48 protein-coding genes and 1 tRNA gene (2 of these 49 running past the window's edge) are annotated in these 56,444 nt (G+C 72.2%); 23 read left to right on the top strand and 26 right to left on the bottom strand.

The window, feature by feature from the left end; genetic code table 11:
* Both ACZ7DY_RS26695 and ACZ7DY_RS26690 read left to right on the top strand, forming a co-directional pair.
* Positions 1–1,018: the end of a D-alanyl-D-alanine carboxypeptidase gene (locus ACZ7DY_RS26695; RefSeq protein ID WP_471139198.1), read on the top strand. Its footprint begins 1,502 nt before the window's first position; the window shows 1,018 of its 2,520 coding nt (coding positions 1,503–2,520); the start codon falls outside the window, past its left edge; it ends in the stop codon at positions 1,016–1,018.
* A 188-nt stretch (positions 1,019–1,206) separates the two neighbouring features.
* The gene (locus ACZ7DY_RS26690) at positions 1,207–3,054 is read left to right on the top strand and encodes a glycosyltransferase family 87 protein (RefSeq protein WP_471139196.1); all 1,848 of its coding nucleotides are present in this window, start codon (positions 1,207–1,209) and stop codon (positions 3,052–3,054) included.
* Positions 3,055–3,063: 9 nt separating this feature from the next.
* On the opposite strand, the gene ACZ7DY_RS26685 is transcribed toward ACZ7DY_RS26690, so the two are convergent.
* The 9 genes from ACZ7DY_RS26685 to ACZ7DY_RS26645 form a co-directional block, all read right to left on the bottom strand.
* Positions 3,064–4,353: an extracellular solute-binding protein gene (locus ACZ7DY_RS26685; RefSeq protein WP_471139193.1), complete on the bottom strand. Its 1,290-nt coding sequence runs from the start codon at positions 4,351–4,353 to the stop codon at positions 3,064–3,066.
* A complete protein-coding gene (locus ACZ7DY_RS26680; protein WP_471139190.1) occupies positions 4,350–5,522 on the bottom strand; it encodes a hypothetical protein in 1,173 nt (390 codons plus the stop codon). The genes ACZ7DY_RS26685 and ACZ7DY_RS26680 overlap by 4 nt, the downstream gene beginning before the upstream one ends.
* Positions 5,519–6,982 carry a VWA domain-containing protein gene (locus ACZ7DY_RS26675; protein ID WP_471139188.1) on the bottom strand — a complete coding sequence of 488 codons (1,464 nt, stop codon included), beginning with the start codon at positions 6,980–6,982 and terminating at the stop codon, positions 5,519–5,521. The genes ACZ7DY_RS26680 and ACZ7DY_RS26675 overlap by 4 nt, the downstream gene beginning before the upstream one ends.
* A complete protein-coding gene (locus ACZ7DY_RS26670; RefSeq protein WP_471139185.1) occupies positions 6,931–9,393 on the bottom strand; it encodes a tetratricopeptide repeat protein in 2,463 nt (820 codons plus the stop codon). The genes ACZ7DY_RS26675 and ACZ7DY_RS26670 overlap by 52 nt, the downstream gene beginning before the upstream one ends.
* On the bottom strand, positions 9,390–11,177 hold the full coding sequence (locus tag ACZ7DY_RS26665; protein WP_471139183.1) for a trypsin-like peptidase domain-containing protein: 1,788 nt from the start codon (positions 11,175–11,177) through the stop codon (positions 9,390–9,392). The genes ACZ7DY_RS26670 and ACZ7DY_RS26665 overlap by 4 nt, the downstream gene beginning before the upstream one ends.
* 141 nt (positions 11,178–11,318) lie before the next feature.
* On the bottom strand, positions 11,319–12,242 hold the full coding sequence (locus tag ACZ7DY_RS26660) for a MerR family transcriptional regulator (protein WP_471139180.1): 924 nt from the start codon (positions 12,240–12,242) through the stop codon (positions 11,319–11,321).
* Positions 12,243–12,334: 92 nt separating this feature from the next.
* Complete coding sequence (locus tag ACZ7DY_RS26655) at positions 12,335–14,287, bottom strand: transglycosylase domain-containing protein (RefSeq protein ID WP_471139178.1); 1,953 nt, start codon at positions 14,285–14,287, stop codon at positions 12,335–12,337.
* Between the two features lie 101 nt (positions 14,288–14,388).
* Positions 14,389–15,093: a snapalysin gene (gene snpA, locus ACZ7DY_RS26650; RefSeq protein WP_471139176.1), complete on the bottom strand. Its 705-nt coding sequence runs from the start codon at positions 15,091–15,093 to the stop codon at positions 14,389–14,391.
* Positions 15,094–15,342: 249 nt separating this feature from the next.
* Positions 15,343–16,521 (bottom strand): MFS transporter, encoded by a 1,179-nt coding sequence (locus tag ACZ7DY_RS26645; RefSeq protein ID WP_471139909.1) that lies wholly within the window; start codon positions 16,519–16,521, stop codon positions 15,343–15,345.
* 315 nt (positions 16,522–16,836) lie between these two features.
* Between ACZ7DY_RS26645 and ACZ7DY_RS26640 the strand changes: the two genes are divergently transcribed.
* Positions 16,837–17,274, top strand: a complete 438-nt coding sequence (locus ACZ7DY_RS26640; RefSeq protein WP_471139174.1) for a PPOX class F420-dependent oxidoreductase — start codon at positions 16,837–16,839, stop codon at positions 17,272–17,274.
* 24 nt (positions 17,275–17,298) lie between these two features.
* Here ACZ7DY_RS26640 and ACZ7DY_RS26635 read toward each other — a convergent pair whose 3' ends face one another.
* Positions 17,299–18,759, bottom strand: a complete 1,461-nt coding sequence (locus ACZ7DY_RS26635; protein WP_471139172.1) for a cytochrome P450 — start codon at positions 18,757–18,759, stop codon at positions 17,299–17,301.
* Positions 18,760–19,093: 334 nt separating this feature from the next.
* Here ACZ7DY_RS26635 and ACZ7DY_RS26630 point away from each other — a divergent pair, with 334 nt between their 5' ends.
* Positions 19,094–19,882 carry a hypothetical protein gene (locus tag ACZ7DY_RS26630; RefSeq protein ID WP_471139169.1) on the top strand — a complete coding sequence of 263 codons (789 nt, stop codon included), beginning with the start codon at positions 19,094–19,096 and terminating at the stop codon, positions 19,880–19,882.
* Between the two features lie 145 nt (positions 19,883–20,027).
* Positions 20,028–20,258, top strand: a complete 231-nt coding sequence (locus ACZ7DY_RS26625) for a chaplin (protein WP_471139907.1) — start codon at positions 20,028–20,030, stop codon at positions 20,256–20,258.
* A 105-nt stretch (positions 20,259–20,363) separates the two neighbouring features.
* Here ACZ7DY_RS26625 and ACZ7DY_RS26620 read toward each other — a convergent pair whose 3' ends face one another.
* Positions 20,364–21,209, bottom strand: coding sequence for a glycoside hydrolase domain-containing protein (locus ACZ7DY_RS26620; RefSeq protein ID WP_471139166.1), 846 nt, complete (start codon positions 21,207–21,209; stop codon positions 20,364–20,366).
* Between the two features lie 103 nt (positions 21,210–21,312).
* On the bottom strand, positions 21,313–21,855 hold the full coding sequence (locus ACZ7DY_RS26615) for a flavoprotein (RefSeq protein ID WP_471139165.1): 543 nt from the start codon (positions 21,853–21,855) through the stop codon (positions 21,313–21,315).
* Positions 21,856–21,986: 131 nt separating this feature from the next.
* Here ACZ7DY_RS26615 and ACZ7DY_RS26610 point away from each other — a divergent pair, with 131 nt between their 5' ends.
* The 3 genes from ACZ7DY_RS26610 to ACZ7DY_RS26600 all read left to right on the top strand — a co-directional run bounded on the left by ACZ7DY_RS26610 (position 21,987) and on the right by ACZ7DY_RS26600 (position 23,930).
* Entirely contained in the window at positions 21,987–23,165 is a 1,179-nt protein-coding gene (locus ACZ7DY_RS26610) for a helix-turn-helix domain-containing protein (protein ID WP_471139162.1), read from the top strand.
* 88 nt (positions 23,166–23,253) lie between these two features.
* A complete protein-coding gene (locus tag ACZ7DY_RS26605) occupies positions 23,254–23,736 on the top strand; it encodes a hypothetical protein (RefSeq protein ID WP_471139159.1) in 483 nt (160 codons plus the stop codon).
* Positions 23,736–23,930, top strand: coding sequence for a hypothetical protein (locus ACZ7DY_RS26600; protein ID WP_471139157.1), 195 nt, complete (start codon positions 23,736–23,738; stop codon positions 23,928–23,930). The genes ACZ7DY_RS26605 and ACZ7DY_RS26600 overlap by 1 nt, the downstream gene beginning before the upstream one ends.
* A 417-nt stretch (positions 23,931–24,347) precedes the next feature.
* Here the strand turns inward: ACZ7DY_RS26600 and ACZ7DY_RS26595 are convergent.
* Positions 24,348–24,423 (bottom strand) — tRNA-Arg (locus ACZ7DY_RS26595).
* A gap of 111 nt (positions 24,424–24,534) precedes the next feature.
* Entirely contained in the window at positions 24,535–25,353 is an 819-nt protein-coding gene (gene map / locus ACZ7DY_RS26590; RefSeq protein ID WP_471139154.1) for a type I methionyl aminopeptidase, read from the bottom strand.
* Positions 25,354–25,517: 164 nt separating this feature from the next.
* On the opposite strand from map, the gene ACZ7DY_RS26585 reads away from it, so the two are divergent.
* Complete coding sequence (locus tag ACZ7DY_RS26585; RefSeq protein WP_471139151.1) at positions 25,518–25,850, top strand: helix-turn-helix domain-containing protein; 333 nt, start codon at positions 25,518–25,520, stop codon at positions 25,848–25,850.
* Positions 25,851–25,918: 68 nt separating this feature from the next.
* Here the strand turns inward: ACZ7DY_RS26585 and ACZ7DY_RS26580 are convergent, their stop codons facing one another.
* Entirely contained in the window at positions 25,919–26,332 is a 414-nt protein-coding gene (locus ACZ7DY_RS26580) for an organic hydroperoxide resistance protein (RefSeq protein ID WP_471139149.1), read from the bottom strand.
* A gap of 113 nt (positions 26,333–26,445) precedes the next feature.
* Here ACZ7DY_RS26580 and ACZ7DY_RS26575 point away from each other — a divergent pair, with 113 nt between their 5' ends.
* Both ACZ7DY_RS26575 and rho read left to right on the top strand, forming a co-directional pair.
* Positions 26,446–27,003: a MarR family winged helix-turn-helix transcriptional regulator gene (locus tag ACZ7DY_RS26575; RefSeq protein ID WP_471139147.1), complete on the top strand. Its 558-nt coding sequence runs from the start codon at positions 26,446–26,448 to the stop codon at positions 27,001–27,003.
* Between the two features lie 436 nt (positions 27,004–27,439).
* The gene (rho, locus tag ACZ7DY_RS26570; RefSeq protein WP_471139145.1) at positions 27,440–28,603 is read left to right on the top strand and encodes a transcription termination factor Rho; all 1,164 of its coding nucleotides are present in this window, start codon (positions 27,440–27,442) and stop codon (positions 28,601–28,603) included.
* On the opposite strand, the gene ACZ7DY_RS26565 is transcribed toward rho, so the two are convergent.
* Positions 28,590–29,873 (bottom strand): M6 family metalloprotease domain-containing protein, encoded by a 1,284-nt coding sequence (locus ACZ7DY_RS26565; RefSeq protein ID WP_471139143.1) that lies wholly within the window; start codon positions 29,871–29,873, stop codon positions 28,590–28,592. The genes rho and ACZ7DY_RS26565 overlap by 14 nt on opposite strands.
* 290 nt (positions 29,874–30,163) lie before the next feature.
* On the opposite strand from ACZ7DY_RS26565, the gene ACZ7DY_RS26560 reads away from it, so the two are divergent.
* Both ACZ7DY_RS26560 and ACZ7DY_RS26555 read left to right on the top strand, forming a co-directional pair.
* Entirely contained in the window at positions 30,164–30,820 is a 657-nt protein-coding gene (locus ACZ7DY_RS26560; protein WP_471139140.1) for a TetR/AcrR family transcriptional regulator, read from the top strand.
* Between the two features lie 112 nt (positions 30,821–30,932).
* Positions 30,933–32,456, top strand: a complete 1,524-nt coding sequence (locus ACZ7DY_RS26555; protein ID WP_471139139.1) for an MFS transporter — start codon at positions 30,933–30,935, stop codon at positions 32,454–32,456.
* Between the two features lie 25 nt (positions 32,457–32,481).
* Here ACZ7DY_RS26555 and ACZ7DY_RS26550 read toward each other — a convergent pair whose 3' ends face one another.
* Positions 32,482–32,997 (bottom strand): MarR family winged helix-turn-helix transcriptional regulator, encoded by a 516-nt coding sequence (locus tag ACZ7DY_RS26550; protein ID WP_471139136.1) that lies wholly within the window; start codon positions 32,995–32,997, stop codon positions 32,482–32,484.
* 104 nt (positions 32,998–33,101) lie between these two features.
* Between ACZ7DY_RS26550 and ACZ7DY_RS26545 the strand changes: the two genes are divergently transcribed.
* Positions 33,102–33,863: a dioxygenase family protein gene (locus tag ACZ7DY_RS26545; RefSeq protein WP_471139905.1), complete on the top strand. Its 762-nt coding sequence runs from the start codon at positions 33,102–33,104 to the stop codon at positions 33,861–33,863.
* A gap of 24 nt (positions 33,864–33,887) precedes the next feature.
* On the opposite strand, the gene ACZ7DY_RS26540 is transcribed toward ACZ7DY_RS26545, so the two are convergent.
* Positions 33,888–34,907, bottom strand: coding sequence for a questin oxidase family protein (locus ACZ7DY_RS26540; protein ID WP_471139134.1), 1,020 nt, complete (start codon positions 34,905–34,907; stop codon positions 33,888–33,890).
* Between the two features lie 113 nt (positions 34,908–35,020).
* On the bottom strand, positions 35,021–35,563 hold the full coding sequence (locus ACZ7DY_RS26535) for a GNAT family N-acetyltransferase (RefSeq protein WP_471139131.1): 543 nt from the start codon (positions 35,561–35,563) through the stop codon (positions 35,021–35,023).
* 223 nt (positions 35,564–35,786) lie between these two features.
* Here ACZ7DY_RS26535 and ACZ7DY_RS26530 point away from each other — a divergent pair, with 223 nt between their 5' ends.
* Entirely contained in the window at positions 35,787–36,785 is a 999-nt protein-coding gene (locus ACZ7DY_RS26530; RefSeq protein WP_471139130.1) for a sigma-70 family RNA polymerase sigma factor, read from the top strand.
* Here ACZ7DY_RS26530 and ACZ7DY_RS26525 read toward each other — a convergent pair.
* Positions 36,782–37,804, bottom strand: coding sequence for a helix-turn-helix transcriptional regulator (locus tag ACZ7DY_RS26525; protein ID WP_471139127.1), 1,023 nt, complete (start codon positions 37,802–37,804; stop codon positions 36,782–36,784). The two genes, ACZ7DY_RS26530 and ACZ7DY_RS26525, sit on opposite strands and share 4 nt — an antisense overlap.
* 63 nt (positions 37,805–37,867) lie before the next feature.
* On the opposite strand from ACZ7DY_RS26525, the gene ACZ7DY_RS26520 reads away from it, so the two are divergent.
* Positions 37,868–39,451, top strand: a complete 1,584-nt coding sequence (locus ACZ7DY_RS26520) for an MFS transporter (protein WP_471139124.1) — start codon at positions 37,868–37,870, stop codon at positions 39,449–39,451.
* A 43-nt stretch (positions 39,452–39,494) separates the two neighbouring features.
* On the opposite strand, the gene ACZ7DY_RS26515 is transcribed toward ACZ7DY_RS26520, so the two are convergent.
* A complete protein-coding gene (locus ACZ7DY_RS26515; protein WP_471139122.1) occupies positions 39,495–39,683 on the bottom strand; it encodes a hypothetical protein in 189 nt (62 codons plus the stop codon).
* A gap of 164 nt (positions 39,684–39,847) precedes the next feature.
* On the opposite strand from ACZ7DY_RS26515, the gene ACZ7DY_RS26510 reads away from it, so the two are divergent.
* From ACZ7DY_RS26510 to ACZ7DY_RS26495, 4 genes are all read left to right on the top strand, one after another.
* Positions 39,848–40,609, top strand: coding sequence for a DeoR/GlpR family DNA-binding transcription regulator (locus tag ACZ7DY_RS26510; RefSeq protein ID WP_471139904.1), 762 nt, complete (start codon positions 39,848–39,850; stop codon positions 40,607–40,609).
* A 26-nt stretch (positions 40,610–40,635) separates the two neighbouring features.
* A complete protein-coding gene (gene pfkB / locus ACZ7DY_RS26505) occupies positions 40,636–41,583 on the top strand; it encodes a 1-phosphofructokinase (RefSeq protein ID WP_471139901.1) in 948 nt (315 codons plus the stop codon).
* Between the two features lie 64 nt (positions 41,584–41,647).
* Positions 41,648–43,762 (top strand): PTS fructose transporter subunit IIABC, encoded by a 2,115-nt coding sequence (locus ACZ7DY_RS26500; RefSeq protein ID WP_471139120.1) that lies wholly within the window; start codon positions 41,648–41,650, stop codon positions 43,760–43,762.
* An 87-nt stretch (positions 43,763–43,849) separates the two neighbouring features.
* Positions 43,850–44,104 (top strand): hypothetical protein, encoded by a 255-nt coding sequence (locus ACZ7DY_RS26495; protein WP_471139117.1) that lies wholly within the window; start codon positions 43,850–43,852, stop codon positions 44,102–44,104.
* A 52-nt stretch (positions 44,105–44,156) separates the two neighbouring features.
* Here ACZ7DY_RS26495 and ACZ7DY_RS26490 read toward each other — a convergent pair whose 3' ends face one another.
* The 5 genes from ACZ7DY_RS26490 to ACZ7DY_RS26470 all read right to left on the bottom strand — a co-directional run bounded on the left by ACZ7DY_RS26490 (position 44,157) and on the right by ACZ7DY_RS26470 (position 49,734).
* Positions 44,157–44,939 (bottom strand): DUF6227 family protein, encoded by a 783-nt coding sequence (locus ACZ7DY_RS26490; RefSeq protein ID WP_471139114.1) that lies wholly within the window; start codon positions 44,937–44,939, stop codon positions 44,157–44,159.
* 173 nt (positions 44,940–45,112) lie between these two features.
* Complete coding sequence (locus tag ACZ7DY_RS26485) at positions 45,113–46,288, bottom strand: L,D-transpeptidase (RefSeq protein WP_471139899.1); 1,176 nt, start codon at positions 46,286–46,288, stop codon at positions 45,113–45,115.
* 206 nt (positions 46,289–46,494) lie between these two features.
* Positions 46,495–47,631: a P1 family peptidase gene (locus ACZ7DY_RS26480; RefSeq protein ID WP_471139111.1), complete on the bottom strand. Its 1,137-nt coding sequence runs from the start codon at positions 47,629–47,631 to the stop codon at positions 46,495–46,497.
* Between the two features lie 50 nt (positions 47,632–47,681).
* The gene (locus ACZ7DY_RS26475; RefSeq protein ID WP_471139109.1) at positions 47,682–48,908 is read right to left on the bottom strand and encodes a low temperature requirement protein A; all 1,227 of its coding nucleotides are present in this window, start codon (positions 48,906–48,908) and stop codon (positions 47,682–47,684) included.
* 31 nt (positions 48,909–48,939) lie between these two features.
* Positions 48,940–49,734, bottom strand: a complete 795-nt coding sequence (locus ACZ7DY_RS26470) for a sirohydrochlorin chelatase (protein WP_471139106.1) — start codon at positions 49,732–49,734, stop codon at positions 48,940–48,942.
* 503 nt (positions 49,735–50,237) lie between these two features.
* On the opposite strand from ACZ7DY_RS26470, the gene nirB reads away from it, so the two are divergent.
* The 3 genes from nirB to pflB all read left to right on the top strand — a co-directional run.
* Positions 50,238–53,015 carry a nitrite reductase large subunit NirB gene (nirB, locus tag ACZ7DY_RS26465; protein WP_471139103.1) on the top strand — a complete coding sequence of 926 codons (2,778 nt, stop codon included), beginning with the start codon at positions 50,238–50,240 and terminating at the stop codon, positions 53,013–53,015.
* 165 nt (positions 53,016–53,180) lie between these two features.
* Positions 53,181–54,614, top strand: coding sequence for a NarK family nitrate/nitrite MFS transporter (locus tag ACZ7DY_RS26460; RefSeq protein WP_471139101.1), 1,434 nt, complete (start codon positions 53,181–53,183; stop codon positions 54,612–54,614).
* A 306-nt stretch (positions 54,615–54,920) separates the two neighbouring features.
* Positions 54,921–56,444, top strand: the 5' portion of a protein-coding gene (gene pflB, locus ACZ7DY_RS26455; protein ID WP_471139099.1) for a formate C-acetyltransferase. The gene runs 747 nt beyond the window's last position; the window shows 1,524 of its 2,271 coding nt (coding positions 1–1,524); its start codon is at positions 54,921–54,923; its stop codon lies beyond the right edge, outside the window.

Below are 56,444 nucleotides of genomic sequence, written 5' to 3'. Positions count from 1 at the left end.
GTCGGGTGAGCAGAAGCCCGTGCCGATCGCGAGCATCGCGAAGGTCATGACGGTCTACCTGATCCTGCGGGACCACCCGCTGGAGAAGGGCAAGGACGGCCCGAAGATCCCGGTCGACGCCGCCGCGCAGAAGCACTACGAGACCGGCAAGGCGGAGAACGAGTCGGTCGTCAAGGTCACCGAGGGCCAGAAGATCAGCGAGTACGAGGCGCTGCAGGCGGTCATGCTGCCGTCCGCCAACAACATCGCCAAGCTGCTCGCCCGGTGGGACACCAAGAGCTCCTCGGAGGACGCGTTCGTCGAGAAGATGAACAAGACCGCCAAGGAGCTGGGCATGAAGAACACCCACTACACGGACCCCAGCGGCCTGGACAAGACGACCGTGTCGACCGCCGAGGACCTGGTGAAGCTGGGCCGCGCGGCCATGGAGAACCCCGTCTTCAACGAGATCTCCCGCCAGCCGAGCTACATGGACCTCAACAACGAGAAGCAGACCAACTTCTTCAAGCTCGTCCCGACCGTCGCCATCGGCATCAAGACCGGCACCACCACCGCGGCCGGCGGCAACATCCTCTTCGCCGCGGAGAAGAAGGTCGGCGGCAAGACGCAGACGATCATCGGCGCCGCCCTCGGCCAGTACGGCAGCAACGGCGTCGCCAACATCGACAAGGTCACCGAGGTCACCAAGAACCTGATCGCGGCCGGGCAGGACGCTCTCACGGCCAAGACGATCGTGAAGAAGGGTGACGTCGTCGGCCAGGTCGACGACGGTCTGGGCGGCACGACTCCGGTCGTCGCCACCAAGGACGTCTCCGCGGTGGGCTGGTCCGGTCTGACGGTGAAGCTGATGCTCGACCAGGAGAAGGGCAAGCCCGTGCCGCACTCGGCGAAGGCGGGCACCGAGGTGGGCGTGCTCAGCGTCGGTGACGGCAAGGGTGACGCCGTCGAGGTGCCGGTCGCGCTCCAGCGGGACCTCGCCGAACCGGGCCTCGGCGCCAAGCTGACCCGCATCGGCTGAGGTTCGGCACCGAAGCCGCCGGACCCCGCGCAGGGAGGCCACCCCGGGCCTCCCTGCGCGCCTGCGTGCTAGCGTCACAAACTCGGGGGGCAGTATGCCGGGGCCGAGGACGGGTGTTCCGGGACGGACTCCCGCCGGCACGGACCCGGGGCACTCCGGAAACACGGACGACACGGGGAGAACCTCCAGTGGCCACAGCGGAGCCGACGCGCGCCGACGACGACGCCGCGCCCGACACGGGCGGCGGACGCCGCACCGGTGCGCGAATACAGCTGCCGGCCCAGCGCCGTGCCACCGAGGACGGGCCCGCCGAGCCGTGGACGCGGCGGGTGGCGCGCCATCCGGTGACGATCACGACGGCGGCCGCGGCCGTGCTGCACGTCGTCTGGTTCTTCGTCTTCGCCAACAGCGGCGGCGACCTCGCGGCGCAGGACGCCTGGGCCGAGTTCGTCGGGCGGCACCCGGCGTCGGCGTACAACCTGGGCTGGTACGGCGGCATGCACCCGGTGTCGTACAGCGTCATCTCGCCGTATCTGATGTCGGTGCTCGGCGTGCGCACCACCATGATGATCGCGGGCACCGTCTCCGCGGCGCTGCTGACGATGATCCTGATGCGCAGCCGCGCGGTGAAGCGGCTGCTGTGGCCCACCGTCGCGGGCGTCTTCGCGCTGCTGTGCAACGCGGTGTCGGGACGCGTCACGTACGGCCTCGGCCAGATGTTCGCGCTCATGGCGGTCGCCGCCGTCTTCTGCTGGCCCTACCGCTGGCGTTACAAGCGGTGGGCGAAGGCGCTGGTCGCCGCGCCGTTCGCGGCGCTCGCGACGATGGGAAGCCCGGTGGCGGGGCTCTTCGTCGGGCTCGTCGCCGTCGCGCTCTTCCTCAGCAAGCGCTACCCGGGCGCGTACGCGCTGGGTCTCGCGCCCGCCGTCGTCGTGGGCCTGTCCGCCTGGCTCTTCCCGTTCTCCGGCACCCAGCCGATGTCGTTCGGCTCGGCGTCGCTGCCGCTGCTGTTCGCCGCGCTCGTCTACTTCACCGTGCCGCACGCGTGGAAGACCGTGCGGATCACGACGGCCGTCTACGCGGCGTTCGTGCTCGGCGTCTGGCTGATCAACTCGCAGATCGGCTCCAACATCTCGCGGCTCGCGATGTCCTTCGCGGGCGTCGCGCTGCTCGCCGCGCTGCCGTACACCGTGCCGAAGTCCCGCAAGTGGTACGTGATCGTGGTGGCGTTCGCCGGCTTCACCGGCTGGATCGGGTTCAAGGCCGTCGACGACATCGTGCACACGCGCTCCGACGCCTCCTGGACGCGTGAGGTCGCGCCCCTGGTCCACGAGTTGAAGGAGCGGGGCGCAGCCAAGGGCCGCGTCGAGGTGGTGCCGGCCCGCAGCCACCGCGAGGCGTCCGCGCTGCCCGCGTACGTACAGCTCGCCCGGGGCTGGAACCGGCAGGCCGACATGGAGCGCAACCCGCTCTTCTACGACGACACCCTCAACTCCGCGAACTACCACGAGTGGCTGCGGCGCTGGGCCGTGCACTACGTGGCGGTCCCCAAGGGCGAACCCGACGGGGACGGCGGCAAGCGCGAGACGCAGCTCATCTCGGACGGCCTGCCGTACCTGAAGCAGGTGTGGGTCGACTCCAACTGGCAGCTGTACGAGGTCACCGACCCGATCCCGCTCGCGGGACCGCACGCCGTCGTGGAACGCGCCGAGCAGGGCGAGATGAGGCTGCGCGTGACGGAGCCGGGCCGCGTCACCATCCGCATCCCGTACTCGCCGTGGCTGAGCGTCGTCGACGCCCGGGGCAAGGGCGTGGCCAGGCCGCGGGAGACCGAGGAGTCGAAGCGGCTGCGCGAGCACGACGAGCACCGGCCCCGGGAGTACGACAACGTCAACGGCTGTCTGCTGGAGGCGGCCGAGGACCACAACGGCGACGAGTGGGTCGAGCTGCTCGCCCCGAAGGCCGGCACCTACCGGCTCGGCTCGCCCTACCAGCTGCCCCGCGGCACGCCCTGCCCGGAGGAGATGCGCCGCTGACGCGGCCGGTCAGCCGCCCGGCGGCGCGCAGATCCCGGACCTGGGCAGCTGCCCGGGGCCCGCGTCCGCCGCGGCCTGCGCGCGCACGGTGTCGAGCTGGCCGAGCAGTTCGTCGAGGCGGTCGCCGGACGGATTCCTGAAGTACTGCAGGACGGCCCGGTGGAACGCGTCGCGCACGCTCGGCGCCATCACGTCCGAGGCGTCGAAGCAGAGCGTCCGCGCCCGGGTGGTGAGGATCGTCGCGATCCGCCTGCCGGTGGGGTCGGTGGGCTGCGGATCGGTCGCGTCGGGGAAGAGGGGCCGCAGCTCCTCCTTGGCCCCGGACCGCCAGAGCGTGCGGGCCCGCTTGCCGGAGAGGCGGTCGACGAGGGCGCGCGCGTCCGGGTCGCGGGTGAACACCGCGGCCATGTCGCCCGCCACCTCATAGGCGCCGTCGTACGCGGACCGGCCGCCGAGGAAGCCCGCCGCGGGGTCGACGCGGACCGTGCGGCCCGCGTACACGTAGCGGATGAAGGCGCTCTGGTGCTCGTGGGTGCAGCGGGGCGTCAGGGAGCCGAGGAGACCGCGCGGCCCGCCGCCCTTCGCCGGGTCGGCCGTGCCCTCGTACGACGTGGTCAGCGACTGGTGGACCGACGCCTTGGAGCGGGCGCCGAGGAGCGCGGCCCAGGCCGTCCACGCGTCGCGGACGCGCGGATCGTGCCAGCTGAGGCGCCCGGTGGCCCACTCCGTGTACACGGCGGGGCCCGCCCGGTGCAGCAGGATGTCCTCCACCCAGTCGGTGCCGGGCCAGCCGGACGTCGCCTGCGAGGCGAGGCCCACGCACCACCGCGGGGTCCCGCCCGAGTGCCTCCGCTCGCTCCACACCAGGCTCTTGAGGTCGACCTTCAGCGGCACCCAGTAGGTGCGGCGCGCGCCGTTCACGTGGAGCGGCAGGGTCCAGGGCGGGTAGGCGCGCGCGGTCGCGGCACGCCCGAGCGGGGTCAGCCGCCCGGCGCGGGCGTACTCGGTGAGTTCGCCGACGCTGTTGAGGATCGCCACGTCCGGCGGGTCGCCCGCCTCCAGCTGCGCGACGAGCGTCTCCCGCAGGGAGCGGGTGCCCTGGTAGGTGTACGACTTCCCGGTGCCGTCGTCGAGACGGCCCAGCATCTTCTCGAAGGCCTCGCCCTCGGGGCCCGTCCAGGGGCCGAGGACGACGAGCGTCTCGGGCCGCCCGCCCCCGCAGCCGCCCGCGGTGACGGCGGTGACGGCGATCAGGCAGGCCGCGAGGACGGCGCGGAACACGGCGTACGACCGGTTCATGCGGCGGCTCCCGAGCGGGCGATGAGGACGTACTCGCGGCGGTAGGCGTGGAGCGTGGCCCCGGTCAGGGCGGCCCCGAGGAGCCCGACGGGGGTCACCCACGGCGCGGCGCCGTCCAGCGACGCGAGGCGGCCCGCGGCCAGGTCCTCGTGCATGCGGTCGTCGAGGGAGGCGATGAGCAGCCGGTTCCGGTGGCCGAAGGGGTGCTGGTCGGCCGCCGACTCGATCGCCGGTGAGGTGCGGCCGGTCAGGTCGTGGGCGGCGGACACCACGCGCTGCTGCGCCCGGTGGGCGAGGACGGCGTCGGCGGTCAGGAACGGCACGGCGAGCAGCGGCACCGCGGCGGTCAGGAGCGGCAGGCTGACGTGCAGGTGCAGCCGGTGGTGGAGGAAGAGCTGGGTGCGCCACAGGCCGAAGGTGAGGAGGGCGAGGGCGAGCGCGGCGACGGTGGCCGCGGCGATCGCGGGGGCACCGAGCGCCGCCCGGTCCGCGAGCCGGGCGCGCAGGTGGTTCTCCAGGGCGGTGATGCGGTCCACGACGGCGGTCGCGTCGGAGCCGGTGCCGGGCCGGCAGGGCGGATAGCCGTCGGTGCCGGTCTTCTTCCCGGTCCCGGTCGCGGGTGCCGAGCAGAGCATGCTGCGGGCGTACGAGAGACCGGCGTCGCGCAGGGCGGGGTCGCCGACGTTGTTCTGCGCGAAGGCGATCCAGGTGCCGTAGTCGACGACGAGGCCGGAGACCACGTCGAGCTCCTGGCGTTCGGCGGTGGTCAGGGCGCCGCTGCGGGCCACCTGGTTGAGGCGCTGCACGGCCCGCGTGGTGCGCGTGTCGTACCGCTTGCCGAGGCCGCTGAGCCGGACCGCCTCCCCGGCGTCCAGGCTCTCCCCGGCCTCGCGGTCCGCGATCCGCAGGGACGTCTCCGCCTCGGCCAGGCCGGCGAGGGCGGGGACGAAGCTGTCGCGCAGGGCCGCGGAGTCCTCGCGCACGTCGGCGTAGGCCCAGCCGAACGCGGCGGCCGCGACGACGGTGAGCAGCGGCAGGGCGACGAGACGGTCGCGCAAGTAGGCGCGGTTGCGCGGGTGTTCGGCGAGCGGCGCGGGCCACACGTACCGGCGTGCCGCGCGCAGCGTGTCGGCGGCGCTCTGCCGCAGGGCGCGCCACAGCCCCCTCACGGGGTGCCCCCCGCCCGCCGGGCACCCGGCGGGACGGCGCCGGGCAGGACGGTCGCGCTCGACTGGATGCGGGCCGCCTCCACGTCGAACTTGGCGATCCGCTCGCGGAGTTCGACGGTGCCGCGCGCCGGATCGCGGACGCGGACGAGGCGGCGCAGATGCTCCTGCATGGCCGTGTCGCCCGCCTCGGCGGCCAGCCGCCAGGCCGTGCCGAGCAGGGTCTCGGCCGCCGCGTGCCTGCCGTCCTTCAGCTCCGCGCAGGCCTCCTCGAAGGTGCGGTGCAGCTCCTCCTCGTGCCGGTAATGGGCGACCTGGGGGTCCAGGCGGCTGTAGAGGTCGGGGTCGTCGGTCCAGCGCACCAGGACGGGCTGCGGGACGGGCAGCCGCGGGGGTGCGGACCCTTCGGCGTCGAGCTCGACCTCGGTGAGCAGGAGCTCCTTGCCGAGCTGGGCGGGGTCGTAGGGCGCGCCGACGCAGAGGAGGTAGGCGCGGGTCTCCTCGCCGCACGGACCGAGCCGGTACTCCTCGACGGGGCCGCCCGCGCCCGTGCCGACGCCGGACAGGTCGACGTGGTCGGGGGTGAGCGCGACCCGCACCGGGTGGACCTGCTCGAAGGAGTGCGGGCGGACCCCGGCGCGGTGATAGAGGCGCAGGCGCAGGCCGGTGACGTCGCGGTCGGCGGCCCGGTCGGTGAGCGCGGCCAGCTCGCCCGGCAGCCGGGTCAGGTCCGCCACGGCGCGGGTGCGGCCGCCCAACGACCGCGCGATCAGGAGGAGTTCCTCGGTCTCCCAGGCGTCGCCGATGCCGACGACGTCGCAGGCGAACGCCCGCGCGCACCGCTCGACGCGCTCGCGCAGCTCCGCGCGCGTCTCGTAACCGGGCTCGTTCCTGCCGTCGGTGAGCAGCAGCGCGTGGCGTACGTAGCCGTCGGCGCCGTCGACGGTGCCGGTCTCGGGCAGTTCGCGGAAGAGGTGCCTGGCGCGCTCCAGCCAGGTGCCCATCGCGGTGCCGCCGCCCGGGGTGCACTCGTGCAGGGCGGCCTCGGCGGCGGCCCGCGACTCGGCGTGCGCGACGGCGAGACCGGGGCGCCTGGGATAGATCATGGCGGCCCGGTCGCCGCCCGCCACCAGGGCGAACAGCGAGCCGTCCGGGATACGGGCCAGTGCGCTGACGGCGGCCGCGCGGGCCGCGGCGAGACGGCTGGGCGGCAGCACCATCGACGAGGAGTGGTCGATGAGCAGGACCTCCGCGAGCCGGGGCCGGGGTGCGGCGGCCGGTTCCCGCCCGGTGGCGGCGGGCGGCCCGTGCCCGGCGCCGGGTCTGCGGACCGTCACGGTGAGGACCGCGTACATCCGTGCCGCCTCCTCGGCGCCCGGCGTGCGGGGCCGGGGCAGCTCGACGACCTGGCTCACCTCGAGGTCGACCGAGGCGGCCGGTTCCTGATCTTCTTGCCCAGCCATGGGATGTCCTTGCCGGATCGGGTGTGCCGGAAGCCGAAGGGGCGTACCGCGTAGGCGCGGTCCAGGAGGAGTTCGGCGAGGGGTGTCGCGGGGCCGTCGTCCGCGGCCGGGGCGTCGCGCGCGGCCTGGTGGGCGAGGCCCCGGTAGAAGCGGGACAGGTCGGTGCGCAACGCGTCGTCGTCCGCGGGGAATTCGAGCAGCGGGTCGGCCCGCGCGGCGAGGCCGCGCAGTTCGGCGGCGGTCATGCGGGGCGTCCCCGGGCCGGGGTCCGAAGGGCCGTGGCCGGGTCCCGGCGCGGCCCGTCCGTCCCCTTGGAGGAGGCGGTGGGCGGCTTCCCACACCTCGGCCTTCATCCGCACCCGGGCCTGTTCGTCGGTCAGGCCGTGCGCGGAGAACAGCTGGGCCAGCGCCCGCACCGCCGCGCCGAGGCCCGCCGCGTCCCGGGCGTGGTCGACGCGGATGCGCACGGCCGCCGTGCGGGCGGCGGTGCGGTGCCGGGAGTGTTGCGGCACCGCGTCCAGCGCGGCGATGGCGTCGGTGAGCGCGTCGGGGCCGCCGAGCGCGAGCCGCGCCCGGACGGCGCCGAACGCGGCGCTGCCCAGCGACGGGTTGCGCAGCCGCACCGCCTCGTAGAACGTCAGGGCCTCATGGAGGCGGCCAAGGCGTTCGGCGCAGTAGCCGAGGGCGAGCTTCGGCGCGTACTCGCCGGGAATGGCGCCGTAGACCCGGTCGAAGTGGCCGCGGGCCTCGGCCACCCGGGAGCGGGCCAGCGCGAGCAGCCCGCGGTGCCAGTCGAGCCGCCAGTCGTAGGGGGCGTTCGCCGGACCTATGGCATCCTCGGCCAGGGCGAGCGCGGACTCCGCGCCGGTGAGCGGCCCGTCGCCGGTGCGCGGTGCCGTCCGCAGCCGCAGCCGGCACCGCAGCAGATGCACCTCGGGGGAGTCCCGCCAGTCGCCGGTGTGCTGGAGCAGCGCCTCGGGGTCGTCGTCGCTGAGCCGGCTCAGCTCGCCGTGGTGGTCGTCGTCCGGGTCGGGGCGCGGCACCGGCAGCCTGCGGGCCACCTCCGGCGGTGCGGGGGCGGGGTGGCGGGGCGCCGACGGCGGGGCCGCCCAGCGCGACACCTCGGGGGCGGCGCCGAGCCCGCCGTCGAGGGCGTGGGCGGACTGCAGGAAGAGCGGTGAGGGCTCGAAGGTCTCCGCGCCGGTGCGCAGCGACCGCAGTTCGCGGAAGACGCCGCGCAGCTGGTCGTCCATCTCCCTGGCCGTGGCGAAGCGGCCGGCGCGCCCGGTGCGGGTGGCGCGGCGCAGCACTCTGGCGAGGGAGACCATGCCGAGGCCGCGGTGGCCGGCGGCGGCGTCGTTCAGCGGGTCGAGCGCCGCGAGGCCGGCCAGGTCGTGGCGGGTCGCGCCGATCCCGCACAGGGTGCGCAGCGTCTCGCCGAGGCTGAACAGGTCGTCCCGCGGCTCGGATTCGCCGCGGGCGCCGACGCTGGGCGCGCGGTAGAGGGCGGTGGTGAGGCCGGGCGCGCCCGCGCGGCGCACGCTGCCGACGTCGACGAGTTTGGTGGTGGAGCCGTCGTGCATGACGTTGGGCGGTTTCAGGTCGCCGTACACCTTGCCGCGTTCGGGTGCGTGCAGATACGCGAGGGCCGCCAGGATCCGCACGCCGTACGCGAGCACGAACTCGGGGAAGCGTGCGCCGCCGAACTCCTCGGGGTGTTCGCGGGCGCGGGTCCGCACTTCCTCCAGGTTGAGCCCGTCGACGTACTGCAGGACGAGGAAGTCGCCGACGCCGTCGTGGTGGCCGTAGTTGAATACCCGGATGAACCCGTCGTGGTTCAGCTCCACCAGTTCTCTGCGCTCGCCCTCCAGGAGGCGGTAGGAGTCGGCGGCGAGCTCCGCGTGGAGCATCTTCACGGCGACCGCGCGGTCGTCGACCTTCGTGTCGTGGGCGAGGCAGACCTCGCCCATCCCGCCGTAGCCGAGCGGGCGCACCAGGCGGTACTGGCCGGCGAGCAGGGTGCCGGGCGGCAGCGGCAGGCCGTCGGGCGCGGCGAGCGAGGCGGGCCCTTCCGGGTCGGCCGCCCTGCTGTCCGCACGGTCCAGGAGGGTGATCTCGGGCAGGACGGTCGGGTCGGGGTGCTCGGGCGGCAGGACGACGCGGGCGGGGCGCGGCGGGGCCGCGGCGTGCCCCGGCTCGACGATCCAGTGCTGGGAGGACTCCGGCTCCTCGGAGGCGGGCGCCCGGATCGTGGCGGGGCCGGGTGGCGGCAGGACCGGTGTGGCGGGGCGGCGCGCGGCGGAGTGCAGTCCGGTGTGCGGGTCGACGCGCTCGCCGCTGGCCAGACAGTAACCGGTGGGCGTGACCGTGCCCGAACAGCCGGGGTGCGGACAGGACTTGACGGTCGTCACGCGTCACCGTCCGCCTCGGCGAGGCGCCGCACCACCCGGGCGAACGCCGTGACGGCCCGCTCGGCGTCGGGGAGCGGGCACGGTCCGGCCATCAGGAGCTGCTGCGCCTCGCGGTAGGGGCCGACCGCGTCGGGGTGTTCGGCGAGGCCCCGCCGGGCGAGCCTGGCCAGGTGGTCGCGGAGCAGGGCGCGCAGCCGCAGGTGCTCGTCGAGCAGGGCGCGCAGTTCGCTCTCGGCGCGCTCGGCCCGTAACAGGTAGGTCTCCACGGCCTGTTCGGCATAGGAGAGCTTCTCCAAGATGCGCGGGCCCCCGCGTCCGGTCAGCGGCCGCAGTTCGTTGCTGAGCTGCACCGTCCACAGGGCGGCCCGCGCCGCGTAGGCGGTGGCGACGGGTGGGTCGACGACGTGCGGCTCGACGCGGTGGAAGAGGCGCCGGGCGCTGCGTTCGGTGTCGGCGAGCGCGTCGACGCGGGTGCCGATGCGCTGCAGCCACTGCGCGGCGCGCTCGGCGGGCAGCAGCCGCTCGGCGAGGGCGTAGGTGAAGCCGTGGGTGCTGGATCGCACCACGAGGAGCAACCGGGCGCCGGCGTCGGCCAGTTCACCCAGGACGCGGGCGGCGGCGGCCGGTTCGGTGACGGACCGGTCGGCGTAGAGCACGGCGACGGCCGGGCGGCGCCGCCCGGTGGCGTGCCGGCCCGCGTGCCGCAGTTCGTGCCGGAGTACGGCGAGCGCCTCGCGCAGCTCCGGCTGGTCGGGGTCGTCGAGGGCGGCGCCCTCCAGGTCGAGGACGAGGCCGATGCTGCCGACCCGTGGGGCGATGCCGGCCCGGGACAGCAGGGAGTCGCCGCCGCCCGCCCCCACCTCGACGGGGTGCACGGCGAGCTGGGGCGACTGTTCGCGGTCGGCCATGTTGAGGACGACGTACAGGGCCTGGCGTGCCCGGTCGTCGTCCTCGGCGACGAAGAGGACCTCGGTGTCCCACGCCTGCGGTTCGGCGTTCAGCCAGCGGGTGACGGTGCGCTGCAGGCCGTGCGGGCGGGCCGTGCGGGCCGCGTCCGCGGAGACGACGCGGTGGCCGGGGATGGCGTGCGGCCCGGTCACGTACCGCTCGGCGAACCGCCGGAAGTACTTGGCGACGGTGGCCGCCGGGATCATGTAGCCGTGTTCGCCCCGCTCGTCCGCCTGCGCCAGGATGCCGAGCAGCCGGTCCGTGCCCTCCTCCCGTACGCCCGCCCCGCTGAACCCGCCCCGCAGCCGGCGCGCGGGGCCGGCCGCCGCGCCCGCGCCGGTCAGGTCGACCTGGACCCGTTCGTCGCCCTCGCCGCCGGGCCCCCGGCAGGCGCCGGTCAGCCACTGCCCGCCCGACCGGTACTCGGGGAAGCCGTCTATCAGGACCGTGGCGCCCCGGTAGTCGAGCGTGCGGTGCAGGGTGACGGGGGACGCCACGGGGGCGGGGGCGTCCAGGACGAGCACCGCGAGGTCGCCCTGCGCCTTGCCGAAAGCGGGCACCCAGTGCCCGGCCTCCACGGTCGCGGTGCGGTACGGGGTGCGCTCCAGGCCCTGCAGGAGCGGGAACTCGACCTGGACGCGGTCGGGCCGCAGCCCCGTCGCCCGGTCCCGGATCACATGGGCGCAGGTGAGCACCCGGTCGGTGCCGAACAGCACCCCGGCGCCGAGCACGTCACCGCTGCCCGAGGCCGCCCACCGCCGCAGCCGGACACGCCAACTCGAATGGTCCATCGGAGAGTTGACGCCCCCGTCCGCCGTCGCCGCATCCCCCTCCATGCTTCCTCAGGATAGGTCCGCGAGACGCCGAAGGCTCCCGGGCCGCAGGAAGAGGTGGTGCGGGGGGCTCCGCGCGCGGGAGCGCGAAGGGAGCACGCGGGGAGCGCGCCCGGAACCCCCCGGTCAGGGGTTACGGCCTCCTCACGCCTCGGGTCCGGCCGTTGCCGGACGGACCGGGAACGCCACGTCGCACACCTCGTCGTCGGGGCCCGTCCCGGCCCAGTCCACGAAGTACACCTCGCGGCACGGCCCGGCGACGGTCAGCCCCTGCTCGCCGATCCACGCCTCCACGGCGTCGTACGCCGCGATGATCTGCGGATAGGAGACCTGCGCCTTGGTGATCCTGGTGTAGGCGAGCCGGTGCGCGGGCTCCACGCGGACGGTGACGTCGGCGGACCGCCCCTGCCGGGCCGCCCAGGTGCGGGCGGCCGCCTCGTCCTCGACCGGCACGCACGACTCGGCCGGCCCGTCGCTCTCCTCGGTCACCTCCGCGTGGTAGGCGACGAAGTGCGGTCCTGCGATGCCCCCGCACTCCTCGGCCGCGGCCCGCTCCAGGCGTTCGGCGGATGCGGCGATCCAGGAGGACAGCTCGCCGGCGCGCACGTGCCTGGTCTCACTGATGACGTACCGCTCCGGCACGTCCACGGTCTTCACTTCGAACGTCGCGTACAACTCGGCATTCCTTCCCGACAGTCGTCCACGGAGGTAGCGCGCGAGCGTCCGCTGTTCGGCGAAGCGCTCCTCGACCCGGTCCCAGTAGCCGTCGAGCGAGCGCGCCGCCCGCTCCCCGTCCAGCTCCACGACCTCGGCGACCGCGGCGAGCGGCATGTCGAGGCGGCGCAGCAGCGCGACCGTGCGGGCCCGCTCGACCTGGTGGGGCCGGTAGTAGCGGTACCCGCTGGCCTCGTCCACATGAGCGGGCGACAGCAGCCCCAGCCGGTCGTACAGCCGCAGTGCCTTCGGCGAGAGCCTGGCGCGGGCGGCGAACTCCCCGATGGAGAGCAATCCGTCGTCCGCACGCGCGGGCCGTCCTGGTTCCACGTTCACGGGGTCATCCTCCGTCACCGGGCCGGTCGGCCCGATGGCACGGACGATGGACTCTGCCCCAGGGTCAAGGTCAACGCCCATCCGCCGCGGCCCGTCCCCGCCGCGCCCTTTCACCGCCGCGGCGCGTTCACGTACGCCTTCCAGATCCGCGGCGGCAGCACGTTCCCGCGCTGCGAGCCCTTGCCGCCCACCCCGGACATCGGCAGCAGCCGCGGCTCGTCGGGGCGCACCCGGAAGAGGGTCACCGCCGTGGACAGGTCCTTCGTGAGGCCCGCGATCCACGCCGACCTGAGCCGGTCCTGGTCGCCGGTGCGGCCCACCGGGGCGTCCACCCCCAGCTTCTCGCCGCCCGCGCGCAGGGCGTCGGTGACCTGCCGGGCCACGTCACCGTCGAGCGCGCGCCGGGATGCGGGCCGCTCCAGGCCGGGCAACCGCTCGCCGTCCTTGAGGACCTCGGTCACGGAGTACGGGTCGTGCGCCAGCCCTTCGTTCGCGAGGGTCCCGTAGGCGGTGGCCATGCGGATCGCGCTCGGCGTCGACGTGCCGATGGAGAAGGTCGGCTCCAGGCGGGCCATGCTCTGGCGCAGCATCCCCGCGTCGACGGCCGTGCGGCGGACGTTCTCCCTGCCGACGTCCTTGCCGAGCCGTACGTACGTCGCGTTGCCGCCGGAGACCAGGGCCTCGGTGAGCGTGGGGTGGTCCGGGTCCCGGGCGCCGCGGGAGGCGCGCAGCGTGCCGTCGGCCGCGTAATGGCTGTCGGCGAGCGTGCTCTGCGCCGCGCCGGGGGCGCGGCCCGCCAGGTGCGCCTCGGTCGCCGGCAGGTCGCGCACGGTCATCCCGTACTGCAACGCGGCGGCCAGCACGAACGGCTTGAAGGCCGAGCCCACGGGGACGCCCGAGGTATCGGCGTTGTTGGTGAAGTGCTCGGTCGCGTCGGGGCCGCCGTACAGCGCCACGATCGCCCCGTCCGAGGGCCGCACGGAGGCGGCGCCGACCTGGAGGTGCCGGTCGGCGCGGCGCCTCTTCGGATCGGTGTCGCGGGCCAGGACGCCGCGCACCGCCCGCTCCAGGGCGCGCACCTTGTGCCTGTCGAAGGTGGTGTGGATCTCGTGGCCGCCGCGGGCCAGCTGCTCGTCGGTGAGGCCGGTGTGCTGCTTGAGGTACCGGTTGGCGACGTCGACGAGGTAGCCGGTCTGGCCGCCGAGGCTGGTGGAGCGCGAACGGCTGCGCGGTTCGGGGAAGGTGCGGTACTTGTTCCGCTCCTTCCGCGCCATCAGGCCGACGTCGACCTGCCGGTCCAGGATCCACGCCCAGCGCTCGCGGGCCCGCTCGTGGTTGGCGGGGCCACCCGCCGGGTCGTACAGCTCGGCACCCTTCAACAGGGCGGCGAGCAGGGCGCTCTGACTGGGGTTCAGCTGCTTGGCGGGGATGCCGTAGTAGGCGTGGGCGGCGGCCTCGATGCCGTTGGCACCCCGCCCGAACCAGCTGGTGTTGAGATACCCCTTGAGGATCTCGTCCTTGCTCTTCATCCGGTCCAGCTTCAGCGCGATGACGAATTCCTTCGCCTTGCGCGTGACGGTCTGGTCCTGCGACAGATAGGTGTTCTTCACGTACTGCTGGGTGATGGTGGAGCCGCCCTGCGTCTCGCGCCCGCGGACCATGCTGACGGCGGCGCGGGCCAGGCCCTTGGGGGAGACGCCCGAGTCGTCGTAGAAGGTCTCGTTCTCGGCGGCGATCACCGCGTGCACGGCGGACGGGGCGATCTGGTCGAGCTCCACGTTCTGCCGGTTCACCTCGCCGGTGCTCACCATCTGGGTGCCGTCGGACCAGTAGTAGACGTTGGCCTCGCGGCGGGCCGCCGCGTTCTCGTCCGGGATGTCCACGCTGATGTACACGCAGACGAAGAGCACGGCGACCGACGTGACGAAGAGCAGTGTGGCACCGAGGAGTTGGCGCCACGACGGGAGCCAGCGCCGGACGCCGGTCCGGCCGGTGCGCGGGTAGTCCACGAGCCGTCGTCGGCCGCGGCGGCGCGACTTCTTCCCCTGAGCATGTGTCCCCATGCCGGGGGAGAGTGCGCCGCACGCGGCCGGGTTGGCCCGGAGGCTGTTTGCGGTACGTAACAGCCCGCCGAGGGGGAGGTGGCGGGGTCAGTGGGGCTTCGTCAGCGGATCTTCGTCAGCTCACGCCCGTCCTTGAGGGCCGCCACGCCGCGGGCCCAGATGCTGTTGACGCGCTGCCGCTCCTGGGCGTTGGGGTAGGCGTTGGTGCAGGACGGGCCGGGGCCGCCGCCCGACATCAGCTCGCTGCACGGGCCCGAGTAGTGGTCGGGCAGACCGAGCACATGACCGGTCTCGTGGGCCGTCACGCGCGTGGAGTTGTACTGCTGGTTCTGCCGGTAGTCCAGGAAGATGTAGCCGTGGCCGCGCCCGTCGGTGTAGGCGTAGGAGCCCCGCGAGTCATTGCCCTCGCGGTACTCGAAGTCCGTCCCGCCGCTGCCCTCCTGGAGCCGCACGTTGCTGACCGAGGAGTTCCATATCTGCGTGCTCTGGGCTATCTGGCTGCGGAAACTGGGCGCCCGGCTGGTGCTGTAGGTGACGGTGACGGCCTGGATGCCGGGCTTGGCGGCCTGCTTCTTCAGCGCCGACTTCATGACGGCTTCGAAGAACTGCCGGTTGACGGCCTGGTTCTCGCCGGTGTACGACGACGCGCTGTACCCGGCGAACGCCGAAGCGCTCTGCCCGGTCGCGGGCTTGACCGAGTCGGGCGCAGGCGCCGGGGCGGCCAGCGCCGTGGGGGCGGCGGCCAGCGAGGCGACGAGTGCGGCCGCGCCGAGGGCGGCGGCGAGGCTGGTCCTGGATCTGTTCATGGGGGTGTCCCTTCCGGTGGGGCCGGATGGCCGGGATGGGCCAAGGGGGGTGGCCGGGACACCGGAGCACGGGGGTGTCCGGTGTCCCGGGACCGGAGGCCTGCGGGTGCGGTCTCCGGTCGGGACGAGTATCCGGAGGACGGGGCGTGTTTGCGCCGATGCCATTGCCCGATAGCTCGGTGGCATCAACTCATCGTCGTAGTACGGAATTTGACCGTCTACGCGGAAGTGCGTGGCCGCCCCCGCGCCCTACCGGCGCCGGATCCGGTGCACGTCGCGCACGCAGAGGTTGAGCAGGGTGGCTGCCGCGATGATCCCCGTACAGACCAGGAGCACGGACCGGTCGGCGAACACGGAGGAGGCGAGCGCGACGACGAGGTAGCCGAGCGGGATCGCGAGCCGCTCACCGAGCTGGTTGAAGGAGCTCATGCGGCCCAACTCCTCCGCGGGGACGTTCTGTTGGAAGGCGGTCACCCAGGTCACCCCCGCGATGTCCAGGGTGATGCCCGCCACGACCGCGCCGAGCAGCAGCCAGGGCAGCGGCACCCCGAACGCGAGGCCCGCGAGCGGCAGCGCGAGCCCCGAACTGGCGGCCACCGCGACGGTGAGCAGCCGGTACGGCTTCCACCGCAGGCACACGACGGTCCCCGCGAGCAGCCCCAGGGAGAACGCGCCCTGCACCAGCCCCCAGGTACGCGCCCCCTCGTACCGCTCCTCCGTGACGACCGGCCCCAGGAGCTGGTACCCCGCGAGCCAGGCGGCGACGAGCACCGTCCCCGCCGCCGTGTACGTCCACAGCCAGGTCCGCGACCAGAACCCCGACCAGCCGGCCCGCAGATCCGCGAGCGCCCCGCTCTTCGTGACGGGCGCGCCAAGCCGCAGGCCGAGCAGGAGCAGGGCGGAGACGGCGAACGTCAGCGCGTCGAAGCCCAGCGCCCACGCCGGCCCGCTGAGGGCCACGAGCAGCCCGCCCGCCACCGGACCGACGACCTTGACCGCGTTGGTGGGCAGCCGGAGCAGGGCGTTGGCCTGCTGCAACTGGTGCGGGGCGACGAGCTGGGTGACGACGCCCTGCGCGGCGGGCGTGGTGAAGGCGACCGCGACACCCGAGACGAAACCGCAGACGGCGATCGAACCGGTGCTGGCGTGCCCGGTGGCCACCACCAGGGCGAGGGCGCCCTGCGCGGCGGCGGCGAGCAGATTGCCGAGGAACAGCAGCCGGCTGCGCGAGACCCGGTCGGCCAGCACTCCGCCGACGAGCAGGAAACCGACCGTCGGCACGGTGTTGGTGGCCAGGACGAGCCCGAGCGCACCGGCCCCGCCACCCGCGCCGATCACCGCGTACGCGAGGGCGAGCGGGGCCATCGCGGAACCACAGGCGGAGACGAGCTGAGCGAGGACGAACCGCCGGAAGGGGGCGATGCGCAGGGGGGAGGGGGTGGGGGTGGGGGTTGGGGTGGTCGAGGGCGGTGCTTGTTCGGCTGTGGTCTCGGGGGTCGGGGTCGGAGGAGGTGTGGGGGTCATGTGTCCCTGTTCGGTGGGCCTGTTGGGGCTGATGGGGCTGATCGGGCTACGTTCGGCGGGAAGCCTAGGGGGGCCCGGGACAGCTCACCCCATGGTGGGGAATGCCGTGGGGCCGAAGGGAATTGCTCTGGGTGCGGCACTGTTCGGGAAGCCCGGCTCCGACGCCGGGCGGGCCGGACGCCGTAGATCCCGCCCACCGCCCCACCCGGAGGCCCGCCCATGACCAGCACCCCGCCCCCGTTCGACCCGCACGCGCTCCTCGCCGAGAGCCGGCTCGGTGTCCTCGCCACGATCAAGTCGGACGGTCGCCCGCAGCTCTCGCCCGTCATGCCGTTCTACGACAGGGAGGCCGGCGTCCTGTACGTGTCGATGACCGAGGGCCGTGCCAAGACGGCGAACCTGCGCCGCGACCCGCGCGCCGCCCTGGAGGTCACCGGCCCCGACGGCCGCTCGTGGGCCACCGCCGAGGGCACGGTGACCCTCGTCGGCCCGGGCACCGACCCCCGGGGCCCCGAGGTCGAGGCGCTGGTGGATTACTACCGCAAAGCGGCCGGAGAGCACCCGGACTGGGACGACTACCGGTCCGCGATGGTGGCCGACCGCAGGGTGCTCATGACGATGACGGTCGACCACGTGTACGGCGAGAAGCTCGGCTGAACCCCCGGGCGGGGCGGCACCGGGTCACCCGGCGCCGCCCCGTGGGCTCGCGACCAGGCGGATGTCGTCGGCGGCCCAGAGCACGAACCGTTCGACGGGCGTCACCTCGTGCCCCGGCACGGGCCGGAACCGGAACCGCTTGAGCAGGACGGCCAGGACGACCTCGGCCTCCACCATGGCGAGCGCGGCACCCTCGCAGCTGCGCGGCCCGAGCCCGAAGGGGACGTAGGCCAGTCGCGGCCGCGCGGCCACGGCCGACGGCGTGAACCGCTCGGGCAGGAACTTCTCGGGCTCGGGCCAGTGGTCGGGGTTCATGTGCACGGCCCAGAAGGGGTAGAAGACGGTGGTGCCGGCCGGGATCTCGTCGTACGCGCCGAGCACGAGCGGCTCGGTCGTCTCCCGCGCGCCGTACGGCCCGGGCGGGTAGAGCCGCATCGCTTCCTTCAGGACCATGTCGAGCAGGGTGAGCCGCCGCAGGTCGGCGTGGTCGGGCGCCGTACGGTCGCCGAGGACGCGGTCCAGCTCGTCGGCGACACGGTCGGCGATCTCCGGGTGGTGCGCGAGCAGGTGCAGCGTCCAGGAGACGGCGACGCCGGTGGTGTGGTGCGCGGCCAGCATGGTCACCATGACGGTGTCGCGGATACGGGCGGGCGGGGTGCCGGCGTCGAGAAGGGCACCGATGAGATCGCTGCGGTCGCTGCGGTCGCTGCGGTCACGTCGGCGGCTGTCGTTCGGGGGGTCCTCCGGGGGGTTGTGGGCGGCGACGACGCGGTCGACGGTGGTCCGCAGGTACTGGAGGGCGTCGGCGGCCCGCTTGTCCCGCGCCGCCCTGTCGGCCGGGTCCTCCGCCACCTGATAGACGCGCCCCAGGTACTCGCTGAGGACGACCTCGAAGGCCTCGACGACTTTCGGGGGATCGACGAGGCCCCCGCCCCGCCCGTCGGCACCACCCACACCACCCGCACCGCTGCCCGCACCCCCCAAGGCGTACGCACAGATCATCCGCAACGAGAGGGCGGTCAGGTCCTCCTGCAGAGCGACGACCCTCCCGCCCACAGCGGGCCCCGAGCCCGCCACACCCGCTCCCGCCTCCACCACGCCCCGTTCCCAGCGATCGGCGAGCTCCTCCGCCAAGGAGACGAACTCCGCGAAGTGCCGCTCGTGGGAAGGCCGTCCGGCGAACACTTCCAGCAGGACGCGCCGCCAGGGCCCGTGCTCCTCGGCGCCGATGACCTGGAGGTTCCCGGCCTCGCACAGCGGCGCGAGGAACTCGAACAGCGCCGCGGGCCGCTCGTCGAGCCGCGCCGTGGCCTCGAGCAGGACGGGGTCGGCGACGGAGACCGCCTCCCCCACCCCCGGCAACTGGAACCGCACGACCGGCCCGTAATCGGCGTGCAGGCGCAGCTGATGGAGATGCAGCCCGCCCGCCTCCGCGATCGCGCCGACCCCACCGTCGTCCCGCGGTTCAGGCCCAGGAATCCGCATGCCCACCCCTTCGCGCCCACACGTCACCGGTCCCTTGACCGGGGCGTAGGCAGGTAACTGCCCGCCGCCTGCGGAGCGTTCCCGTCCGTACGCCCCGCACGGATGACACCCGCCGGATTCCGGCCAGTAAACTGCGCGCGCTCGGAAGCGACGCGGGAAGGCGAGGAGAACAGTGACGCACGGGGGACACCAGGGCTGGCCACCGCGGAACACGCCACCACAGGGAGGCGGCGCCCCTCACCCGTACGCACCACCCACAGGCCCCCCGATCCCACCCCAGACCCCCCACCAGCCCCCTTATCCGGGCCCGCAGCCTTACCTGCCGCCCCAGCCGATGCCGGTCCCGCGCCCCGCCCGTCGTCGGCGCAGCGGCTGCGGCTTCCTCTTCGTGTCGCCGCTCATCCCGGTGATCCGGTCAGCCCGCCGCCGCGCCGAAGCGATCTTCAACCAGCCGGGTGCGGGCCACGTCGCGGACCGCGTGGTCTCGCAGGTGCAGCTGTGGCGCGCGATCGCGGGGGCACTCGCGTCCCTCTACCTCGTCTACGCCTACGGCGCGGACGAGGGCTGGAGCGGTGTCGCCAACGACGGCGTCGTGAAGCTGATCCTCGCCCCGCTGCTGCTCATCCTCACCGGCCCGCTGGTCGTCCTCGGCTTCATCCGGTACGCACCCGCCGAGCACCGCCGCGAACTGCGCGCCCGGTTGCGCGCCCCGCTCAAGGCGGTCGGCTGGTACGTGGGGATCCTGGTGGGCGTGGGCCTCGTCCTCGCGGGCAGCGCCGTCCTCCTGAAGCAGAACTACGGCACGCTCGTGAACGGCCTCGTGGCGCTGGCCCTGCTCATCGGCCTCATCTGGCTCCTGCCGTTCCTGCTCTTCTCCTCGGCCTACGCAGCCCGTTACGCCTTCAACACCTCCAACGTCCACGCCGCGCTCCCGGCCGCGCTCACCGTCGTACTCGTGTGGGAGCTGATGCTCAGCAGCCTCGCCCTGGACGGCGGCCTGCCGCACGGGCCGCCGGCGGCGCAGTGGTGCGCGGTACTCGGCGGCCCGGTCTCGGTCACGGCGGTGGCCCTGTGGGAACTGCACCGCATGAGAACGCGGTACGGAGTCCGCATCCGCGCCTGAGCCGACGTGCGGGAGCGTGCGGGAGCGTGCGGGAGAAGGAACCGGCGACCGGCTCGCGTGACTTCAGGGCGGGTCGGCGCGTTACGGATCTTGTTGACGGCCATCCGGCCGGATCCCTCTTCCGCAAGGAGTCTCGATGAAGCCCATGATGAAGGTCGGTATCACCGCGGCCGCGGCATGTACGGCCGTCTTCGGAGCCGCCGGCGCTTCCGTCGCCGACAGCGGCGCCAGCGGCGCGGCCAAGAACTCGCCCGGCGTGATCTCCGGCAACGTCATCCAGGTCCCGGTCCACATCCCGGTCAACGTCTGCGGCAACAGCATCGACGTCGTCGGCCTGCTCAACCCGACGTTCGGCAACACCTGCGTCAACGACTGACCTCACGGCTCCTTCTGCCGTGACAGACCGTGCCGGCCTCCCGGTTCTTTCCCCACCGAGGAGGCCGGCACGATCACGCGAGAAGCACGACCCGATCCGGTCCTGTCAGCCGACGATGGCCACGGGCGCGTCCCAGGCGTCACGGTCGACGGTGATGGTGTGGCCGCCGCGTGTCTCCTTGCTGTTGACCTTGTACTGGTGACCGCGGTTGTGGTTCGTGTACAGCGACGGCGACCACGGCCAGTCACTGGTCGTGGTGTTGACGTTGTCCCACTTCGCGTACCAGAGGCTCTCCGGCAGATCGGTGCGGTCGGCGGCGGTCGCCACGGCCTTCGCGCTGGAGCTGCTGAACCCGTAGTACCCCGCCCGGTACTTCTTGGCGCGCAAGGTCTTGGTGAAGGCACGCACGTACTTGAGGACCGCGTTGTTGCACGCGGTGTTCGCGACGTCGTACGGCTCCATGTCCAGGTAGACCGCGCTGCCCGCCCGCATGCCGAGCGCGGAGGCCTTGGCCACCGCGTCCTTGCCGTTGGTGGCACCCAGCGAGGCCGCGTTCGCCGCCGTCAGCTTCTCCGGACTGGAGCCCCGCTGGCAGTACGGCTGAGCGCCCACGTAGATGGGGATCAGTTTCCACCCCTGGGCGGTCACCTTCTTCACCCAGGACGCGGTGAGGTTGGGCTGGGAGCAGCCACGGTTCTTGCCGCCGACATAGACGGCGGCCGCTCCGTAGAACCCGGTGCGCCACGCCTTCATGGCGGCGGCGGAGGGAGCGGTGCAGGCGTCGAAGGCGCGGCCGGTGTACGTCTTGCGCGCGGGCAAGGCCGTGGCCGCCGACGAACTCTGTGCGAGGACGCCGCCACCGGCGACGACGGTGGCACCCGCGGCACCCCAGACGATGCAGCGACTCCTCCTGGACAACCGGTGCGCAGACTTGCGCGACGTGCCGATCATGCGGTCCCCACCCCTTGATGTGCACTTCTGTAATTACTGATGGCCGAAGGATAAGACAATGCCTGAACACCGCGGCGCGTCCTCGCGTCCGGCTCGGATTTCGTCATGTCGCGGCGGCCTTCCTGGCCGCGGCGAGTGCGCTGTCCCATGGGTACGCCTTCGGCTGCCCGGACCCTGCCGGGTTGGGCACGAACCCGCCCTCGCCGTACAGGACAGTGACGCCCTGCTCGCGTAGCTCCGTGATGCTGCGGTCCAGTTGGCGGTGTGCGGCGTAGGCGGCGTTCACGCACGGCACTGTCACGGTCGGGATGCCCTTGCCGATGCCCTCGGCGACGACACCGACCACGAAGGACGACGTGATGCCCAGTGCCCAGGAGTTGAGACTGTTGAAGGTTGCCGGGGCGAAGAGGATCGCATCCGCCTTCGGCCATACGTCCGGCTCCCCGGGCAGCTTGTACTCGCTGCGGACCGGGTGCCCGGTGAGCGCGGCCAGGCCATCGAGGCTCTCCGAAAGCCAGCGGGCCGCAGCCGGGGTCAAGCCGAGGTAGACGTCCCACCCATCGGCCTGCGCGGTCTCGACCACCTTGGCCACGTCGAAGATGGGCGGCGCTGCCGACCCGAACAGGTACAGGGTCCGTGAGGTCATGCCCTCATCCCAACCCGCACGGTCGATCACACGCAACTACCCCCGACCCAGGTGATCGTGGGCAGAAGCCGGACCAGCGCCATCGAGCGCGAGTACCGTTCCAGGTGGTGAGTCAGGAACGGAGTTCCAGTATGCCCAGAGACGACCACCCCGGCGCCCGGATCGCGAAGCACCGGAAGTTGGCCGGATACACGCAGAGTGGCTTGGCCCTGAAGATCGGGTACTCGTACAGCCTTCTCCACCAGGTAGAGGGGGGTCACAAAGCGGCGAGCCCTGCCTTCACTGCGGCCTGTGCGCGAGTCCTGCGGGTGGACGTGACCACCTTGACAGGACAGCCGTACATGACCGAGCTCCAGCAGGACCGCTTGGCCGAGCTGATCCGGCCCATTCGCGAATCGCTCGACCTCTACGACCTCGGCGCCGACCCCGACGTGGCCACGTGCGAGACGTCCCGGCTGGTGGCAGCAGCCGACACCCTGTGCCGGCGAGTTCGGGCCACCCAGCTCAACAAGGCCGCCCTGGCGCTGCCTCGACTGATCGCCGAACTCACGACCGCGGCTCATCGCGCTCCGTCCACCGAGCTGTGGGCCGCTCTCGGATCCACCTATCGGACTGCCCACGACGTGACGGTCAAGCTGGGCTTCTACGACCTCTCCACCATCGCTCTCGACCGCATGGCCTGGGCGGCGCAGCGAGCCTCGGACCCGGTACTCGCGGCCGTACGCCAGTACATGCGGGGACTCGTCTACCACCGTGAGGGTGAGCACACCATCGGGCTCCGTCTCGTGGACGCCGGCCACCGCCTCCTCGACGCGGCAGGCGAATCCCCGGAGTCACTGGCCGTGTCGGGACAGCTGCACCTTGGTGCCACGGTCATCGCCGCGCGCGCCCGGGACGAAGCAGCGGTGAAGGCGCACCTGCGGGAGGCCAAGCGGATCGCCATGCGGGCCGGTCGGGTTGAGCACGTGCACTGGCTGTCGTTCGGGCCGACGAACTGGGCCGCGCACGAGCTCTCCGCACTGACGGAGATGGGCCAGTACGGGAAGGCGGTGGAGAAGGCGCAGAAGCTCCGTATGCCGGACTCCTGGCCCACTTCCCGCAGGGCGCACGTGTGGATCGACCGGGGCCGCTCCGAGATGGAGACAGGCCGCACCGAAGCGGCACTCAAGTCCATCGCCAAGGCGCGTGAGGTCGCCCCACAACAGACCCGGTATCACCCCGGCGCACGCGCCACCATCGAAGGACTCGTGCACCAGCAGCGCAAGACCCCCGACGCCCTGGCCTACATGTCCGCGTGGCTCGGCCTGTGACACCGGCTGTCACTGAAGAGTGACAGTTGATCCTCTACCGCCTCGTCACCCTTGTCCGACAGGGAGAAAACGCAGGCGGCAGGGGCAGATGGTGAATTCACATCAGACATGCGGTGCCGCGTTCGACTGGCTGGCGCGCGCTCAGCGGGAGCCGCGCCTGGCGCAGCGGGGGTGGATGGAGCGCGGCGCGGCGCTGTTGCCGCTCGGCACTCGGTTCAACGCCGTGTGCTTGTCCGCACGGATCGTGCACGCGGGCGTCGACACCGATGACCCGGAGACGGTGGCCGCGGCGCTGGCCCATCTGCTCTGCGGCCCGGTCCTCCACCACCGACCGAAGCAGACGTATTACGCACTGACCGCACCACATCCGCCGGCCCTGTGGACCTGCGCCGACGAGGCCCCGATGCTCGGCGCCGGTCACTTCCTCTCCGTCCCGGCCCCGGACATGGTCGGCCCGTACGGCCTGCACTGGGTCGTGCAACCACGCATCGTCGGCGACCTGTGCCCCGTGCCGTCCGTCGCCGCCCTCGTCCACATCGCGACCGGGACGCGCTCAGAAGGCTTGCGGTGATGACCCTGATGAAGGCGCCCGACCTGGTGCAGCACGAGCGGGAGGTCTACGAGACGCTCCTCGCCCACACCCTGGAGTGCGCCATCTGCCTGGCCGAGGTGGATTGTGCGGAGGCGGCCCAGCTCCGGCTGGCGCTCCGGCAGACCCGGCTCGTACTGCACCACGTGCGGGCTTCCGGGGGCGGCGGTGAGTGAGGGCACGCGGTTCTGTTGGCGCTGTGACGAGCCGATCCTGCACGGGCAGGCGGTCGTGACGTCCGTAAAGCTTTCCGTGTCGGCCGGCGGCCACGCCGTCATCCTGCACGAGAAGTGCCCGAAGCCACCCGCCCCCGTCCGCCGCACCCCCTGATCCCCCGCCTGCGGCCTCGTCGGGAGCGCCACGGGCGGGAAGAGGCGGCCCGCCGATGGCGAGCATGGCGGGGCGGGCCGCCTGCTACACCAGGTCGCGGAGCGGAACCCCCCAGCACACCAGCGATGCGCAACAGGGTGGACAGAGATCGACTCCGGCGGTGAGGTTGTAGTGAGGGTGTCTTACTGCGTGGTCAGAGTGCGCAAGACGAAGGCCCAGGACCGGATTTACCATCCGTGACCTGGGCCTTAGCCGTTCTGACGTGGTGCCCCCGGCAGGATTCGAACCTGCGACACCAGCTTTAGGAGAGCTGTGCTCTATCCCCTGAGCTACGGAGGCCAGGATCTGGTCGGGAGCGTTCTGGTGCTTCCGGCAGTTCCGTGGTGGCGCGGGGTTCGCCCGTGCCACCGCCGACAGTGTAGCGGGTGGAACTTTCGGGGGCGGGGGGTGTCAGGGGGTGGTCGTGGTGGGGGTCTTTTCGGGGTGGGACGCCGCGATGTCCCGGGGGCGGAGGGTCAGTACGAGCGGGGCGTCCTCGGTGATGGCGACCGTGTGTTCGGAGTGGGCCGTGCGGGAGCCGTCGGCCGAGCGGATCGTCCAGCCGTCCTTGTCGAATGTGATCTTGTTCGTGCCGCGGGCGAACCAGGGCTCGATCGCGATCGTCAGGCCGGGGCGCAGCTTCCAACCCCGGCCCGGGCGGCCGTCGTTGGGGATGTGCAGGTCCTCGTGCATCGTGCGGCCGATGCCGTGGCCGCCGAACTCCAGGTTGACCGGGTAGCCGTACTCCGCGGCCACCGCGCCGATCGCCACCGAGATGTCGCCGAGGCGGTTGCCCGGGCGGGCGACCTTGATGGCGGCCTCCAGGGCGACCTCCGTGGCCTCGATCAGGCGAACGTCCTCCTCGTCCGGGGTGCCGACGATGACGGTGTGGGCCGAGTCCGCGGCCCAGCCGTCGATCATCACGGCCATGTCCATGGTCAGCACATCGCCGTCGCGCAGCTTGTACTTGTGCGGCAGGCCGTGCAGCACCGCGTCGTTGACCGAGAGGCAGACGACGTTGCGGAAGGGGCCCTTGCCGAACGAGGGGGCGTAGTCCCAGTAGCAGGACTCCGCGCCGCGCTCCTTGATCCGGCGGCGGGCGTGGTGTTCCAGGTCCATCAGGTCGACCCCGACCGCGGCCAGGTCACCGAGCTCCTCCAGCACCTGGCCGACGAACCGGCCCGTCACGTGCATGCGCTCGATGTCCCTGGGCGACTTGTGCTCGATCACTGCGGTCCTCTATTCCCCGGGTGCCGGACAGGCCGGATCCTCCGGCCGTTGATCGGTATATTTATACCAGAGGGGGGATCCGGGGGGGGGGAGGGGAGGCGTCCGCCGCGGGGCGCTGAGCGTGGTGGTTGCCGGTCGAACGCGGGCGCCCCTACCCTGTCCGCATGGTTCGCCACCCGCTCGCCCCCGAACAGATCGAGGCGGGCCGCCGCCTCGGGGCCGCCCTGCGCGCCGCCCGGGCCGGGCGGAGCCCCGTCGACGTGGCCCTGGCCGCGGGCATCTCGCCGGAGACCCTCCGCAAGATCGAGACCGGGCGCCTGCCCACGCCCGCCTTCGGGACCGTCGTCCGGCTCAGCGAGGTCCTCGGCGTTCCGCTGGCCGAGCTCGCCCGCGTGTGGCGGGTCGATCCGGCCTGCGGCGTCGAGTCGGGGCGTGGCGTCGAGTCGGGGCGTGGCGTGGGTGCGGGGGCTGCCCCCGCGCTCAGTGAGGCCTCTTGATCCTGGCTCGTATGGGCTGACCGTCCACCTGGGTGGGCGTGCGCCGGCCGTTTGTGGTGCCGAGTTGTTTACTCGATGACCAGGTCCACCGGGATGTTGCCGCGCGTCGCCTTGGAGTAGGGGCAGTACGCGTGCGTCTTCCTCAGGAGCTCCTCGCCGGCGGGGCCCTGGAGGTGGTCGGGGAGTTCGGCGCGCATGACCACCGCGAGGCCGAAGCCGCCGTCGGTGTCCTTGCCGATGCTGACCTCCGCCGTGACCGAGACGTCCGTGACGTCGATCTTCTCCTGGCGCGCGATGCTGCCCATCGCGCTGGCGAAGCAGGCCGCGTACCCGGCGGCGAAGAGCTGCTCGGGGTTGGTGCCCTTGCCGTCGCCGCCCAGTGATACGGGGAAGCCGAGCGGCAGGTCGATCTGGCCGTCCGAGCTGACGGCCCTGCCCTCGCGGCCGTTGGCGGTGGCTACGGCGGTGTACAGCGCGTCCATGGTCAACCTCTTTCTTCCTTCTGCGTCCTGTGCGTCCTGCTCTTTCCGAGGGAAGTAGAGCACGCAATTCAGTTGTGCACAACTCAATGGGCCGCTGAGGTACTCTCGTACGTATGGAGAAGGCACAGGTCGGGGCAGGTACGGGCGACGGCGTGACGGACGAGGATTTCCTCCGGCTCGACCACCAGATCTGCTTCTCGCTGCACGCGGCCGTGCGCGCCTTCAACGGCGTCTACCGCGTCGCCCTGAAGGATCTGGGGCTGACCTACCCCCAGTACCTGGTGATGCTCGTGCTCTGGGAGCACGGCGAACTGCCCGTCAAGAAGATCGGGGAGCGGCTGCGGCTCGACTCCGGCACGCTCTCGCCGCTGCTCAAGCGGTTGGAGGCGGCCGGGCGCGTGGAGCGGCGGCGGAGTCCGGCGGACGAGCGGTCCGTGACCGTCCGGCTCACCGACGAAGGCGTGGCGCTCCGCGAGAAGGCGCTCGCCGTGCCGCGCGCGATCTCCGCGTCCACGGGGCTGGGGCTGGATGAGGTGCGGGATCTGCGGGCTCGGCTCGATGCGTTGACCGCTGTGCTCGACGGGGGCGGCGGGGCGGGTGCGGGTGCGGGTTCCGCTTCCGGGGGTGGGGGCGGTCCGAATGCCGGGGGCTTCGGTGACTGCGTCCGCTGATATGTGAGTCGCCCTCCCGCGTCTGCGGGTCGGGGCCGCGGGGGTATGTGCGTACTCGCCATCCCTGCGCCACGCCGTGCGGACAAAGGCGCCAGCGTTTGCTCGGTGCTCCGTTCGCACATACCCCCACGTCCCCTTCCGTCTCTTGCGCGGCTGCGGGGCATCCTGGGTTCGGTAGGCGGTATCGGGGCGGGTACGTGTGTTACCTTGCAAGCAGTACGTGTGTACGCCCCGGCTCGGGGTGCCCGTGCTGTCATCCCTTTTCCCGGTTTTCGGGATCTCTTCCGGTTCGCCGGTTCTGTCAGGCCGTTGTCCGGCCTTCCTTGTACTGCTTCTTCGGCAGTAGTTCTCTTTTTCGCCCGTCGCCACGGGGGCGTGTCGTTGCCGCCCACCCCGCCGGGCCTCTCCCGCGCATGGTCGCGAAAGGACCCTCTCCATGACTGTCACAGCCACCACTGAAACCATGTCCACCTCAACTGCGCCTGCCTGCGCGGGAGTTCTCGACATCGGTCGGGACGGCCGCGGGTTCCTCCGCGGTCCCGGGTGTCTGCCCGGCCCCGACGACGTGCAGGTTCCCGCCGCCGTCATCCGCCAAATCGGGCTCCGTACCGGCGACTTCGTCGAAGGCGTCTGCGGCAGGCCGCGAGTGCTCGCCGGGGCCGAGCGGGTGGGCGGGCGCGACATCGGTGCCCTGCGCGGCCGGCGCAGGTTCGGCGACCTCACCCCGCTCCACCCCCGCGAGCGGCTCCGTCTGGAGACCGCGGGCGGGCCCGCCGCCACCCGGCTCCTCGATCTCGTCGCCCCGCTCGGCAAGGGGCAGCGCGGCCTGATCGTCGCCCCGCCGAGGACCGGCAAGACCGTCCTGCTCCAGCAGATCGCCGCGGCGGTCGCCCAGAACCACCCCGAGTGCCACCTCATGGTCGTCCTGCTCGACGAACGGCCCGAAGAGGTCACCGACATGCGGCGTTCGGTCCGCGGCGAGGTGCTCGCCTCCACCTTCGACCGGCCCGCCAAGGAGCACATCGCCCTCGCCGAACTCGCCGTCGAGCGCGCCAAGCGGCTGGTCGAGGACGGGCGCGACGTCGTCATGCTCTTCGACTCGCTGACGCGGCTGTGCCGTGCGTACAACAACGCGGCCTCCGGCAGCGGCCGCACCCTCAGCGGTGGTGTCGACGCCGCCGCCGTGCAGGGGCCGAAGCGGCTCTTCGGTGCCGCGCGCCTCGCCGAGGAGGGCGGCTCCCTGACGATGCTGGCGACGGCGCTCGTGGAGACCGGATCGCGCGCCGACGACTACTACTTCGAGGAGCTGAAGAGCACCGGCAACATGGAGCTGCGCCTCGACCGCGGCACCGCCGAGCGCCGCGTCTTCCCCGCCGTCGACGTCACGCCCTCCGGCACCCGCCGCGAGGAACTGCTGCTGTCCGGCGAGGAGTTGGGCGCCGTGCGCGGGCTGCGCAGGGCGCTGCGCGGCAGGGACGGGCAGGGCTTCCTGGAGGCGCTGCTCGAACAGATCAGGAAGACCCCGAGCAACGCCGCGTTCCTGCGCCAGGTGCGGCAGACCGTCCCGGGCGCACAGCCGCACCCCGCTACGGACGCGTGACGTGCACCCGATAGTCGCCGTCGTCCGTCACGCCCGCCACCGTCACGCGGACACCCGTCTTGGCGTCGGTGAAGGTCTCGCCCACGCCGTACGTCGCGTCCGAGAGCTCGGCGTGGACGTTGGGGCGGCGCGTGCAGCCGCCGCTGTCGGGGGTCGCGTCGGAGACCGTGATCGGGCCGTGGCCGGTGTCGACCTCCGCGTCCACGCGGTAGACCAGGACGCCCGGCTTGCACACCGATTCGTCGTTGCCGCCCTGGGTGCGGGCCTCGATCGCGTACCCCGACTTCTCGTTCAGCGGGGCGAAGGCCAGCTTGGTGCCGCCCGTCTTGGCCAGCGGCGACAGGACGTGCTCGGTCGTGCCCGGCGACGAGGCGCAGCCGACCTGGTCGTCCTCGAGCCAGCCCAGCTTCCACTTGTGCCAGGCCAGCAGGTCGTTGTTGGAGCCCCAGTCCTCGCTCATGATGTCCCAGTGGCCGACCGCGCCGCCGCCGTCCTGCGTGTAGAGGTCGGGCAGGCCGAAGACGTGGCCGTTCTCGTGCGGCAGGACGCGGTAGCCCGTCTCGCGGTAGCTGCCCGAGCCGTCGTCCTGGCGGCTGTAGACGAAGGACGCGTTGGAGACCGGGACGCCGTCCGCGACCGGCGCCTCGTGGTTGCCGGCGAAGGTCACCGACAGGACGGTGTCGAGGGCGGAGGGGCCCGCGTTCGGGGTGATGAGGATGTTGACGAGGTCGTACGCGCGGAAGTCCACGTCCGGGTCGGCGGCCTTCACGATGTCCTCGACGAGGGTGCGGTAGCCGGGGTCGAAGGGGGCGCCGCGCTCTATCCCGTACTCCTTGAAGGTCTTGGGCATGCGCAGCCACTTCGGGATGGGCGATTCGGGGCGGTAGTCGAGGCGGCCGTACGAGCTGGTGCGGAACCACTGCGAGGTCTGCGGGAAGAACTCCGCGAGCCGGTCTATCGCGCTGCCGTCACCCGGCGCGTCCGAGAAGTCGATCATGAGGTTCAGGGCCCGGACGGTGCCGGTCGAGCGGGAGTAGCCGGGCGAGGTGGGCATGCCCTCCGACATCTGCACGCCCATCGTGCCGCTGATCATGCACGGGCTGAGGGTCGCGCCCCGGGCCAGGGCGACCGGTCCCGCCGCGCTGGGCGAGTCCTCCATCAGGCGTCCGGTGCTCGCCGACGTGGTGAGGGCGAGGGCGAACGCGGCGGCGGAGGCGAGGAGGGCGCTGCGGCGGGCGGGGCATATGTGTCGCCAGGTCGGCTGCTGCATGCGTGGCCTTCCGCTCCGCGGCAGCCGCCGGTCCTGGCTGCACCCTGTCCGATCACCCTGTGCCGGGGGGTGCGCGGGCGCTCGTTGGGTGCGACCGATCGTGGGTTTCTCGCCGAATGGCGTGTGACCCGGCTCACATGAATCCGATCGGGTGAAGGGAAATATCCGGGGACTCCCTCCCCGTTTAGACCTGTGTCCGCGCGAAACGGGGAATCACTCCCCGCATCGCCGGAACCGTGGGCCGGCACTTCAGGCCCCGGACCCCGAGCCCCACCGATCGAGGAGCAGCCGTGGACACCGCCACCGCCCCCCAGCGCCGCGTCACCCGCCCGCGGGCCGACGCCCTGCGCAACCGGGAGCGGATCGTCGCCGCCGCACGCGAGATGTTCGTGGAGTACGGATCGGACGTGCCCCTCGACGAGGTCGCGCGCCGGGCCGGCGTCGGCAACGCCACGGTCTACCGCCACTTCGCCGACCGCGGCGCGCTGGTCCGCCAGGTCGTCCGCACGGTGATGGACCGCGTGACGGCCCTCGCCGAGCAGGGCATCGCCGCGGCGGACGCCGAAGAAGGCACTGCCTTCGGGGCGCTGCGCACCTTCGTGCACGCCGCGGCCGAGGAGCGGATCGGCGCCATGTGCCCGATGCTGGAGCCCGACTTCGATCCCTTCCACCCCGAGCTGCTCGATGCCCGCGAGCGTCTCGAACAGTCCATCGAAGGCCTCATGGAGCGGGCCCGCGCGGCCGGGCAGCTGCGCACCGACATCGCCGTCGGAGACCTGATGGTCGCCCTCTCCCAGCTCACCCGCCCGCTGCCGGGCACGGCCTGCCCGAGCATGGACGGCTTCATCCACCGTCATCTGCAGCTGTTCCTGGACGGCCTGATGTCGCCCGCACGCTCCGAACTCCCGGGGGAAGCGGCGACCTTGGAGGACCTGCGACGGAACTGACCTCTGCCGCGGACCGCGCCAGGCACCTCTGTTCGTCTCTTCCTCTCTCGTCGTTTCTTCCTCCCGCTTTTCACCACTTTCCGCACAGCTAGACCGCTAGGTGGCTATCCCTATGTCCGAAAGAGCTCTCACGCCCGATTCCGGGCCCGACACCAACCGCTGGAAAGCGCTCGTCTTCATCGCCCTCGCGCAGCTGATGGTGGTGCTCGACGCGACCATCGTGAACATCGCGCTGCCCTCCGCCCAGCAGGACCTGGGGATATCCGACGGCAACCGCCAGTGGGTCATCACGGCCTACGCCCTCGCCTTCGGCGGCCTGCTCCTCTTCGGCGGCCGCATCGCCGACCTGTGGGGCCGCAAGCGCACCTTCGTGACCGGCCTGATCGGTTTCGCCGTCGCCTCCGCGCTCGGCGGTGCCGCGAACGGCGAGGCCATGATGCTGGGCGCCCGTGCCCTGCAGGGCGTCTTCGGCGCGCTGCTCGCGCCCGCCGCGCTCTCGCTGCTCGCGGTGACGTTCACCGACGCCAAGGAGCGCGCCAAGGCCTTCGGCATCTACGGCGCGATCGCCGGTGGCGGCGGCGCCGTCGGCCTGATCCTCGGCGGTTTCCTCACCGAGTACCTGAACTGGCGCTGGACGTTCTTCGTGAACATCCCGTTCGCGGTGATCGCCGCCCTGGGCGCGTACTTCGTCATCCGTGAGCCGGCCGGTGGCCGCAACCGTTCGCCGCTCGACATGCCCGGCGTGGTCCTGTCCACCCTCGGTCTGGTCTCGCTGGTCTACGGCTTCACCCGCGCCGAGTCCGAGGGCTGGTCCGACTCGGTGACCATCGCGATGTTCGTGGCGTCGGCCGTGCTGCTCGCGACGTTCGTCCTCACCGAGGCCAAGGTCAAGTCGCCGCTGCTGCCGCTGCGCGTGCTGACCGACCGCAACCGCGGCGGCGTCTACCTGTCGCTGGGTCTCGCCGTCATCGCGATGTTCGGCCTGTTCCTCTTCCTCACGTACTACCTGCAGATCGTCAAGGGATACTCGCCGGTCAAGACCGGTTTCGCCTTCCTGCCGATGATCGTCGGCATGATCACGGGCTCGACGCAGGTCGGCGCCCGCCTGATGACCCGCGTCCCGCCGCGGCTGCTGATGGCCCCGGGCTTCCTGCTCGCCGGTCTCGGCATGCTCCTCCTGACGCAGCTGGAGATCGGCACCTCGTACGCCGGTCTGATCCTGCCCGCGCAGCTGATGCTGGGTCTGGGCATGGGTACGGCGTTCATGCCGGCGATGTCCCTTGCCACGCACGGCGTCGAGGCCCGCGACGCGGGTGTCGCCTCCGCGATGGTCAACACCTCGCAGCAGGTCGGTGGCGCCATCGGCACGGCCCTGCTCAACACCATCGCCGCGTCGGCGACCACCGCGTACCTCACGGACCACGCGGCCGGCGCCACCAACCCGAAGCTGCTCCAGGCCCGCGCCATGGTCGAGGGCTACACCAGCGCCATCTGGTGGGCGGTCGGGATCCTGGTGGTCTCCGCGCTGATCGCGGCCACCTTCATCAACACCGGCCACCAGGGCGGTACTTCGCCCTCCGCCGACTCGGCGGACGGTGTCGAGGACGAGGTGAAGGTGCCGGTGATGGCCCACTGACCCGCCCCCATCCGGCGGGCAGGCCCTAGCGGAGCCACGGGAGGTCGGCCCCGGCCTCCTTCGGCTGAAGTCCCTCGGCGACGATCGTCATGATCTCGCCGAGGGACTTCTGCTGTTCCGGGGTGAGCCGGTCGAAGAGGGCCTGGCGGACGGCGGTGACGTGGCCGGGGGCGGTCCTGCGCAGCACCTCGAACCCCTCGTCGGTGAGGATCGCCAGCTGGCCGCGCTTGTCGGAGGGGCAGTCCTCGCGGCGCACCCAGCCACTCTTCTCCAGGCGGGCCACCGCGTGCGAGAGGCGGGAGCGGGTGATCTTCATGGTCTTGGCCAGTTCGGTCATCCGAAGCCGCCGCCGGGAGGCGTCGGAGAGCTGGACCAATATGCCGTAGTACATGTGCGGCATGCCCGCGTCGCGCTGCAACTGCCGGTCGAGGAAATCGTCGAGGAGCGTGGTCGCCTGGAGGTAGGCCCGCCAGACGCGCTGCTCTTCGCCGTCGAGCCAGCGCGGTTCACCGGCGGGGGGAGGGGTCGCTGCCGTATCCATGCACCCCACTGTACGAGGCCGTTCCTTGAAGTTTGAACAAACCCGGCGTACGGTGGCCTCATAGAACTTGAGAGTTCAAGCACTTGGGGAGAGCGATGACCCGCATGCCGGCCCTGTACCTCAGCCACGGCGCCCCGCCGCTCGCCGACGACCCCGTCTGGCCCGGCGAGCTCGCCGCCTGGTCCGCCGGGCTGCCCCGGCCCACCGCGATCCTCATGGTCTCCGCCCACTGGGAAGAGGCCCCCCTCGCGCTGGCCGCCACCGAGACGCTGCCGCTCGTCTACGACTTCTGGGGCTTCCCCCAGCACTACTACGAGGTGACCTACGCGGCCCCCGGCGCCCCCGCGCTCGCCGACTCCGTACGGAAGCTGCTGCGCGCCCCCGGCATGCCCGTACAGGACGTGCCGGACCGCGGGCTCGACCACGGCGCCTACGTCCCGCTGGTCGAGATGTACCCGGACGCGGACATCCCCGTCCTGCAGATCTCCCTGCCCACCCTCGATCCGCGCCGCCTCATGGACATCGGCCGCAGGCTCGCCCCGCTCCGCGACGAGGGCGTGCTGATCGTCGGCAGCGGCTTCTTCACGCACAACCTGGCCGCGCTGCGGCAGAGCGGCGTCCCCTCCTGGTCGGCGGAGTTCGACGCCTGGGGCCACGAGGCCCTGGAGGCGGGTGATCTGGACGCGCTGCTCGACTTCGGGCACACGTCCCCGGCCGGCCACCTCGCCCACCCGCGCACCGAGCACTTCGCCCCGCTCTTCGTCACGCTCGGCGCCGCCGAGGCCGCCGGGGACCTCGGCGCGCAGCGCAGCGTGATCGACGGGTTCTGGATGGGGCTCGCCAAGCGGTCGGTGCAGTTCGGCTGAGGCGGGCCGGGGGAGGGGCGGGTCTCAGCCGGTGAGCGGGTCGCTCAGTTCGACGGCCCGCAGCGCCGCCGCGAGGGCCTGCTCGTCCCCGACGTCCAGCGCGGTGTCCGTCAGCTTGATGACGTGCTCGTCGCCGTGGGCCAGGGCCCGCTCGAAGACCTCCTCGGCGGTGAAGGTGCCGGGCGGGGTGTACGCGACCGGGGCGTCCGGCGCGTACATGGCGGTGACCGCGGCCGACGCCGTCCACGCCGCGTGCAGGCTCGGCACCCACAGGGCGTGGGGGAGCGCGGGCAGGGTGCGCAGCACCGCGTTGGGTGCCGTCGCCGCGTGCACCAGCATGGTCGCCTCGCCGTGGCCGTGGGTGGCGTAGCGGTGGGTGGCCGCCCGCACCAGCTCGGTGAGCCGGCGCCGCGCCTCCTGCGGGTCCGTCACCTCCGTGGCCCACGTCGGCAGCGCCCCGACCCGGCCGAGCCGGTCGGCGAAGCCGCCCCAGGCGCGTTCGGCGATGGGCGGCACCGCCTCCAGGGACTCCGCCGCGCCCGGGGCGCCCGGCAGCGGGGTGACGCCGGTGACGGGGCGGTGCCGGGCGGCCCAGTAGCCGAGGCCGTGCGCCAGCTCGGCCAGGCGCGGCTCGGTGGCGCCGCCCCGCTCCAGGGCGCGCACGGCGTGGCCGACCCGGATCACGGGGTGCGTGGACCCGCCGTACAGGCCCGGCAGCAGCCGCGGCCACCAGAGCGCGAGCACGTCCCGCCACGGCCGCTCCGCGATCTCCCGGCGGAAGTAGGCGATCCAGTCGGCCGCCCGGCGGGGGTCGCCCAGCGCGGCGCGCCAGTCGGCGTCGGTGACCGGTGCGACGGCGGTCGGAAAACTCTCCAGTTTCGGGGCGTAAAGATCGAGCCATCGGTGCACCGAGCCCGCCCGGCCGCGCGCGGCGAGGGCCTCGACGGCCATCGGCGCGTGGTTGGTGAGCCGCCCGAGGCGTTCGGGTCCGGAGGTGTGCAGCCGTTGCAGTGCTTCGTCGAGGATGCCTGTGGTGTCCGTCATGCCGGGACGGTAGGCCCGCCGGGGCGGCGCGCGGAACGGGCTCTGGGTCTAGGTCCGGGGGCGGGCGCGGGGCAGGCGGTCTAGGCCCGTGGGCGGGGCGCGGGGCCGGCGGCCTAGGTCCGCCGACCGAGCGGCAGCTCGTACCAGGCGACGTCCCAGTACCGCCCGAACTTCCTGCCCACCTCCCGGTACGTCCCCACGTGCCGGAACCCGAAGCGCTCGTGAAGGCGGACCGAGGCCTCGTTGGGCTGGGCGATGCCCGCGTAGGCGCGGTGCAGGTCCTCGCCCGCCAGGGCCTCGAAGAGCGCCTCGTAGAGCAGGGTGCCGATGCCGCGTCCCGCGGCGTGCGGGGCGCAGTACACGCTCACCTCCACGGAGGTGGAGTAGGCCGGCTTCGGCCGGAAAGGACTACTCGTCGCGTATCCGAGCACCCGGGGAGGGTGGGGACCGGAATCCGGTTCGCGAGCAACCAAGAGACGGTGCGGGCCGTCTTTCGGATGGGAGAGCAGCCAACGGCGGCGCTCTTCCGGACGGAAGACGGCGGTGTCGAAGGTGACGGCCGTCTCACGTACGTAGTGGTTGTAGATGTCCGTGAGGGCGTCGAGATCGGCCTCGACTCCCGAGCTGACCTGCGCCTCTACGGGCTCCGACGGCATCCGGCCTCCCTGCGTGGCGGCACAGGGTACTGCACCGTCAGGAAAAAAGATGCGCGGCATGGGAATTCTGTCCGGATTCCAGTCGTTGTTTCCATCGGATGCAGGGCACCCGAGGGTGTGCCATCCACCACAGAGGCCCCGCACAAGGGCCGACCAGGACCTTCCCGAAGGGCGACGGAGCCGCCGCCCGGGGGGATACCGCACACATCGCAAGGGAGCACGCATGGCAACCCGTGCCGTCGCCCGTCGTAAGTCCGCCTCCGGCGAGACCGACGCGGCACGCAGTGTTCGCGCCGTAGGCGGGGAGATCGCCGACCGCGACCTGGTCGGCATGTACCTCGACGAGATCGCGCGTACGCCTCTGCTCGACGCCGCCAAGGAAGTGGAGCTCTCCCAGGTCATCGAGGCCGGGGTGTATGCCGGCAAGATCCTGGCCGGCGAGGTCGAGGACAGCAGGGTCACCGCCGACCGCGAGGAGCTCGAAGCCCTCGTCGCCGACGGCGAGCGCGCCAAGGACGTCTTCATCCGGTCGAACCTCAGGCTGGTCGTCGCGGTTGCCCGCCGCTATCCGCGCAGCGGCCTGCCCCTCCTCGACCTCATCCAGGAGGGCAATGCGGGCCTGGTGCGCGCGGTGGAGAAGTTCGACTACGCCAAGGGCTTCAAGTTCTCCACGTATGCCACCTGGTGGATCCGCCAGGCCATCACCCGCTCCATAGCCGACCAGTCCCGCACCATCCGCCTCCCCGTCCACCTGGTGGAGGAGCTTGGCCGCATCCGCCGCGTGCAGCGCGAGTTCAACCGGGAGAACGGCCGCGACCCCGAGCCCGCCGAGATCGCCGCCGAGCTCGCCTCCACCCCCGAGCGCGTCACGGACGTCCTGGACTGGGCCCGCGACCCCGTCTCGCTCAACATGGGCGTGGACGACGAGGGCGACACCCAGTTCGGCGACCTCCTGGAGGACACCTCCGCCGTCTCGCCCGAGCAGTCCGTCCTCTCGCTGCTGCGCAGCGAGGAGCTGGACGGCCTGATCGGCCGCCTCGACCAGCGCACCGCCTCCATCATCAAGATGCGGTACGGCATCGACGACGGCCGTGAGCGCACGCTGACGGAGGTCGGCAAGGAGCACGGCCTGACCCGCGAGCGGATCCGGCAGATCGAGAAGCACGCCCTCCTCGAACTGAAGAAGCTCGCCAGGGACACCGGCTTCGACGCGGCGGCCTAAGGGCCGTCGCAGGCGGTCGGCCCGGCACCGTCCGCCGGCGCCGCCCGGCACATCCGGTCGCCCAGCTTCCGCACGCACGCGACGAGTTCCGGCGGCCCGTGCACGGTGAAGTCGCAGTCGAGCCCCGCGAGACGGACCGCGAGCCACTCGACGGAGTCCGTCGCCGTCGTCCGCAGCCTGCACCGCCGCTCGTCCACCGGCTCGACGGGTCCGACCACCGAGGGCAGCCGGGCCGTGATGAACGACGCGGGCGCCGCGAAGGTGACGTCCAGGTCGTACGTCTGCCGCCCGCGCCACATCGCGTCGCGGATGAACTCGGCCGCGTCCCCGTTCGGCAGCTCGCGCGGCACGAAGCGCGCGCCCGTCGCGAAGGGCTCGCTGACCCGGTCCACCCGGAAGGTCCGCCAGTCCTCCCGGTCGATGTCGAACGCCACGAGGTACCAGCGCCGTCCCGTGGAGACCAGCCGGTAGGGCTCGGTGAGCCGGCGCGAGCGCGTGCCGTCGCCCGCCCGGTAGCCGAACCGCAGCCGCTCGTGCCCGGCCACCGCCGACGCCATGACCGTCAGCGTCTCCGGCGCGATGCGCGCCCCGTCCCCGCTGGTCAGCGGCGTCGTCGCGATCTGCAGCGCGGAGACCCGGTGGCGCAGCCTGGCGGGCAGCACCTGCTCCAGCTTGGCCAGCGCCCGCACCGACGCCTCCTCCACGCCCTCCACCGCGTGCCCCGCCCCGGCCCGCAGGCCGACCGCGATCGCCACCGCCTCCTCGTCGTCGAGGACCAGCGGCGGCATGGCCTTGCCCGCGATGAGGCGGTACCCGCCGGCCGCGCCCTGGCTGGCCCGCACCGGATAGCCGAGGTCCCGCAGCCGGTCGATGTCGCGCCGCACCGTGCGCCTGCTGACCCCGAGCCGCTCGGAGAGCTCGGCGCCTGGCCACTCGCGGGGGGTCTGGAGGAGCGAGAGGAGCTGGAGGAGCCGGGCCGGGGTGTCCGTGCCGGCGGCCGTACCGTCCGTCGTCGTCATGCCGACCAGGATGCCGGAGAATTAGGTCGTGAGCTGTCCTATATGGCCTCTAGCCTGACGGACATGACTTCACCGAGCACCTCTTCCGTACCCGGGACACCGGTGGCCGCCGGCGACCGGCGGCGCTGGTTCGCCCTGGCCATCGTGATGACGGCCGCCTTCATGGACCTCGTCGACGTCACGATCGTGAACATCGCGATCCCGTCCATCCAGCGCAACGAAGGCGCCAGCTACAGCCAGATCCAGTGGATCACCGCGGGGTACGCGCTCGCCTTCGCGGCCGGCCTCATCACGGGCGGACGGCTCGGCGACATCCACGGCCGCAAGCGGCTCTTCCTGATAGGCATCACCGGGTTCACCATCGCCTCCGCGCTCTGCGGCTTCGCGGCCAACCCGGAGATGCTGGTCGCCTCGCGCATCCTGCAGGGCGCCATGGCCTCGCTGATGGTGCCGCAGGTCCTCTCGATCGTGCACGCCACGTTCCCGGCGCACGAGCGCGGCAAGGTCTTCGGCCTCTTCGGCATGGTCGTCGGCCTCGGCGCGGTCTCCGGGCCGCTGCTGGGCGCGCTGCTCACCGAGTGGAACCTCTTCGGCCTGGAGTGGCGGCCGATCTTCCTCATCAACCTGCCGGTGGGCATCGCGGGTCTGCTGCTCGGCCGCAAGTTCATCACCGAGTCGAAGGCGCCGAGGGCCCTCAGGCTCGACCTCGTCGGGGTCGTCCTGGTCACGCTCGGCCTGCTCATGCTGCTCTACCCGCTCACCCGCGGCCGCGAGCTGGACTGGCCGGTGTGGGGTTACGTCATGATGGCCGGCGCCTTCGTCGTCTTCGGCGCGCTCGTCGCGTACGAGAGGCGGAAGGCCGCCAAGGACGGTTCGCCGCTCGTGGAGCTTTCGCTGTTCAAGGTGAAGAGCTTCGCGGCGGGCATCGCGGTGCAGACCGTCTTCGGTGTCGCGCTCGGCATCTTCTTCCTCGTCTGGACCCTCTACATGCAGGTCGGCCTCGGCTGGACCGCGCTGCACGCCGGCGTCACCGGGGTGCCGTTCTCCATCGCCGTCTCCGTGGCGGCGGGCATCTCCGTGCAGCAGCTCGTGCCCCGCTTCGGCCGCAAGGTGCTGCAGGCCGGCGCGCTGACGATGGCCGCGGGCGTCCTCGTCTACATCTGGGAGAGCGACCGGTACGGCGCGGACATCACGTCCTGGCAGATGGCGCTGCCGCTCGTGGTGATGGGCGCGGGCATGGGCCTGATCGTGGCCCCGATCACCGACGCCGTCCTCTCGGACGTCCCGAAGGAGCACGCCGGTTCGGCCTCCGGCCTCATCAACACCGTGCAGCAGATGGGCAACGCGCTCGGCCTCGGCCTGGTGTCGGTGGCGTTCTTCGGCGTGATCGACGACCGGGTCGCGCCGGACCGCATCCCCGCGGAGTTCGCGGACGGCTTCCAGAACGCGCTGTGGTGGGTGACCGGTGTCCTCGTCGTCATCTTCCTGCTGATGTTCGCGCTGCCTGCGAAGCCGCGGCAGCACCTGGAGGGCGGCGGGGACGAGCCCGCCGCGCAGGACGACGAGCCGGTGGGCTCGGCCTCGGAGCCCTCGAAGTCCTTCGAGGCGCCCGAGGCCCCCGAGCGGGAGGCCGTGCCGGCTCCCTGACCGGGGACGCAGTCGTGACCGGTGCCGCGGCCCGGGGGGAGCGTCAGAGCTCCGCCCGGGCCGCCGTGCTGTCCAGGGGCTCCAGGACGGCGGGTGTCGCGAGCGCGGCGGTGTGGGTCGCGGGGGAGACCTGGGCGCTGGGGTCGGATCCGGCGGCGGGGCCCGAGGGGCCCGCGGCGCTCGCGGGGCGCTGCCTCGACGCGCTCGACGGGGTGACCTGGCCGTAGGGCAAGGCGGGGTCTTTCGCCGCCCCGGGGCGGGTCCAAGGGGCCGTTTTCCTCGGTACTGAAGTCCGTTTGTGTCCGAGGCGGGCCCGAACCTGTTTACTTCGCGGAAATCCACCCGTACTCTGCCAGTGAAACCACAGGATCGGGCATGCGGCGGAGGCAAACGGACATGTACGCACCGGAGCGGCAGCAGGAGATCCTCCGGCTGGCGCGGGACGGCGGCAGGGTCGACGTACTCTCCCTGGCCGAGGAGTTCCAGGTGACCGCCGAGACCATCCGGCGCGACCTGAAGGCCCTCGACCGGGCCGGACTCGTGCGCCGCGTGCACGGTGGGGCCATACCGGCGGGACGGCTCGACTTCGAGCCCGACCTCGCCGAGCGCGAGGGCACCGCCGCCGACGAGAAGGACCGCATCGCCCGCGCCGCCCTCGCCGAACTGCCCGCCGATGGCAGCGTCATCCTCGACGCGGGCTCGACCGTCGCGCGGCTCGCGGCCGGGCTTCCGCTGGAGTCGACGCTCACCGTCGTCACCCACGGGCTGCCCATCGCCGCCCGGCTCGCCGACCACCCCGGCATCCAGCTCCACCTCATCGGCGGCCGCGTCCGCCGGCGCACCCGCGCGGCCGTCGACGCCTGGGCGCTGCGGGCGTACGGGGAGATCCGCGCCGACGTCGTCTTCCTCGCCGCCAACGGCTTCTCCGCGGACGGCGGCCTCACCACACCCGACCTCGCCGAGGCCGCCGTGAAGCGCGCGGCGATCGCCGCGGCCCGCCGCGTCGTACTGCTCGCCGACTCCGCCAAGCACGGCCAGGAGCACTTCGCCCGCTTCGGCGACCTCGCCGACGTGGACCTGCTGATCACCGACACGGGTCTCGGCCCCGACGACACCGCCGCCATCGAGCGCGCGGGCACGGAAGTAGTACGCGCATGAGCAAGGAAACGGCGACCGGTACGCGCATGATCCTCACCGTCACCCCCAACCCCTCCCTCGACCGCACCTACGAGGTGCCCTCGCTCGACCGCGGCGAGGTCGTCCGCGCCACCGGCGACCGCATGGACCCGGGCGGCAAGGGCGTCAACGTCTCGCGGGCCGTCGCGGCGGCGGGCGTGCGGACCGTCGCCGTGCTGCCGCTGGGCGGCGCGCCGGGCGCGCTGGTCGCCCGGCTCCTCGACGAGCAGGACATCGTGGTCGCCCCGGTGCCGGTGACCGGACAGACCCGTTCCAACATCGCGATCGCCGAACCGGACGGCACCCTCACGAAGATCAACGCCGCCGGGCCTGAACTCTCCGACGCCGAAGGGGAGTCGCTGCTCGACGCCGTCGGCGAGCACTCCGCGGGCGCCGACTGGATCGCCTGCTGCGGCAGCCTCCCGCGCGGCCTGCACCCCTCCTGGTACGCGGAGCTGGTGGCCCGCGCGCACGCCGCGGGCGCCCGGATCGCCCTCGACACCTCGGGCCCCGCCCTGCTCGCCGCGCTCGCCGAACGCCCCGACGTCGTCAAGCCCAACGCCGAGGAACTCGCCGGGGCCGTGGGCCGCCCCCTCGCGACGGTCGGTGACGCGGTCAAGGCCGCGGAGGAGCTCCGGGCCGCCGGTGCCCGCGCCGTCCTCGCCAGCCTCGGCGCGGACGGCCAGCTCCTGGTCGACGCGACGGGCGCCTGTTTCGCGAGCGCCCCCGTCGATGCCGTGCGCAGCAACGTCGGCGCCGGCGACTCCTCCCTCGCCGGCTTTTTGATCGCCGGCGGCGCCGGGCCCCGCGCGCTCGCCTCGGCCGTCGCGCACGGCGCGGCCGCCGTCCAGCTGCCCGGCAGCGTGATGCCGGCCCCGGCGGACCTCGTGCCGGACGCGGTCACCGTCACGGCCGACGTACCGCTGGACCGCGTCCTCACGGAGCCCGCCGCATGAAGCCGTCCCGCCCCGTCCCCCCAGCCCCCGCCCGCCGGGCGATACGCGTGCGAAGGAGCCCGCGATGACCGAGATGATCACCGCGGACCTGGTCGACCTCGAACTCGACCTGTCCGCAGAGACCAAGGAAGCCGCGGCCCGCTCGCTCGCCGGGCGCATGGTGGCCCTCGGCCGCGTGAGCGACCTGGAGGGGTTCCTGGCCGACGTGGCGGCCCGTGAGGCGCAGATGCCGACCGGCCTGGACGGCGGCATCGGCATCCCCCACTGCCGCAGCGCGCACGTCACCGAGCCGACCCTCGCCTTCGGCCGCTCGGCACGCGGCATCGACTTCGGGGCGCCGGACGGCCCCGCCGACCTGATCTTCCTGATCGCGGCACCGGCGGGCGCGGACGACGCCCATCTGACGATCCTCTCGTCGCTGGCACGGCAGTTGATGGACGCGGAGTTCACCGGGGCCCTGCGGTCGGCCGGCACGGCGGCGGAGGCGGCGGCCCTGATCCGCGGCGACGAGGAGGCCGGTGCCGAGGACACCGCCACCGAGGACGACGCCGACGAGAACCGCACCGGTGAAGCGGTCGCCGACGAGGCCCGTACCGGCGAACCCGCCGCCGGCGGGGCCGGTCCGGAAGTTGCCGGTCCGGACGGTGCCGGGCCGTTCCGCGTCGTCGCCGTCACCTCCTGCCCCACCGGTATCGCCCACACCTACATGGCCGCCGAGTCGCTCGAGAATGCGGCCCGTGCGGCAGGCGTGGAGCTGACGGTCGAGACGCAGGGCTCCGCCGGCTTCGACCGGCTCGACCCGGCGGTCATCGCGGCCGCGGACGCGGTGATCTTCGCCCATGACGTCCCCGTACGCGACAAGACCCGCTTCGCGGGCAAGCCCACCGTCGACGTGGGCGTGAAGGCGGGCATCAACCGCCCGGCCGAACTCATCGCGGAGGTACGCGAGAAGGCCGCGCGCGGCGAGACCACCGCCCCCACCGGCCCCACCCCGGTCGACAAGGCCGGGGACAGCGAGGACGGCTACGGCACCAAGCTCCGCAAGTGGCTGATGTCCGGCGTCAGTTACATGGTCCCGTTCGTCGCCGCCGGCGGTCTGCTGATCGCCCTCGGCTTCGCCATCGGCGGCTGGAAGATCGACAAGGCGCCGTCCGTCGCCGAGCACTTCGTCTGGGCGGACCACACCAGCTGGGCCGCGCTGCTCTTCCAGACCGGCGGGCTCGCCTTCGCCTTCCTCGTCCCCGTCCTCGCCGGCTACATCGCCTACGGGATGGCCGACCGGCCCGGTCTGGTCCCCGGTTTCGTCGGCGGTTCGGTCGCCGTCACCATCGAGGCGGGCTTCCTCGGCGGCCTGGCCGCCGGTCTGCTCGCGGGCGCCGTCGTCATGGGGATCCAGCGGGTCCGCATCCCGGCCGTGCTGCGCGGCATCATGCCGGTGGTGGTGATCCCGCTGATCTCATCGGCGGTCGTCGGCTTCCTGATGTTCCTCGTCGTCGGCAAGCCCATCGCCTCCCTGCAGAACGCGCTGACCGACTGGCTGGAAGGCCTCTCCGGGGCCAACGCGATCATCCTCGGCGTCATCCTCGGCCTGATGATGTGCTTCGACCTCGGCGGTCCGCTCAACAAGGTGGCCTACGCCTTCGCGGTCGGCGGCCTCGCCCACCCGACCGACGGCTCCCTGAAGGTGATGGCCGCGACGATGGCGGCGGGCATGGTGCCGCCGCTCGCCATGGCGCTCGCCACGACGGTCCGCGGACGCCTGTTCACCAGGACCGAGCGGGAGAACGGCAAGGCGGCCTGGTTCCTCGGCGCCTCCTTCATCACGGAGGGCGCGATCCCCTTCGCGGCGGCCGATCCGCTGCGCGTCATCCCCGCGTCCATGGCGGGCGGCGCGGTCACCGGCGCCCTGTCGATGGCCTTCGGCTGCACCCTGCGCGCCCCGCACGGCGGTGTCTTCGTGGTCCCGCTGATCGGCCAGCCGCTCCTCTACCTGGTCGCGATCGCCGCGGGCGTCAGCGTCTCGACGGTCGTGGTCGTCCTGCTCAAGGGGGCGAGGAAGACGGCGCCCGGAGGAGTGGACGCGGGTGCGGGCACAGGTACGGGTACGGGTGCTCCGGTGACGGATGTATCGGATGTACCGGACGTATCGGGCGGGAAGTGGGCTTCGGCAGGGGTCTAATCCGGAGTGTGCGACTTGCGTCACTTCGGGACCTTGGTCCTGATCTCCCCTGTCGGAAGACCCCGCCCCTGTTGTCTACTGGGCCGCATGCTCCGGGATGTATCGATCGTTCAGCAGATAGGCGTGGCCGTGCTCGCCGTGGCTACCGTGGTCTGGGCCGTCGGCCTGGTGCGGGTGATGCGCAGGGACCGCTTCGCGGTCGAGCGGTGGCACCAGGCGCAGCCGCTGAGCGCGCTGCCGGCCCAGCAGGGTCCGCCGCGCGCGGAGACCGTGGAGCTCACGCCGGACGAGCGGGACGCCTTCGCCGGTCTCGTACGGCAGTTCGGCGACGGACGTTCCTGACGCGGGCCTCCCGCGTCCCCTGCCGCCCCTCGCGCCCCCGCGCCCCTCGCGCTCAGCCCTGGGCCCGGCTGCCCCGGCTCCGCGTCCACTCCTGGGCCCTGCGCTCCATCGCGGCGCGGGCCGCCTCCTCGCTGTCGTACACCTCGCACATGTGCCGGCCGTCGGGCGTGAGGGTGTGCTCCACCTCCCACAGGCTGGTCTCGCCGCCGTCGAAGAGCAGGAACGCGTGCTCGTAGAGCGAGAAGCACATGCGTAACTCGCCGGTGAGGCAGGGGCGGCCGAAGGCCTGGGTGATCTGGTGCGCGAACGCCGCGCGCAGCAGGCGCTCGACGCGCGGCCCGGGGCGGTCGCCGTCGGGGTTCTCCGCGCGGCGCAGGAGGCGGCGCGCGTGGTCCGCGGAGTCGTCCGGGGCATACGCGTGGCGGGAGCCGGAGCCGGCCGGCAGGTCGAGCACGACGGGGCGGCCGCACGCGGGCGCGTCGGGCGGCAGCGGCAGCCGCGAGGTGGCGACGCCCGCCTCCTCCTCGTCGGCGTAGACCTCATGGGTCGGGGCGCTGCCCGGCGCGGTGTTGTGGACGAGCTCCCAGAGCGTGAGCACGGACGCGTCGGCGAGCAGCCAGGTGTGTCTGTACGTCTCGCGGTGCAGGCCCGAGCTGTGGTGTGCGGAGTGCAGCGAACTGTCGTGGGCGAGGGCGGAGTCGAGGCGCGCCACCACCTCGTCCGGCAGCTCGAAGGAGTTGACGGCGCGGCCGAGCAGTCGCTCGAGATGCTCCTCCGGGGAGTGTGGTTCGGGCGACTCGGGTGGCTCGTACGCGGTGTCGTACGGAACGCTCAAGGCTTCTCCCGGCGTTGCTACATGTCACCTGGTGAGTGCATACCGTAGCCCCTGGGTCCGACATCATGTCCCTGAACCGGAAAACGCGCGAGCCACGCGGGAAGTTCCCACGTGGCTCGCCCTGTTGGGGGGTGGCGGGCCCTCTCCGGGAGGGCCCGTGCGCGGCCGGAGGATCAGCTCGCGCTGCCCGCCGTCCACTCGCTCCAGGACATGTTCCAGCCGTTCAGGCCGTTGTCGGGGGCGATGGTCTTGTCGGGGGAGCCCTTGACCGTCACGACGTCGCCGATCAGGGAGTTGTTGTAGAACCAGGCGCCCTGGGTGTTCGGGTCGCCGGCGCCGCGCGCGTCCTGGAGGCCGACGCAGCCGTGGCTGGTGTTGGCGCTGCCGAAGATGGACGGCGAACCCCAGTAGTTGCCGTGGATGAAGGTGCCCGACGAGGAGAGCCGCATGGCGTGCGGCACGTCCTTGATGTCGTACTCCCCACCGAAGCCCACCGTGTCACCGTTCATCCGGGTCTGGGTGAACTTCTCCGAGATGACCATCTTGCCGTTGTACGTCGGGTTCGACGGGCTGCCCGCGGAGATCGGGACGGTCTTGATGACCTTGCCGTCCCGCTCGACCGTCATCTTCTTCGCCTGGACGTCGACGGTGGAGACCTGCGCGCGGCCGACGGTGAAGGTGACCGTCTTGTTCTGCACGCCGGTGGCGCCGTTCGCGCCCTTCACGCCGTCCAGGTTGATCTTCATCGTGACCTTCGAGCCGGCCTTCCAGTACTCCTCGGGCCGGAAGTCCAGGCGCTGGTTGCCGAACCAGTGCCCGACGACTTTCTGGCCGCTGCTGGACGTCACCGTGATGTGCGACTGGACGTCCTTCTTCTCCGTGATCGCCTTGTCGAAGTTGAAGGAGACCGGCATGCCGACGCCGACCGTGGTGCCGCCGTCGGGCGTGTAGGTGCCGATGAAGCTGTTGGCCGAGGAGACCGTGGTGAACGTGGCGTTCTCGGTCGCCGCGTTGCCCTTGGCGTCCTTGGCGTTGGCGGTCACCTTGTACTTCGTGCCGCGCTCCAGCTGGGACTTGGGCTTCCAGCTGGTCCCGTCGGCGGAGATGGTGCCCTCGACCGCGGCGCCGGACGTCACCGACGTCATCTTCACGCTCGTCAGCTTGCCGTTCTTGACCTTGACGCCGGTGGCGTTGATCGAGGCGTCGGTGGCGCCGTCCTTCGACGAGATGGTGATGTCGGCGCCCTTGGCCGCCGCACTGTCACTCTTCTTGTCGCCCTTGGCGTCCGCGTCCCCACCGCAGGCAGTCAGCGTCAGCGCGCCCACGGCGGCGAGCGCGGTGGCCGCCATCAGGGCGCGGCGCCGGGGGTTGACTATGACCGACCTTGTCACGGGCTGCTCCAAGTACGTGTTCTGATCCCAGTACGAGTAAAGAGCGGCCCGATGCGCCCAGAGGTTCCCGCCGACCGGTGTGAGTGTGGGCACATTTGAAAGCCCGCAGGGGCCCAACAGAGCCTCCAACAGAAGCGCCACGGAGGCGAATTGCCCCTTTGGTTCTACTGCGTCTGCTTTTCCTGCCGCTCCTCGTAGAGGTCGGCATACGCGGGGAACGTGCCGCCCGGCGTCGAGACCGAGTTCGCCGCCGACATCGCCCGCACGATCGCGGCCGTCACCAGGTCCGCGCCCGCGGCGAGGATCTCGTTGAGGGCCAGGGGGTCGCCGGGGGCCAGGGCGTGTTCCCCGGTGGCGAGGGCGAAGACCGTGTCGCCGTCGTTGAGGAGATGGACGGGCCGCACCGCGCGCGCCATGCCGTCGTGCGACGTGCCGGCCAGCTTCTGGGCCTGGGCCTTGGTGAGTTCGGCGTCGGTCGCCACGACGGCCAGGGTGGTGTTCAGGGGCGGCGGACCGTTCCGCATGGCGGCCTCGGCCAGGCGCCGCCCCGCCTCCTCGTGGACCTCCGGCGCCGGATAACTCACCCGCCGCCCCTCGAAGTAACGCCCGTAGAGCACGCCGGTCGCCGGATCCACCGCGGAGCCCGCCGCGTTCGCCACGACCAGCGCGGCGACCGTGATCCCCGAGTCGAGGCGGAGGCTCGCGCTGCCCACCCCGCCCTTGAACCTGCCCACCACCGCGCCGGTCCCCGCGCCGACGCCGCCCTCCTCGACGGGCGTGAACGGTGCTGTGCGCGCCGCCGCCTCCACGGCCGCCCGGCCGGTCGCCGCGTCGGGCCGCGCCGCGAAGTCGCCGCCCCTGCCCAGGTCGAAGACGCAGGCGGCGGGGACGACGGGGACGACGTGGGAGGGGTCGGGGCCGACGCGTACGCCCCGGTGCCGCTCCGCCAGCCACGCCACGACACCGGACGCGGAGTCCAGGCCGTACGCGCTGCCGCCGGTGAGGACGACCGCCTCGACGCGCCCCACCAGATTGCGCGGGTCGAGGGCGTCCGTCTCGCGGGTGCCGGGCCCGCCGCCGCGTACGTCCACGGCGGCGACCGCACCGCCCTCGGGCGCGAGGACCACGGTGGTCCCGGTGAGCAGCCCGTCGCCGACCAGCGTGGCGTGACCGACCCGCAGCCCGGCGACATCGGTCAGGGAGCCGGGTGGGGTGGGGTGGGAGGCGGGGTTGGCGGAGGTGGGGTCGGTGGGTGTGGGGGTGTGGGGGGTGGGGTCCGAGGGCGCGCCGTCAGAGGTCATGAGGAAGGCGTACCACGGCGGCGGTCACGCGGGGCGGGCCATGCGGACAGTCACGCGCGGCGGGCCATGCGGGCGGTGAGCGTCACCCCCGTCGCGACCGTCACCGTCGTCACGATCCCCGCCACGAGCACCGCCCAGCGCCCCGCGAACGTACTGGCCAGCACGGCCAACGCACTGACCGGCAACACCAGTTGTTGGGCCAGCCCCACCTTGTAGTAGCGGGAGTGGAGCGCCCACACGGTGATGAGGTAGAGCGCGGTCGGCACGGTCACCGCGGCGGACGCCGCCGCCGTCGAGAGGTGCGCCTTGCCGACGGCCTGCTCGACGGCGACCTCGATCCCGGCGCCGACCGCGGCGGCCGAGCCGAGGATCACGTAATGGCCGTAACCCCACAGAAAGGCCTGGCGGTTACTGCGGAGGCGGCCGTGGATGGGGACGACGAAGTAGATCCACCAGGCGGCGAAGACGATGAGGAGGCCCCCCGCGGCGATGGGCAGCAACTCGCCCAGCGCGTCGTTCTCCTCGACGCCCGACTTCACGGCGACGGTGGCCGCCGCGATGGTCTCGCCGAGCACGATGATGGTGAACAGGCCGTACCGCTCGGAGATGTGGTGCGGGTGCCAGGCCGTCGTGTACGCCCGCTCCGCGATCACCGGCACGCACATCTCCGCGACCGCCATCGCGAGGAAGAGCCAGAGCCGTGCGTCCTCCGGCAGGAACAGCAGCCCCGACCAGCCGATCTGGCAGACCAGGACCCCGATCGCGTACCGCAGGGCCGTGCCGCGCTCGGCGCCCGTCGCCGCCCTGGCGACCCGCAGCCACTGCGAGGAGAGGGCGATCCGCATGATCAGATAGCCGAGCCAGATCAGCAGGAAGTCGTGTTCCCCGAAGGCCTTGGAGACTCCGGCGGCGAAGACAAGGACACCGGCGATCTGGATCAGCGTGACCACGCGGTACAGCGCGTCGTCGTTGTCGTACGCCGACGCGAACCACGAGAAGTTGACCCACGCCCAGAACAGCGCGAAGAAAACCATCGCGTAATTGAGGATGCCCTCGCCCGCGTGCCCCTCGGCGACGGCGTGCACCAGCTCGGCGCCGGCCTGCGCGACCGCGACGACGAAACACAGGTCGAAGAAGAGCTCCAGCGGCGTCGCGGCCCGGTGCTCCTCGTCACGCCCGCGGGCGAGGAGGGGACGGAGGGGCTTGGCGGCGGGTGCGGCGGAGGCGGAGGGGGGAGGGGAAGGGGAAGATGCGGGGGAGGGGGGAGAGGTCGTCATCCCCTCAGGACATCAGAATGCGAGCGCCGGGTCAGGCTGCGGCGCCGGAAGGAGCGGCAGGGACACCCGGCCGCCGCACAGGGACGAGGGGCGGGTACGTAATCGCGCCACGCTCCCCGGCCGCCGCCCCGCCCTGTCGTACCGCCGCCCCGGCCCGTCGCGCCGCCGCCTCGTACCGTCGCACGACGAGTCCCGCCACCCGCGCGTGGTCCGCGAGGGGCTCGGTCACCGCGTCGGCCCCGGCGCGGGCCAGCGCCGCCGTGAACCGGCCCGGGGCGAGCAGATGCGCGGCCACGACCACCCTCCGATACCCGGCGGCCCGCAGGGACGCCACGGCTTCGGGGACGGTGGGTCCAGTGGGTCCGGTGGGCCCGGTGGCCGAGCAGTACGCGGTGCGCACCGGGACCCCGCCCAGCAGGAGCCCCAGTCGGCGGGCGGCGGTGAGCGCCCCGTCATTGCCCCCGGGCCGCGACGACCCGGCGGCGGCGAGCACCACGGCGTCGGCCCGGACCTCCGCGCGCCACTCGATCTCGTGCAGCCGGTCGCGCAGGGCCAGTGCGATGGCGGGGTCCTCGCCGAGGCTCCGGGCGACCGCGCAGCCGTGTCCCTCGACGACGGCGGGGATGTCGACGGTCCGGTGATAGCCGTCGCCGAGGAGGAGAGGGACGACGACGGCGCCCCCGGTGAGCACGTCGGCGAGGAGAGGGGCGCGGTGACCGAGGTGGCCGATGACGGGACGCACTCCGGCGAGCCCCTCGACCTGGTCGCGGAGCCGGCGCAGGGTGCCGTCCGCCCCGGGCAGGGCGCTGCCGTGCACGGCGAGCACGAGGGGCGGGCCCTCCGGCGCCGCTCCGGCCGGCCGAGCGGCCCACGTCGGCCGAGCTGTTCCCATCGGTCGAGCTGCCCGCACTGTCCACCCCGTTCGTCGCCTGAGTACGGAGAACCGCAGCGCCGGGGGAACTCAGGAACGCGCCCCGGCGCCCCAGCGCCCCGTAGGTCGTCGCGAGTGGACCCGGGGCGGGACAGTGGTGTCGCCGCACTCCCGCCCCGGAGACCGCATCGCGCCGGGCTGCGCACTTGGTCGGGGAGCAGCCCGTCAGCCATGACGCTACGCCCGCGCGGGCCGCGCCCGCGCCGCCAAAAGCCCTGACCCGAGGGGCCGTTGGGCCCGCTCGGTCGGGCCTTTCTCCGCCCGGCGCAGGGCCCGCGCAGGCCTACGGTCAAAGGGACACGCCCAGCCACTTCAGCCCCCTCAGCCACCCCCGTTCTCCTCACCCTCACCCCCACCCTCGCCCTCTCCACCCACCCCAAACGACGGAGTGTGCCCCCATGAACCAGACCCTGGTGCTCATCGGCCACGGAATGGTGGGTCACCGCCTCTTGGAGGTACTCGCCGAGCGCGGCGCCCTCGCCGATCCCGCAGCGCCCGGCGGCCCCGGCTGGCAGGTGGTCGTGGTCGCGGAGGAGGACAGGCCCGCCTACGACCGCGTCCACCTCTCCTCCGCGTTCACCGGCACCACCGCCGACAAACTCTCCCTCTGCGACGCGGAGTTCCTCACCCGCCACGGCATCGACCTGCGCCTCGGCGACCCCGCCGAACACATCGACACCGCGGCGCGCACGGTCACGACGACCTCCGGCGCCACCCTCCGCTACGACGCCCTGGTCATCGCCACCGGCTCCTATCCCTTCGTGCCGCCCATCGAGGGCGCCGACGTCCCCGGCTGCTTCACCTACCGCACCCTGTACGACGTCGAGACCCTCACCACCTACGCCGCCGGAGAGGACCGCACCACCGGCGTCGTCATCGGTGGCGGACTCCTCGGCCTGGAGGCGGCCGGCGCCCTGCGCACCCTCGGACTGCGCACCCACATCGTCGAGTTCGCACCCCGCCTGATGCCCCTCCAGGTCGACGACGGCGGCGCGGCGGCACTGCGCGCCACCATCGAGTCCATGGGTGTCGCCGTGCACACCGGGGTCGGGGCGAGCCGGGTCGAGACGGACGACGGCGGGGCCGTCCGCGCGCTGACCCTGAGCGACGGCCGCACCCTCGACGCCGATGTCGTGGTCTTCTCCGCGGGCGTACGTCCCCGGGACCGCCTCGCCCGTGAGGCCGGGCTCGCGGTGGGCGACCGGGGCGGTGTCGTCGTCGACGAACACTGCCGCACCACCGACCCGTACATCTACGCGATCGGCGAGTGCGCCCAGGGTGCCGACGGGCGCGTCTACGGTCTGGTCGCCCCCGGCTACCAGATGGCCGAGGCCGCCGCGGACGCCCTCGCGGGGAACGGCACCGCGGTCTTCACCGGAGCCGACACCTCCACCAAGCTGAAACTGCTGGGCGCCGACGTCGCGTCCTTCGGCGACCCCTTCGCGCCCGAGGGTGAGGAAGGCGGCGCCGTCTCCGTCGTCTTCTCCGACACCCGCGAAGGCGTCTACAAGAAGCTGCTGCTGGGGCCGGAGGGCCAGCTGCTCGGCGGCATCCTCGTCGGCGACGCCGAGGCGTACGGCACCCTGCGGCCGCACGCGGGCCGTCCCCTGCCCGCGCCCCCGCAGGCCTACGTCCTGCCCGCCACCGCCGTCGAACTCCCCGGTGCCGACGCCCTGCCCGACGACGCCGTCGTCTGCAGCTGCCACAACGTCACCAAAGGGGCCGTGCGCGCCGCTGTTGCCGAGAACTCCCTCACCGACATCGGCGGCATCAAGCGGTGCACCAAGGCCGGGACAGGCTGCGGGGGCTGCCTCGCCACCCTCCGGACCGTGCTCGACGCGGAACTCGCCGCCGCCGGGATCGAGCAGGCCAAGGGCCTGTGCGAACACTTCGCGCTCTCCCGCGCCGAGATCTACGAGAGGGTCCGCACCGAACACATCCGCTCCTTCACCGAGCTGATGGCCGCCCACGGCCTGGGCGGCGAGGGCTGCGCCGTCTGCAAGCCCGTCGTCGCCAACGTCCTCGGCACCCTCGCCCCCGAACTCGGCCTGCGCCACGTCCTCGACGGCGAACAGGCCGCCCTCCAGGACTCCAACGACCTCTTCCTCGCCAACCTCCAGAAAGACGGCACCTACTCCGTCGTCCCGCGCGTCCCCGGCGGCGAGATCACCCCCGCCCAGCTCATCACGATCGGCGAGGTCGCCCGCGACTTCGGCCTCTACACGAAGATCACCGGTGGTCAGCGCATCGACCTCTTCGGCGCCCGCGCCGAACAACTCCCGGCGATCTGGCGCCGGCTGGTCGACGCGGGCCTCGAATCCGGGCACGCCTACGGCAAGTCCCTGCGGACGGTGAAGTCCTGTGTGGGCGCCCGGTTCTGCCGGTTCGGGCAGGGCGACTCCGTACGGCTCGCGATCGACCTGGAGCTGCGCTACCGCGGCCTGCGCACCCCGCACAAGATCAAGGGCGGTGTCTCGGGCTGTCTGCGCGAGTGCGCCGAGGCCCGCGGCAAGGACATCGGCGTCATCGCCACGGCCAACGGCTGGAACCTCTACGTCTGCGGCAACGGTGGCGCCCGCCCCCGCCACGCCGACCTCCTCGCCGCCGACCTCTCCACCGCCGAGCTCTTCCGTCTCGTCGACCGCTTCCTCATGTACTACCTGCGCACCGGCGAGCGGCTGGAGCGCACCGCCCCGTGGTTCGAGCGCATCGGTGGCCTCGACCACCTCACCTCGGTCCTGATCGACGACTCGCTGGGCATCTGCGCCGAACTGGAGGCCCAGATGGACCGGCATGCCGCGGCGTACCGGGACGAGTGGCGGGCCGTCCTGGAGGACCCGCGGGCCCTCGCGCGTTTCGAACGGCACCTCGCGCAGCCCTCGCCCGAATTCCTGGAGCCGGGCCGCGGCCGGGCGGCGGTCCTGCCCGACGGCACGGAGGCCGCCCTCTTCAAGGACATCGCCGGCCGGGTCTACGCCGTCGGCAACCGCGATCCCTTCTCCGGTGCCGACGTGATCGCCCACGGCATCCTCGGCACCCGCGACGGCCGCCCCGTGGTCGCCTCGCCGATGCACAAGCAGGAGTTCGACCTGCGCACCGGCGAGTGCCTGGACGACCCGTCGGTCGCCCTGCCGGTCCATTCGGTGCGGGCGGCCGGACCGGTGCACGAGCTCTGAGCGCGCGGGTGCCGGCGGCCCGGGGTCCGAAGTCCCGGCACCTTCCCGCTCTTTGGCCTGGTCAGGACGTGCCCAAGGCCTCTGCTTCCACGGCGCCCCGCGGGTGATCGTGGATACGTCAGGCCCCGTAGCAAGGTCGGGACCCTGAGCGAATCGGGAACCAACATGACATCGCCTGCCGCCCAAGCGACGCGGAGCGCGCCCACGGGCACCTCGTACGACCCCGCGCAGTACCGCCCGGGGAAGACCATCACCGACTGGGAGCCGGAGAACGAGCTCTTCTGGAAGTCCACCGGCCGGAAGGTGGCGGCCCGCAACCTGTGGATCGCGGTCCCCGCCCTGCTGGTCGCCTTCGTGGTCTGGCAGGTGTGGTCGGTCACGGCGACCAACCTCAAGGACGTCGGCTTCGGCTTCTCGACCTCCCAGCTGTTCTGGCTGACGGCCGTGCCGGGGCTCACGGGCGGCACGGCCCGGGTCCTCTACACCTTCCTCGGCCCGATGATCGGCCAGCGCCGGTTCACCGCGCTCTCCACGATCGTGCTGGTCATCCCGCTGATCTGGCTCGGCATCGCCGTCCAGGACCCGGACACCTCGTACGGCGTGATGATCGCCATCGCGGCCCTCTGCGGCATCGGCGGCGCCAACTTCGCCTCGTCCCTCGCCAACATCGGCTTCTTCTTCCCCAAGAAGGACAAGGGCAACGCCACCGGCATCAACGGCGGCCTCGGCAACCTCGGCGTCTCCGTCGTCCAGCTGCTCACCCCGATCGTCATCACCAGCTCGGTCATCGCGGTCGGCTCGGCCCAGCACAAGGCCGACGGCTCCTCGGTCTGGCTGCAGAACGCCGCGTTCCTCTGGGTGCCGGTGCTGGTGATCCTGGCCGCCATCGCCTGGTTCGGCCAGAACGACCTCAAGGTCGCCTCCACCCCGTTCAGCCAGCAGAAGATCATCTTCAAGCGCAAGCACAACTGGCTGATGACCTGGCTCTACGTCGGTACGTTCGGCTCCTTCATCGGCTTCGCCGCCGCCCTGCCGATGCTCATCAAGACCACGTTCACCCCGATCGACGCGGCCTACTCCGCGGCCACCTACGCCTGGATGGGCCCGGCCGTGGGCGCGCTCGCCCGCTGGGCCGGCGGCTGGATCGCCGACAAGATCGGCGGGGCGCGGGTCACCATCATCTCGTTCGTCGGCATGGCGCTGTCGATCGTCGGTGTCATCAACTTCCTGCCCGCCGGCGGCGACAACGGCAACTTCTGGGGCTTCTTCGCCTGCTTCCTGTGCGCGTTCTTCTTCTCGGGCATCGGCAACGGCTCCACGTTCCGCCAGATCCCGGTGATCTTCCGCAACCAGCACCTGAAGGGCCTGACCGAGGGCACGCCCGAGTACGCGAAGGCGCTGAAGCAGTCGGAGATGGAGGCGGGCGCCGTCACCGGCTTCACCTCCGCCATCGCGGCATACGGCTTCTTCTTCATCCCGGCGATGTTCGCCAACTTCGCGGTCACCAGCGCGATGTGGGGCTTCGTGGCCTTCTACGTCAGCTGCATCGCGGTCGCCTGGTGGTTCTACGCCCGCAAGGGCGCGGAGTCGCCCAGCTGACGCCCCGAAAGGCGTGAGCGGCACGGTCCGGGTGGGCCGAGTGTGGGAGCACTCGGCCCACCCTCTTTTTTCGGACCCGCACGTCCCGTACCACGAGATTTCGCCGAAATTCTTGTGAATGCTTTCACAAGCGAACTTGGGTCCAAAGTCCTCAGAGAAACCGCAGGTGGGAGTGGGTGTGGTCGGCTTTTCTTGCAGAGGAAAGGGACTTCTGGTCCCTGATCGAGGACCATTGCGGGCCCGCCGGGCGAGCAATGAGGAGTGGAATGGAGGCGTAGCGAAGAAGCGATACGGAAGGTGCGGACGATGACTGCCACTCCTGCGGAAACGACAGTGAACGGCGAGGCCTGGGAAGGCTTCAAGGGCGGTCTGTGGCGGGACGCCATCGACGTCCGCGACTTCGTGCAGCAGAACTACACCCCCTACGAAGGCGACGACTCCTTCCTGGCCGGCCCGACCGAACGCACCGGCCAGGTCTGGCAGAAGCTCCTTTCGATGTTCCCCACGGAGATCGAGCGCGGCATCCACGACGTGGACGTGAAGACCCCCTCGCGCATCGACGCCTTCAGGCCGGGCTACGTCGACGGCACCGCCGCCGACCACAAGGACCTGATCGTCGGCCTGCAGACCGACGCCCCGCTCAAGCGCGCCATCATGCCCAACGGCGGCTGGCGGATGGTCGAGGGCGCACTCAACGCCTATGGCTTCGAGGCCGACCCCGAGGTCAGGAACATCTACACCCACCTGCGCAAGACCCACAACGAAGGCGTCTTCGACGCCTACACGCCCGAGATCCGCGCCTGCCGCTCCTCCGGCATCATCACCGGCCTGCCCGACGCCTACGGCCGCGGCCGCATCATCGGCGACTACCGCCGCGTCGCCCTCTACGGCGTCGACCGCCTCATCGCCGCGAAGGAGGCCGACAAGGCCGCCCTCGCCGCACAGTGGGCGACCGAGGACGTCATCCGGGGCCGCGAGGAGATCTCCGAGCAGATCAAGGCCCTGGGCGAGCTGAAGGCCATGGCGATGTCGTACGGCTACGACATCTCGCGGCCCGCCACCACCGGCCGAGAGGCCATCCAGTGGCTGTACTTCGCCTACCTCGCCGCCGTGAAGGAGCAGAACGGCGCGGCCATGTCGATCGGCCGCATCGACAACTTCCTCGACATCTACCTGCAACGCGACATCGAGGCGGGCCGCATCACCGAGACCGAGGCACAGGAGTTCATCGACGACTTCGTCATCAAGCTCCGCATCGTCCGCTTCCTGCGCACCCCCGAGTACAACGAGGGCTTCTCCGGCGACCCGACCTGGGTCACCTGGTCGATGGCCGGCATAGGCGAGGACGGCCGCCCGCTGGTCTCGCGCACCACCTTCCGCGCCCTGCAGACCCTCTACAACCTCGGCCCCGCCCCCGAGCCGAACCTCACGGTCTTCTGGTCGCGGCGACTGCCCCAGGGGTTCAAGGAGTTCGCCGCCAAGGTCGCCATCGACACCTCGGCCATCCAGTTCGAGTCCGACGAGCTGATGCGGCCCAAGTACGGCGACGACACCGCGATCGCCTGCTGCGTCTCCGCCATGGCCGTCGGCAAGCAGATGCAGTTCTTCGGCGCCCGCGTGAACGTCGCCAAGGCGCTCCTCTACGCGATCAACGGCGGCCGCGACGAGAAGTCCGGCAAGACCATCGTCGAGGGCTTCACGCCCATCGAGGACGAGTACCTGGACTACGCCACCGTCGTGCGCCGGTACGACGCGATGCTCGACTGGCTGGCCAAGACGTACGTCCACGCGCTCAACGTCATCCACTACATGCACGACAAGTACGCCTAC

This window comes from Streptomyces sp. NPDC037013 (assembly GCF_055607265.1).
The sequence above is the reverse complement of the archived record's forward strand: the minus strand, read 5'-3'. Positions and strand labels throughout refer to the sequence as shown.

Coding starts and splice junctions, on each gene's coding strand:
- ACZ7DY_RS26665 (WP_471139183.1), bottom strand. CDS start 11,177: ATGGAGGGGGATGCGGCGACGGCGGACGGGGGCGTCAACTCTCCGATG.
- snpA (WP_471139176.1), bottom strand. CDS start 15,093: ATGAACAGATCCAGGACCAGCCTCGCCGCCGCCCTCGGCGCGGCCGCA.
- ACZ7DY_RS26625 (WP_471139907.1), top strand. CDS start 20,028: ATGATGAAGGTCGGTATCACCGCGGCCGCGGCATGTACGGCCGTCTTC.
- ACZ7DY_RS26685 (WP_471139193.1), bottom strand. CDS start 4,353: ATGAACCGGTCGTACGCCGTGTTCCGCGCCGTCCTCGCGGCCTGCCTG.
- ACZ7DY_RS26635 (WP_471139172.1), bottom strand. CDS start 18,759: ATGCGGATTCCTGGGCCTGAACCGCGGGACGACGGTGGGGTCGGCGCG.
- ACZ7DY_RS26495 (WP_471139117.1), top strand. CDS start 43,850: ATGCTCCGGGATGTATCGATCGTTCAGCAGATAGGCGTGGCCGTGCTC.
- ACZ7DY_RS26585 (WP_471139151.1), top strand. CDS start 25,518: ATGGTTCGCCACCCGCTCGCCCCCGAACAGATCGAGGCGGGCCGCCGC.
- ACZ7DY_RS26480 (WP_471139111.1), bottom strand. CDS start 47,631: ATGACCTCTGACGGCGCGCCCTCGGACCCCACCCCCCACACCCCCACA.
- ACZ7DY_RS26535 (WP_471139131.1), bottom strand. CDS start 35,563: ATGCCGTCGGAGCCCGTAGAGGCGCAGGTCAGCTCGGGAGTCGAGGCC.
- ACZ7DY_RS26500 (WP_471139120.1), top strand. CDS start 41,648: ATGACCGAGATGATCACCGCGGACCTGGTCGACCTCGAACTCGACCTG.
- ACZ7DY_RS26530 (WP_471139130.1), top strand. CDS start 35,787: ATGGCAACCCGTGCCGTCGCCCGTCGTAAGTCCGCCTCCGGCGAGACC.
- pfkB (WP_471139901.1), top strand. CDS start 40,636: ATGATCCTCACCGTCACCCCCAACCCCTCCCTCGACCGCACCTACGAG.
- ACZ7DY_RS26605 (WP_471139159.1), top strand. CDS start 23,254: ATGGTGAATTCACATCAGACATGCGGTGCCGCGTTCGACTGGCTGGCG.
- ACZ7DY_RS26460 (WP_471139101.1), top strand. CDS start 53,181: ATGACATCGCCTGCCGCCCAAGCGACGCGGAGCGCGCCCACGGGCACC.
- ACZ7DY_RS26615 (WP_471139165.1), bottom strand. CDS start 21,855: ATGACCTCACGGACCCTGTACCTGTTCGGGTCGGCAGCGCCGCCCATC.
- ACZ7DY_RS26610 (WP_471139162.1), top strand. CDS start 21,987: ATGCCCAGAGACGACCACCCCGGCGCCCGGATCGCGAAGCACCGGAAG.
- ACZ7DY_RS26640 (WP_471139174.1), top strand. CDS start 16,837: ATGACCAGCACCCCGCCCCCGTTCGACCCGCACGCGCTCCTCGCCGAG.
- ACZ7DY_RS26510 (WP_471139904.1), top strand. CDS start 39,848: ATGTACGCACCGGAGCGGCAGCAGGAGATCCTCCGGCTGGCGCGGGAC.
- ACZ7DY_RS26475 (WP_471139109.1), bottom strand. CDS start 48,908: ATGACGACCTCTCCCCCCTCCCCCGCATCTTCCCCTTCCCCTCCCCCC.
- ACZ7DY_RS26525 (WP_471139127.1), bottom strand. CDS start 37,804: ATGACGACGACGGACGGTACGGCCGCCGGCACGGACACCCCGGCCCGG.
- ACZ7DY_RS26675 (WP_471139188.1), bottom strand. CDS start 6,982: ATGGCTGGGCAAGAAGATCAGGAACCGGCCGCCTCGGTCGACCTCGAG.
- rho (WP_471139145.1), top strand. CDS start 27,440: ATGACTGTCACAGCCACCACTGAAACCATGTCCACCTCAACTGCGCCT.
- ACZ7DY_RS26630 (WP_471139169.1), top strand. CDS start 19,094: ATGCCGGTCCCGCGCCCCGCCCGTCGTCGGCGCAGCGGCTGCGGCTTC.
- ACZ7DY_RS26620 (WP_471139166.1), bottom strand. CDS start 21,209: ATGATCGGCACGTCGCGCAAGTCTGCGCACCGGTTGTCCAGGAGGAGT.
- ACZ7DY_RS26520 (WP_471139124.1), top strand. CDS start 37,868: ATGACTTCACCGAGCACCTCTTCCGTACCCGGGACACCGGTGGCCGCC.
- ACZ7DY_RS26575 (WP_471139147.1), top strand. CDS start 26,446: ATGGAGAAGGCACAGGTCGGGGCAGGTACGGGCGACGGCGTGACGGAC.
- ACZ7DY_RS26655 (WP_471139178.1), bottom strand. CDS start 14,287: ATGGGGACACATGCTCAGGGGAAGAAGTCGCGCCGCCGCGGCCGACGA.
- nirB (WP_471139103.1), top strand. CDS start 50,238: ATGAACCAGACCCTGGTGCTCATCGGCCACGGAATGGTGGGTCACCGC.
- ACZ7DY_RS26550 (WP_471139136.1), bottom strand. CDS start 32,997: ATGGATACGGCAGCGACCCCTCCCCCCGCCGGTGAACCGCGCTGGCTC.
- ACZ7DY_RS26540 (WP_471139134.1), bottom strand. CDS start 34,907: ATGACGGACACCACAGGCATCCTCGACGAAGCACTGCAACGGCTGCAC.
- ACZ7DY_RS26600 (WP_471139157.1), top strand. CDS start 23,736: ATGACCCTGATGAAGGCGCCCGACCTGGTGCAGCACGAGCGGGAGGTC.
- ACZ7DY_RS26555 (WP_471139139.1), top strand. CDS start 30,933: ATGTCCGAAAGAGCTCTCACGCCCGATTCCGGGCCCGACACCAACCGC.
- ACZ7DY_RS26580 (WP_471139149.1), bottom strand. CDS start 26,332: ATGGACGCGCTGTACACCGCCGTAGCCACCGCCAACGGCCGCGAGGGC.
- ACZ7DY_RS26485 (WP_471139899.1), bottom strand. CDS start 46,288: ATGGCGGCCACCGCGCTCGCCGCCGTGGGCGCGCTGACGCTGACTGCC.
- ACZ7DY_RS26545 (WP_471139905.1), top strand. CDS start 33,102: ATGCCGGCCCTGTACCTCAGCCACGGCGCCCCGCCGCTCGCCGACGAC.
- ACZ7DY_RS26565 (WP_471139143.1), bottom strand. CDS start 29,873: ATGCAGCAGCCGACCTGGCGACACATATGCCCCGCCCGCCGCAGCGCC.